Annotated in this window: 53 protein-coding genes and 1 tRNA gene (1 of these 54 running past the window's edge); 39 read left to right on the plus strand and 15 right to left on the minus strand. The window is 39.9% G+C overall.

Features of this window, described 5'->3' with window-relative positions; translation table 11 throughout:
* The first annotated feature begins 375 nt into the window (after nucleotides 1–375).
* From Q7P97_RS05865 to Q7P97_RS05925, 13 genes are all read left to right on the plus strand, one after another.
* On the plus strand, nucleotides 376–1,377 hold the full coding sequence (locus Q7P97_RS05865) for a TAXI family TRAP transporter solute-binding subunit (RefSeq protein WP_303967860.1): 1,002 nt from the start codon (nucleotides 376–378) through the stop codon (nucleotides 1,375–1,377).
* Between the two features lie 144 nt (nucleotides 1,378–1,521).
* Nucleotides 1,522–2,046, plus strand: coding sequence for a DUF1850 domain-containing protein (locus Q7P97_RS05870; RefSeq protein WP_303967862.1), 525 nt, complete (start codon nucleotides 1,522–1,524; stop codon nucleotides 2,044–2,046).
* Nucleotides 2,036–4,072, plus strand: coding sequence for a TRAP transporter permease (locus Q7P97_RS05875; protein ID WP_483315721.1), 2,037 nt, complete (start codon nucleotides 2,036–2,038; stop codon nucleotides 4,070–4,072). The genes Q7P97_RS05870 and Q7P97_RS05875 overlap by 11 nt, the downstream gene beginning before the upstream one ends.
* Nucleotides 4,073–4,457: 385 nt before the next feature.
* Nucleotides 4,458–4,607: a hypothetical protein gene (locus Q7P97_RS05880; RefSeq protein ID WP_303967865.1), complete on the plus strand. Its 150-nt coding sequence runs from the start codon at nucleotides 4,458–4,460 to the stop codon at nucleotides 4,605–4,607.
* A gap of 186 nt (nucleotides 4,608–4,793) precedes the next feature.
* Nucleotides 4,794–4,866, plus strand: a tRNA-Val gene (locus Q7P97_RS05885).
* A gap of 215 nt (nucleotides 4,867–5,081) precedes the next feature.
* Nucleotides 5,082–5,975: an RluA family pseudouridine synthase gene (locus Q7P97_RS05890; RefSeq protein WP_303967868.1), complete on the plus strand. Its 894-nt coding sequence runs from the start codon at nucleotides 5,082–5,084 to the stop codon at nucleotides 5,973–5,975.
* 191 nt (nucleotides 5,976–6,166) lie between these two features.
* On the plus strand, nucleotides 6,167–8,269 hold the full coding sequence (locus tag Q7P97_RS05895; RefSeq protein WP_303967871.1) for a heavy metal translocating P-type ATPase: 2,103 nt from the start codon (nucleotides 6,167–6,169) through the stop codon (nucleotides 8,267–8,269).
* A gap of 101 nt (nucleotides 8,270–8,370) precedes the next feature.
* Entirely contained in the window at nucleotides 8,371–9,759 is a 1,389-nt protein-coding gene (locus Q7P97_RS05900; RefSeq protein ID WP_483315722.1) for an aldehyde dehydrogenase, read from the plus strand.
* Nucleotides 9,760–10,165: 406 nt separating this feature from the next.
* Nucleotides 10,166–11,656, plus strand: coding sequence for a UDP-N-acetylmuramoyl-L-alanyl-D-glutamate--2,6-diaminopimelate ligase (locus Q7P97_RS05905; protein ID WP_303967874.1), 1,491 nt, complete (start codon nucleotides 10,166–10,168; stop codon nucleotides 11,654–11,656).
* Between the two features lie 114 nt (nucleotides 11,657–11,770).
* Nucleotides 11,771–13,348: a peptide chain release factor 3 gene (locus Q7P97_RS05910; RefSeq protein ID WP_303967877.1), complete on the plus strand. Its 1,578-nt coding sequence runs from the start codon at nucleotides 11,771–11,773 to the stop codon at nucleotides 13,346–13,348.
* A 192-nt stretch (nucleotides 13,349–13,540) separates the two neighbouring features.
* Nucleotides 13,541–16,723: an efflux RND transporter permease subunit gene (locus Q7P97_RS05915; protein ID WP_303967879.1), complete on the plus strand. Its 3,183-nt coding sequence runs from the start codon at nucleotides 13,541–13,543 to the stop codon at nucleotides 16,721–16,723.
* 397 nt (nucleotides 16,724–17,120) lie between these two features.
* Nucleotides 17,121–17,885 carry a TerC family protein gene (locus Q7P97_RS05920; RefSeq protein ID WP_303968145.1) on the plus strand — a complete coding sequence of 255 codons (765 nt, stop codon included), beginning with the start codon at nucleotides 17,121–17,123 and terminating at the stop codon, nucleotides 17,883–17,885.
* A 162-nt stretch (nucleotides 17,886–18,047) separates the two neighbouring features.
* Complete coding sequence (locus Q7P97_RS05925; RefSeq protein ID WP_085428492.1) at nucleotides 18,048–19,397, plus strand: TrkH family potassium uptake protein; 1,350 nt, start codon at nucleotides 18,048–18,050, stop codon at nucleotides 19,395–19,397.
* 140 nt (nucleotides 19,398–19,537) lie between these two features.
* Here the strand turns inward: Q7P97_RS05925 and Q7P97_RS05930 are convergent, their stop codons facing one another.
* A complete protein-coding gene (locus Q7P97_RS05930) occupies nucleotides 19,538–20,998 on the minus strand; it encodes an IS1182 family transposase (protein ID WP_303967883.1) in 1,461 nt (486 codons plus the stop codon).
* A 780-nt stretch (nucleotides 20,999–21,778) separates the two neighbouring features.
* The gene (locus tag Q7P97_RS05935) at nucleotides 21,779–23,533 is read right to left on the minus strand and encodes a B12-binding domain-containing radical SAM protein (protein WP_303967886.1); all 1,755 of its coding nucleotides are present in this window, start codon (nucleotides 23,531–23,533) and stop codon (nucleotides 21,779–21,781) included.
* Nucleotides 23,534–23,716: 183 nt separating this feature from the next.
* Between Q7P97_RS05935 and Q7P97_RS05940 the strand changes: the two genes are divergently transcribed.
* Complete coding sequence (locus Q7P97_RS05940; protein ID WP_303968147.1) at nucleotides 23,717–25,096, plus strand: ATP-binding protein; 1,380 nt, start codon at nucleotides 23,717–23,719, stop codon at nucleotides 25,094–25,096.
* A gap of 73 nt (nucleotides 25,097–25,169) precedes the next feature.
* Here the strand turns inward: Q7P97_RS05940 and Q7P97_RS05945 are convergent, their stop codons facing one another.
* A complete protein-coding gene (locus Q7P97_RS05945) occupies nucleotides 25,170–25,817 on the minus strand; it encodes a hypothetical protein (protein WP_303967888.1) in 648 nt (215 codons plus the stop codon).
* Nucleotides 25,818–25,876: 59 nt separating this feature from the next.
* Complete coding sequence (locus tag Q7P97_RS05950) at nucleotides 25,877–26,065, minus strand: YkvS family protein (RefSeq protein ID WP_303967891.1); 189 nt, start codon at nucleotides 26,063–26,065, stop codon at nucleotides 25,877–25,879.
* Between the two features lie 236 nt (nucleotides 26,066–26,301).
* On the opposite strand from Q7P97_RS05950, the gene Q7P97_RS05955 reads away from it, so the two are divergent.
* The 6 genes from Q7P97_RS05955 to ccpC all read left to right on the plus strand — a co-directional run bounded on the left by Q7P97_RS05955 (nucleotide 26,302) and on the right by ccpC (nucleotide 30,951).
* Nucleotides 26,302–26,475 (plus strand): aspartyl-phosphate phosphatase Spo0E family protein, encoded by a 174-nt coding sequence (locus tag Q7P97_RS05955; protein ID WP_303967894.1) that lies wholly within the window; start codon nucleotides 26,302–26,304, stop codon nucleotides 26,473–26,475.
* A gap of 170 nt (nucleotides 26,476–26,645) precedes the next feature.
* On the plus strand, nucleotides 26,646–27,515 hold the full coding sequence (locus Q7P97_RS05960) for an NAD(P)-dependent oxidoreductase (protein ID WP_303967896.1): 870 nt from the start codon (nucleotides 26,646–26,648) through the stop codon (nucleotides 27,513–27,515).
* A gap of 177 nt (nucleotides 27,516–27,692) precedes the next feature.
* Nucleotides 27,693–27,923: a hypothetical protein gene (locus Q7P97_RS05965; RefSeq protein WP_303967898.1), complete on the plus strand. Its 231-nt coding sequence runs from the start codon at nucleotides 27,693–27,695 to the stop codon at nucleotides 27,921–27,923.
* Nucleotides 27,924–28,059: 136 nt separating this feature from the next.
* Nucleotides 28,060–28,497, plus strand: coding sequence for a cyclic-di-AMP-binding protein CbpB (cbpB, locus tag Q7P97_RS05970; protein WP_303967900.1), 438 nt, complete (start codon nucleotides 28,060–28,062; stop codon nucleotides 28,495–28,497).
* Nucleotides 28,498–28,637: 140 nt separating this feature from the next.
* Complete coding sequence (locus Q7P97_RS05975) at nucleotides 28,638–30,077, plus strand: MDR family MFS transporter (RefSeq protein ID WP_303968150.1); 1,440 nt, start codon at nucleotides 28,638–28,640, stop codon at nucleotides 30,075–30,077.
* Nucleotides 30,064–30,951: a transcriptional regulator CcpC gene (gene ccpC, locus Q7P97_RS05980; RefSeq protein WP_303967903.1), complete on the plus strand. Its 888-nt coding sequence runs from the start codon at nucleotides 30,064–30,066 to the stop codon at nucleotides 30,949–30,951. The genes Q7P97_RS05975 and ccpC overlap by 14 nt, the downstream gene beginning before the upstream one ends.
* 152 nt (nucleotides 30,952–31,103) lie before the next feature.
* On the opposite strand, the gene Q7P97_RS05985 is transcribed toward ccpC, so the two are convergent.
* The 4 genes from Q7P97_RS05985 to Q7P97_RS06000 all read right to left on the minus strand — a co-directional run bounded on the left by Q7P97_RS05985 (nucleotide 31,104) and on the right by Q7P97_RS06000 (nucleotide 33,986).
* Nucleotides 31,104–32,294 (minus strand): MFS transporter, encoded by a 1,191-nt coding sequence (locus Q7P97_RS05985; protein ID WP_303967905.1) that lies wholly within the window; start codon nucleotides 32,292–32,294, stop codon nucleotides 31,104–31,106.
* 134 nt (nucleotides 32,295–32,428) lie between these two features.
* Nucleotides 32,429–32,884 carry a TlpA family protein disulfide reductase gene (locus Q7P97_RS05990; RefSeq protein WP_303967906.1) on the minus strand — a complete coding sequence of 152 codons (456 nt, stop codon included), beginning with the start codon at nucleotides 32,882–32,884 and terminating at the stop codon, nucleotides 32,429–32,431.
* Nucleotides 32,885–32,974: 90 nt separating this feature from the next.
* Nucleotides 32,975–33,517 (minus strand): peroxiredoxin, encoded by a 543-nt coding sequence (locus tag Q7P97_RS05995; RefSeq protein ID WP_303967909.1) that lies wholly within the window; start codon nucleotides 33,515–33,517, stop codon nucleotides 32,975–32,977.
* A gap of 166 nt (nucleotides 33,518–33,683) precedes the next feature.
* The gene (locus Q7P97_RS06000) at nucleotides 33,684–33,986 is read right to left on the minus strand and encodes a hypothetical protein (protein WP_085428505.1); all 303 of its coding nucleotides are present in this window, start codon (nucleotides 33,984–33,986) and stop codon (nucleotides 33,684–33,686) included.
* Between the two features lie 200 nt (nucleotides 33,987–34,186).
* Between Q7P97_RS06000 and Q7P97_RS06005 the strand changes: the two genes are divergently transcribed.
* From Q7P97_RS06005 to Q7P97_RS06025, 5 genes are read left to right on the plus strand one after another with little or no spacing between them, the layout of a single operon-like run.
* Nucleotides 34,187–35,293, plus strand: coding sequence for an ABC transporter ATP-binding protein (locus Q7P97_RS06005; RefSeq protein ID WP_303967913.1), 1,107 nt, complete (start codon nucleotides 34,187–34,189; stop codon nucleotides 35,291–35,293).
* A complete protein-coding gene (locus tag Q7P97_RS06010; protein WP_303967916.1) occupies nucleotides 35,283–36,095 on the plus strand; it encodes an ABC transporter permease in 813 nt (270 codons plus the stop codon). Before Q7P97_RS06005 ends, Q7P97_RS06010 begins: the two co-directional genes overlap by 11 nt.
* Nucleotides 36,092–36,889 (plus strand): ABC transporter permease, encoded by a 798-nt coding sequence (locus tag Q7P97_RS06015; RefSeq protein WP_303967919.1) that lies wholly within the window; start codon nucleotides 36,092–36,094, stop codon nucleotides 36,887–36,889. The genes Q7P97_RS06010 and Q7P97_RS06015 overlap by 4 nt, the downstream gene beginning before the upstream one ends.
* A complete protein-coding gene (locus Q7P97_RS06020) occupies nucleotides 36,886–37,959 on the plus strand; it encodes an ABC transporter substrate-binding protein (RefSeq protein WP_303967922.1) in 1,074 nt (357 codons plus the stop codon). Before Q7P97_RS06015 ends, Q7P97_RS06020 begins: the two co-directional genes overlap by 4 nt.
* Before the next feature lie 36 nt (nucleotides 37,960–37,995).
* On the plus strand, nucleotides 37,996–38,655 hold the full coding sequence (locus Q7P97_RS06025) for a potassium channel family protein (protein ID WP_085428510.1): 660 nt from the start codon (nucleotides 37,996–37,998) through the stop codon (nucleotides 38,653–38,655).
* A gap of 164 nt (nucleotides 38,656–38,819) precedes the next feature.
* Here Q7P97_RS06025 and rnjA read toward each other — a convergent pair whose 3' ends face one another.
* From rnjA to def, 3 genes are all read right to left on the minus strand, one after another.
* Entirely contained in the window at nucleotides 38,820–40,487 is a 1,668-nt protein-coding gene (gene rnjA / locus Q7P97_RS06030) for a ribonuclease J1 (RefSeq protein WP_085428511.1), read from the minus strand.
* 3 nt (nucleotides 40,488–40,490) lie between these two features.
* Entirely contained in the window at nucleotides 40,491–40,700 is a 210-nt protein-coding gene (locus Q7P97_RS06035) for a DNA-dependent RNA polymerase subunit epsilon (protein ID WP_303967931.1), read from the minus strand.
* A gap of 239 nt (nucleotides 40,701–40,939) precedes the next feature.
* A complete protein-coding gene (def, locus tag Q7P97_RS06040) occupies nucleotides 40,940–41,497 on the minus strand; it encodes a peptide deformylase (protein WP_303967934.1) in 558 nt (185 codons plus the stop codon).
* Nucleotides 41,498–41,677: 180 nt separating this feature from the next.
* On the opposite strand from def, the gene Q7P97_RS06045 reads away from it, so the two are divergent.
* From Q7P97_RS06045 to Q7P97_RS06075, 7 genes are all read left to right on the plus strand, one after another.
* Nucleotides 41,678–42,307, plus strand: a complete 630-nt coding sequence (locus Q7P97_RS06045; RefSeq protein WP_303967937.1) for a YkyA family protein — start codon at nucleotides 41,678–41,680, stop codon at nucleotides 42,305–42,307.
* Nucleotides 42,308–42,679: 372 nt separating this feature from the next.
* Entirely contained in the window at nucleotides 42,680–43,795 is a 1,116-nt protein-coding gene (gene pdhA / locus Q7P97_RS06050; protein WP_303967939.1) for a pyruvate dehydrogenase (acetyl-transferring) E1 component subunit alpha, read from the plus strand.
* A gap of 3 nt (nucleotides 43,796–43,798) precedes the next feature.
* Nucleotides 43,799–44,776, plus strand: coding sequence for an alpha-ketoacid dehydrogenase subunit beta (locus tag Q7P97_RS06055; RefSeq protein WP_303967942.1), 978 nt, complete (start codon nucleotides 43,799–43,801; stop codon nucleotides 44,774–44,776).
* Nucleotides 44,777–44,810: 34 nt separating this feature from the next.
* On the plus strand, nucleotides 44,811–46,187 hold the full coding sequence (locus Q7P97_RS06060) for a dihydrolipoamide acetyltransferase family protein (RefSeq protein WP_303967944.1): 1,377 nt from the start codon (nucleotides 44,811–44,813) through the stop codon (nucleotides 46,185–46,187).
* A gap of 5 nt (nucleotides 46,188–46,192) precedes the next feature.
* Nucleotides 46,193–47,605 carry a dihydrolipoyl dehydrogenase gene (gene lpdA, locus Q7P97_RS06065; protein WP_303967947.1) on the plus strand — a complete coding sequence of 471 codons (1,413 nt, stop codon included), beginning with the start codon at nucleotides 46,193–46,195 and terminating at the stop codon, nucleotides 47,603–47,605.
* 81 nt (nucleotides 47,606–47,686) lie between these two features.
* Nucleotides 47,687–48,646: an NAD(P)H-dependent flavin oxidoreductase gene (locus Q7P97_RS06070; RefSeq protein ID WP_303967950.1), complete on the plus strand. Its 960-nt coding sequence runs from the start codon at nucleotides 47,687–47,689 to the stop codon at nucleotides 48,644–48,646.
* 12 nt (nucleotides 48,647–48,658) lie between these two features.
* Nucleotides 48,659–48,937: a UPF0223 family protein gene (locus Q7P97_RS06075; RefSeq protein ID WP_303967953.1), complete on the plus strand. Its 279-nt coding sequence runs from the start codon at nucleotides 48,659–48,661 to the stop codon at nucleotides 48,935–48,937.
* Nucleotides 48,938–49,504: 567 nt separating this feature from the next.
* On the opposite strand, the gene Q7P97_RS06080 is transcribed toward Q7P97_RS06075, so the two are convergent.
* Nucleotides 49,505–50,134 (minus strand): YktB family protein, encoded by a 630-nt coding sequence (locus Q7P97_RS06080; RefSeq protein ID WP_483315724.1) that lies wholly within the window; start codon nucleotides 50,132–50,134, stop codon nucleotides 49,505–49,507.
* Nucleotides 50,135–50,295: 161 nt separating this feature from the next.
* Between Q7P97_RS06080 and Q7P97_RS06085 the strand changes: the two genes are divergently transcribed.
* Both Q7P97_RS06085 and Q7P97_RS06090 read left to right on the plus strand, forming a co-directional pair.
* Nucleotides 50,296–50,496, plus strand: a complete 201-nt coding sequence (locus Q7P97_RS06085) for a YkzI domain-containing protein (RefSeq protein WP_303967958.1) — start codon at nucleotides 50,296–50,298, stop codon at nucleotides 50,494–50,496.
* A gap of 153 nt (nucleotides 50,497–50,649) precedes the next feature.
* Nucleotides 50,650–51,441 carry an inositol monophosphatase family protein gene (locus Q7P97_RS06090; RefSeq protein WP_303967961.1) on the plus strand — a complete coding sequence of 264 codons (792 nt, stop codon included), beginning with the start codon at nucleotides 50,650–50,652 and terminating at the stop codon, nucleotides 51,439–51,441.
* A 55-nt stretch (nucleotides 51,442–51,496) separates the two neighbouring features.
* On the opposite strand, the gene Q7P97_RS06095 is transcribed toward Q7P97_RS06090, so the two are convergent.
* Nucleotides 51,497–51,682: a YlaF family protein gene (locus Q7P97_RS06095; protein ID WP_085428523.1), complete on the minus strand. Its 186-nt coding sequence runs from the start codon at nucleotides 51,680–51,682 to the stop codon at nucleotides 51,497–51,499.
* Between the two features lie 100 nt (nucleotides 51,683–51,782).
* On the opposite strand from Q7P97_RS06095, the gene typA reads away from it, so the two are divergent.
* Together typA and Q7P97_RS06105 are read left to right on the plus strand one after the other, a co-directional pair.
* The gene (gene typA / locus Q7P97_RS06100; protein WP_303967964.1) at nucleotides 51,783–53,624 is read left to right on the plus strand and encodes a translational GTPase TypA; all 1,842 of its coding nucleotides are present in this window, start codon (nucleotides 51,783–51,785) and stop codon (nucleotides 53,622–53,624) included.
* A gap of 24 nt (nucleotides 53,625–53,648) precedes the next feature.
* A complete protein-coding gene (locus Q7P97_RS06105; RefSeq protein ID WP_335696111.1) occupies nucleotides 53,649–53,984 on the plus strand; it encodes a YlaH-like family protein in 336 nt (111 codons plus the stop codon).
* 18 nt (nucleotides 53,985–54,002) lie between these two features.
* Here the strand turns inward: Q7P97_RS06105 and Q7P97_RS06110 are convergent, their stop codons facing one another.
* Nucleotides 54,003–54,206, minus strand: coding sequence for a YlaI family protein (locus tag Q7P97_RS06110; protein WP_085428526.1), 204 nt, complete (start codon nucleotides 54,204–54,206; stop codon nucleotides 54,003–54,005).
* A gap of 13 nt (nucleotides 54,207–54,219) precedes the next feature.
* Nucleotides 54,220–54,717, minus strand: coding sequence for a peptidyl-prolyl cis-trans isomerase (locus Q7P97_RS06115; protein WP_303967969.1), 498 nt, complete (start codon nucleotides 54,715–54,717; stop codon nucleotides 54,220–54,222).
* Nucleotides 54,718–54,894: 177 nt separating this feature from the next.
* Between Q7P97_RS06115 and Q7P97_RS06120 the strand changes: the two genes are divergently transcribed.
* From Q7P97_RS06120 to pyc, 3 genes are all read left to right on the plus strand, one after another.
* Complete coding sequence (locus tag Q7P97_RS06120; RefSeq protein ID WP_085428528.1) at nucleotides 54,895–55,176, plus strand: Fpa/YlaN family protein; 282 nt, start codon at nucleotides 54,895–54,897, stop codon at nucleotides 55,174–55,176.
* Between the two features lie 63 nt (nucleotides 55,177–55,239).
* Nucleotides 55,240–56,412 carry an FtsW/RodA/SpoVE family cell cycle protein gene (locus Q7P97_RS06125; RefSeq protein ID WP_303967973.1) on the plus strand — a complete coding sequence of 391 codons (1,173 nt, stop codon included), beginning with the start codon at nucleotides 55,240–55,242 and terminating at the stop codon, nucleotides 56,410–56,412.
* Nucleotides 56,413–56,417: 5 nt separating this feature from the next.
* On the plus strand, nucleotides 56,418–57,671 hold the beginning of the coding sequence (gene pyc, locus Q7P97_RS06130; protein ID WP_303967976.1) for a pyruvate carboxylase. Its footprint extends 2,202 nt past the window's final position; the window shows 1,254 of its 3,456 coding nt (coding positions 1–1,254); the start codon lies at nucleotides 56,418–56,420; the stop codon falls past the right edge of the window.

Here is a 57,671-nt window from a genome sequence, read left to right on the forward strand (position 1 = left end):
AGGATAGGAACTAGTACTACTCAGTCACTGGTTTTATCTCCTATAAACCACAACATGATTTGATAAGTACTCAGTAGCGCAGGCACAACTGCGGGGTCGGCCGTGGCCATGAGACAGCTAGCAGCTCCACCGCTAGTTGGCTCATGGCTGGAGGCAATCCCCCACGTGCCTGCGCGAGTCCAAAAAGCAGACCCTCACTAACTCCAGTCCCCAACAACCAGTCGAGCAACGACCCCACACAGTACCTCCATACTACACATCCCACCTATTTATCTACCACGACAATAAAATTTTATAAAATATTGACAAGCTAAAGCGCTTTCATGGTAGAATGGTAATGTCTATGACTACAAATAGTAAAGGGGAGATGGTCACATGAAGAAAAACTCACTTCGCCTACTGGCGCTAGTTTCCATGCTTGCACTTCTTGTACTCGCAGCTTGCGGTAACGACGAAAAAGCTGACGGCGACAAAGATGCAGACGGAAACAAAGACGAAGGTAAAACGGAACAAGACTACAAGTTCTTGAGCTTACTTACTGGGGGAACACAAGGAACTTATTATCCACTAGGTGGATCTTTTGCTGAATTCATCAGCCAAGAGACAGGAATCAAAACTACTGCTGAGGTATCTCAAGCATCTGCTGCAAACATGACAGCGCTTAAAGATGGAGATGCACACATTGCATTCGTACAAACAGACATCGCGTACTACGCATCTAAAGGTGAAATGATGTTTGACGGAGAAGTAATCGACGAAGTATCTGCTGTTGGTTCACTTTACCCGGAAACAGTTCAATTGGTTACTTTGAAGAAAAGCAACATCAAGACGTTTGAAGACTTAAAAGGTAAAAGTATTTCAATTGGAGCGCCAGGATCAGGTACAGCAGCTAACGCTGAGCAACTACTTGAAATTCACGGTTTAGCTCTAAGCGATATCAAAGCACAAAACTTAGACTTCGGTGAGTCTCAAGAGAGTCTACAAGCTGGACAAATCGATGCTGCATTCATTACAGCTGGAACTCCAACAGGTGCTGTTGAAGGTCTAAACGCGACTTCTGAAGTTTTCATTGTTCCAGTTGAAGACGCAAAAGCTGACGAATTAATCGAGAAATATCCATACTATGCAAAAGAAATGATCCCTGCTGGAACATATGGTTCTGAAGTAGAAACACCTGCAGTATCAGTAGGTGCAATGCTTGTTATGCAGAACGATATTTCTGAAGAGCTTGGTTATCAGATCACGAAGGCAATTTATGAAAACGCTTCAAAAATTCAACATGCTAAAGGTGCTTTGATTAAAGCAGAAAACGGTTTGAATGGTATTGGTATTCCTGTACACCCAGGTGCACAGAAGTACTTTGACGAAGTGAACTAATAAACTGAGTCAGTTATCTGATAGAAGTATGGGGACGGTGAAGCGAGAGCTTTGTCCGTCCCATTCTTAATTTTTAAAAGTAATTCGCAAAATTCATACACTATTATGCCTATTGCATGTAATGTAACAGAGAGGATTAAGTGGATGAAAACACGAAAGATTGTTCTTCTGCTGACGTTTCTAATAGGAATTGTAATGCTGGTCGTATTGTTTTATCCATACAGACAAATGATCGTACTTGAAGAGGTTCGGAGCGAACAGCCAAAAGCGTATTATCTTCCATTACATAAGGATCGAAATTTTCAAGTGAACTATATTCACTCGATTCACTTGTCTAATGTGAAGGAGCAATATCGCATTACCGAAGACGGAAAGCTCCGTTTCGAATTTATGCAGTATGAAGACGTAGCCATCGGATTGCCAGGTTACGCAGAAGAAGGCGAAACACTGCATGTGGAAGATGGTGTTTATACGCTTACATTCGAAAAACGCGTGATAGATTCGTTTGTTCTCTATGTGGGTAGGGTGAATGCAGATCTGTCTTTGCGATATGAGCAACAAGAGTATCATCTAAAAGAATTCCTTGAAAAGGGTCATTCATATGAATTTCATGTAATGAAGGTGCCAAATTATAAGTTGTTGAAAGGAGTTAGATTAAATGGATCGTAATAAAGATCAGGAAAAAGACATACCCGTCCTTTCAGATGAAGAAATGGGGACGCTTTCCGAACAAGAGCAACTCGAAATTCTTCAAAAGTATGACCCGGAATCCAATACACGCGATTTAAAAGGGCTGCTAGGAAAAATTGTGTTTTTTGGATTGCTAGCATTTTCAATTTTTCAGTTGTATACAGCAATTGGTAAGCCATTTACGGCTCAAATCCAGCGTTCGATTCACTTAGGTTTTGCTTTATCACTTATATTCCTCATGTTCCCTGCTAGAAAGAAGATTGGTGAACGCCGCAATAAAGTGCCGTTTTACGATATTATTCTTTCCATATTGGCAATAGCCGTTGGTTTATACTGGCCGCTATTCATCGATGAATTAGTATTTCGTGTGGGGCGTGTATCCGATATCGATTTAATTATTGGTGTTTTAGCAGTTCTACTCACACTAGAAGCAGCGAGACGTGCGGTGGGAATGCCGATTACGATCATCTCGATCGTGTTTCTCGCGTATGCGTTCTTTGGACCTTATTTCCCAGGCTTCCTCGCACATAGAGGACAAAGCGTGGAAAACCTTGTTCAATTAATGTTCTTTACAACGGACGGGATCCTCGGTACACCGATTAGCGTATCCGCCACCTTCATATTCGTCTTCCTATTGTTTGGGGCGTTCCTTGTGAAAACTGGCGTAGGTAACTACTTCAATGACTTAGCGGTAGTATTAGCGGGTCGTTTAACGGGTGGACCGGCAAAAGTTGCGATTTTCTCAAGTGCTTTGCAAGGTACGATCTCAGGTAGTTCCGTAGCAAACGTTGTTGGATCGGGTTCATACACGATTCCGATGATGAAGAAGCTTGGCTATCGTAAAGAATTTGCGGGTGGAGTAGAGGCTGCGGCTTCTACGGGTGGACAGATTATGCCACCGATCATGGGAGCTGCAGCGTTCCTAATGGTTGAATTCATCGGCGGTGTAACGTATTGGGAAATTGCCAAAGCGGCAGCTATTCCTGCATTGTTATATTTCACTGGAATTTGGATCATGACGCATTTCGAAGCAAAGCGCGTAGGTTTGCAAGGAATGGATGCATCACAGATTCCAAATCGGAAAGAAACATTAAAAAAGATTTATTTATTGCTGCCGATCCTTGGAATTATCGTCTTCTTATTGGCGGGTATTCCTACGATGAAAGCAGCATTACTCGGTATTGTTCTTACAATTATCGTCAGCTCCATTAGTAAAGAAACGAGAATTGGATTCAGAGATATGATTGATGCATTAGTAGATGGTGCACGTACAGCATTGGCTGTTGCGGCAGCGACTGCTTGTGCGGGTATAATTGTAGGCGTCGTTGTAAAGACGGGTCTTGGGCTAAGCTTGGCAACTGGCTTGATCTCAGCAGCCGGTGGTAACGTCTTGCTTACGTTAATCTTCACAATGTTTGCAGCAATTATTTTGGGGATGGGCTCTCCAACGACTGCAAACTATGTTATTACATCTACAATTGCAGCGCCAGCCATCATTACACTATTGATGCTTGATGAGCCTGTAGGGGCAGCTGTGCCGATTGTAGTGGCAGTATCGGCACACTTATTCGTATTTTACTTTGGTATTATTGCAGACATCACGCCGCCTGTTGCGTTGGCAGCCTTTGCAGCTTCAGGGATTTCTGGTGGAGATCCGATTAAGACCGGTATTACTTCTGCAAAATTGGCGATAGCCGCCTTCATCATTCCGTATATGTTCGTCTTTAACCCCGCGATGCTGATGCTCGATTCGAGTATAACGGAGATTGTATGGGTGACCTTGACAGCCATTGTAGGTATGGTCGCAATCGGGGCTGGAATCATTGGCTTCTGGTACAGTAAATTGAATTGGATTATGCGAATTATCACGATTGGTACAGGCATGTTGTTGATCTATCCTGAAACTATGACAGATATCATTGGCTTGGTGTTATTCATTATCTTGCTGGCATTCCAGTGGATGGGGAATAAGAAAAATACTCCGCCTAAATTAGCATCAAATTAAATCACTAAAAGACTTGTTAGCCCGAAAAGGAGCTGGCAAGTCTTTATTTTATTGAAGAAATAGTAAAGTTATTAAATTTTCTCTAACAGAAACTAAAGATTCTATTAGTCGAATCGGGAGAATTATACTATGTCGAACAATATGATTAATAGAAGACAAGTTTAGTATTTGTAAGGGTTTGCAAAGTATACGGATTTTTTCAAACACATGATGATCGTAAAGTCAAGAAGTCAAAGGTCTATAAAACAGTCGAGCGAATTTGGACTAATTACGCAGTTTTGCCAACGTCGATTATGTATATACTACATATAAGCGAATCAGTCATTGCAAACAAAATATAAAGATCGGTACAGAAACCAATCAAATCAAAAGGGAGCGAAATAATATGAATACACAAGAGACATGGTGGGAAAACGTATTTGAAGGGCACTTGGCACATGGCTTTAACAAAGAACGTATGAGTGAGCTAGAACAAGAAGGATTTTTATACTTCGAGAATGAATCAATAGAAGAACCAATTAACCCTATGCAATAAGAGAAAGGAGAATTTTCTCTGAATAAGGTAACTAACTTCCATTAAAATCGGTAATTTTTCTGTCATCGTAGAAAAATTGCCGATTTTTAATTTCGTTGTTTACAATGAGGATGGATGATGCTATTATAGTATTTGTGCTTGAGAGCCTAACTGGCTTGCTTCTTGCATACACATCCTAGTATTATCGATTCCGTAGCTCAGCTGGGAGAGCGCCACCTTGACAGGGTGGAGGTCGCTGGTTCGAGCCCAGTCGGGGTCATAGGTGCCAAACCTAAGTTATTTACCGTCGGAACACGGTTTATAACAATAAACAGTCCTATTAGACCGAATGTCTAGGGGCTGTTTTTTTTATGTCTTGATTTTAGATAGTCTTTCCTATTTTCGGTAAAATATAATTACAATACACACATCGATCGCACGGTGTATACTTAAAGTACAAATAAGCATGTAGGTAAGCAGGAGGGATACGTTTTGATGAAAAGAAAACAAGAAACATCCAATGTAAAAGAATATATAGTGGAAGAACAAATAGAATTATTGCCGTATTTATTGAAGATCATGTCAAAAAGTAGTCGGAATTCAGTTAAATCGGTTCTTACACGTGGACAAGTTATGGTGGATGGTCACATGACAACAAAGCATAATCAGTTATTAGAACCTGGACAAACGGTTGAAATACAGAGTAACAAAGCGGCTATTAATGTGTCTCAATTAGTAGGTGTAGCTATTCTGCATGAAGATGAAGATCTCATCGTAATCAATAAAGACGCAGGCGTTCTTTCTGTTGCATCGGAAAAAGAAAAAGATCAGACAGCGTACCGTGAAATTACGAAATATGTTAAAAGAAGTCATCCCGAGAATCGGATTTTTGTTGTGCATCGACTGGATCGAGATACATCCGGCGTCATGATGTTTGCTAAAAATGAAGAAACGCAGCAAGCTCTACAAAGCACATGGAATGAATCCGTAAAGGAACGGTTGTATACGGCACTTGTAGAAGGAAAAGTACGTACACAATCGGGTACTATCAATTCTTGGTTAACTGAAAATAGTGCATTTCGAGTCTATTCAAGCCCGACTGACAATGGCGGACAACATGCGATTACACACTATAGAAGAATTCAAGCAAACAAAAACTATTCATTGCTAGAGGTTCTACTGGAAACGGGTCGCAAAAATCAAATTCGAGTACATATGGAAGAATTGGGTCATCCTGTCATAGGAGACAGAAAGTACGGTGCTACGGGCAATCCTATACGCAGGGTAGGGCTTCATGCAACAGCATTGGCTTTCCTGCATCCACGTACAGGCGAATTGGTTCGATTTGAAGCAGAAGTACCACAGATCTTTGTTACGCGTTCTAAATAATAAGTAGTGTGATTTGCAGACCCTTAACATATCTAAGGGTCTGCTTTTTTATATTTCAATATTCAAATGCTTGTTTGAATGTATGAATTGACAGAAAGTCATTCATTGCATATACTAAAACTAATCAATCAAATGAACGGTTGAATGAAGAAAACCTAAAAAATGATGAGTTTTTTGAGAGGACTGGTTACATGGCTTCTGAGAAAAATGTCTATCGCCTACAGAATCTATCGTGCACAAGTTGTGCTGCAAAGTTTGAGAAGAACGTTCGTCAGATTTCTACTGTGGAAGATGTTCAACTGAACTTCGGCGCTTCTAAATTAACAGTCGCGGGAGATGCCTCGATCTTACAACTAGAAGAAGCAGGAGCGTTTGACGGTATTAAAGTATTTCCTGAAAAACAGCGGGTCATTAAACAACATATGCCTTTTTGGAAAAAACGTGAAAATCAAACGACAATTGCTTCCTTAATTCTACTATTGGCAGGGTATGCTGTGTCTACCGCAAATGGTGATAATAACTGGCTGTCTATCGGATTGTTTTTAGCTGCCATTCTAATTGGCGGATTCAGTTTGATGAAAGAAGGATTAACGAATCTTTTTAAACTTGAATTCGATATGTCCACATTGATGACGATTGCAGTGATTGGCGCCGCGCTGATCGGTGACTGGGCTGAAGGTGCGGTAGTAGTGTTCCTTTTCTCTGTTAGTGAAGCATTGGAAAGTTACTCCATCGATAAGGCGAGAAATTCCATTACGTCATTAATTGAAATTGCCCCCACTACAGCAATCGTGCTTCGTGGAAGTAATGAATTTGAAGTAGATGTAGAAGATTTACGTATTGACGATGTCATTTTAATTAAACCAGGACAAAAGATTGCGATGGATGGTGAAGTGATCCAAGGTGATTCTTCCGTTAACCAGGCTGCTATTACAGGCGAGTCTGTACCTGTCCACAAAGTCCTTGGTGACGAAGTGTTTGCGGGTACATTGAATGAAGAAGGGGCAATGCAAGTACGTGTTACAAAGCTTGCTGAAGATACGACGATTGCCAAAATCATTCATTTAGTCGAAGAAGCACAAGCGGAAAAGGCACCGACACAACAATTTGTCGATCGTTTTGCGAGATATTATACACCAGCTATTTTAATTATTTCCTTATTGATCATGATTATACCTCCACTTTTAATGGGTGGAATATGGGGCGAATGGTTTTATAAAGGACTTGTCGTACTAGTAGTAGGCTGTCCTTGTGCGTTAGTCATTTCGACACCTATTGCAATTGTGACTGCAATCGGAAATGCTGCACGTAACGGTGTTTTAATAAAAGGTGGCATTCATTTAGAAGAAACTGGCCAGATCAAAGTCGTGGCTTTCGATAAAACAGGCACGTTGACTGAAGGGCGTCCGGAAGTAACGGATGTTTTGACGGTTTCGTCATTAACAGAAGATGAAGTTTTGCAACAAGCTGCTTCTATCGAGAAATACTCTCAACATCCATTGGCATCCTCTATTATACGTGCAGCCGAGAAATTACCGGTTGGGTTGCTTGCAGTGGATCAATTCCAGTCTATTACCGGTAAAGGTGCAAAAGCCAAGATTGGAGAGCATGTGGTACACGTAGGAAGTCCAAATCTATTCAAAGAACTACATGCTATGGATGAGTCGATTGAACAGCAGGTTCTTACGTTGCAAAAACAAGGTAAGACCGTGATGCTTGTTTGGTCTGAAGCAGGCCTAGAAGGAATCATTGCAGTAGCAGATCGAGTTCGTAAAAATAGTCTAAAGGTTATTCAGAAGCTACATGAAATGGGTAAGCGGACGGTTATGCTCACTGGTGACAATCAATCAACTGCTTCAGCGATCGGTGCGCAACTCGGCTTAACTGAAGTCAAGGCAGAATTGTTACCTGATCAAAAGGTTGAGATGATCAAATCATTGGGTCAATACGGTAAAGTAGCAATGGTGGGGGACGGAGTGAATGATGCCCCAGCGTTGGCTACAGCGAGTGTTGGAATCGCGATGGGCGGTGCGGGAACGGATACGGCACTGGAAACAGCGGATATTGCATTGATGGCGGACGACTTGGAAAAGCTTCCGTATACAATCAAATTGAGTTCTCGTACGAAACAAATTATATTACAGAACATCTCAATCGCGCTTGGATTAAAAGTGATTGCGTTGTTGCTCATTATTCCAGGCTGGCTAACATTATGGATGGCGGTCATGGCGGATATGGGTGCGACTGTCATAGTGGTATTAAATTCATTGCGACTCATGAGAAGTAAAATATAATAAATAAGAAAAAACTTCAGACGAATAATTCGTCTGAAGTTTTTTCTAGTGCATAAGATGATAGACTGATAAGAACAACAATTATGGGGAGTGTGGATAATTTGGCAATGACGAACTTAGAACTTGAAATGATTATGAACAAACAGAAACAATATTATGTGTCAGGCGTGACGCGTAGTATTTCATTCCGAATCATGATGTTGGAAAAACTATACAAAGCGATTCAAAAGCACGAAAAAGAAATTTTGGAAGCTTTGCATAAAGACCTGCACAAACATCCACTTGAAGCGTATGTATCAGAAATAGGTTTCGTCTTATCCAGTATTACACACATGATAGATCACTTGGATGAATGGGCAACGCCTGAAAAAGTGAAGACACCTCTTCATCTGCAACCTGCAACGAGTTTTATCGTGAAGGAACCATATGGTACGGCTTTGATTATTGGACCATTTAACTATCCATTCCAATTATTGCTTGATCCACTTGTAGGATCCATTGCTGGAGGGAATTGTACAGTATTGAAGCCATCAGAGGATGCATTACATACGGCAGCCGTCGTAGACAAAATCATGACGAGCATTTTTCCTGCCGAGTATGTATCAGTTGTGCATGGTCAAAAAGAAGAGACGCAACTGTTGTTACATGCACCTTTTGATTATGTGTTCTTTACGGGAAGTGCAAATGTAGGGAAGATCGTCATGAAAGCTTGTGCGGAAAGATTAACTCCATTTACATTGGAATTGGGTGGGAAAAGCCCAGCGGTTGTCGACCATACGGCAGATATTAAAAAGGCGGCGGAGAAAATTGTTTGGGGTAAGTATATGAATGCGGGTCAAACGTGCGTAGCGCCAGATTATGTACTGGCCGATGTATCGATTCGCGAAGAACTAGTAGAAGAAATGAAGAATGCTATTCAGCGTTTTTATGGAAAAGACGCGCAAAATAGTACGGACTACGGTCGTATAATTGCAGATCGTCATTTCGATCGTTTGGCAAAAATCTTAGAACAAGATCAAGCATATATCGTAGAAGGTGGCCATACAGACGCCGCAGATAAATATATTGAACCGACGATTTTGATGTTATCCGATTGGAATAGCGCAAGTATGCAAGATGAATTATTCGGTCCGATATTGCCTGTGCTTCCGTACGATAATTTAGGGATTGCGATACAACAAATTAGTACGTTGCCTAAACCGCTAGCTGCCTACTTTTTCACCGAAAACGATGAAGCAGCTAATCACTTTATAGAAGCACTACCATTTGGCGGGGGCTGCATCAATGATACGATCTCGCATGTTGCAAACATTCATTTACCGTTTGGTGGAGTAGGGCCTTCCGGAATGAATCAATACCATGGTAAAGCGAGTTTTGAAACATTCACCCATTCTAAATCAATGATGAAAAAAAGCACTGTCGTTTCAGTTCCCTTGGCATTTCCACCATACAAAGGGAAGTTGCCATTAGTGAAACGTTTCCTACGCTAATAGAAAGTAAATCATTGTCTAGGCACTCTGCTGACTTTTGACCAGCAGAGTGCCTTTAAATTATCTTTTGAATGACGTCTACAATCAAGAGAAGAGAAGTATCATGTAATCTATGACTTGAATGTTTAGATCAAACAATGAGATGAGATCCTATGGCTATTCTGAAAATGTATATACGTAAGGTGACGGACAGCAGTTGTCTGTTCTTTTGACATGTTTAATACTCTTCAATCAATATTCAATGTATGAGGTTTTAGGTGGATGTGATAAGAAAATACGCGTATGATACTAGTAATTGATTAATTAATTAGTACTTCATTTTTTCAAAAAAACAAAGCCTTTATAGTGAAATCCATTTATTTGTTATAATGATAAGGCTATTCACCAACTCACTGGAGGAAAACACATGAATACGAAAGAATTGCTATCCGTACTGCCTGTAAAAACAATAAAAGGGACATTGCCTGAGAAGATCACGGATGTGGCAGTAGACTCTAGAGCTGTTCAAGATGGAGGGGTATTTGTCTGTCTGAAAGGCTACACTGTAAATGGCCATCAATTCGTACAGAATGCCTTATTGAGTGGCGCTCGCGTTATTGTGGCGTCTGAACCCATTTTAATTGATGAAGACCGTGCAGCGGTTGTGTACGTAGAAAACACTTCAAAAGCGATCGAGTTATTGGCATCCAAGTACTATCAGTATCCTTCAAAGCGCATGAAAATGATTGGCGTGACAGGTACCAATGGCAAAACAAGTGTCGGCAACATCATTCATGACATGCTACGGCAGGTAGATGAAAAGACTGCGGTATCAGGCACGATTGGTTTTAAATTAAATGATATTCTTTATGAAACAGAAAATACAACGACAGACGTTTTGACTACTCAGCAAATGATCGCACAAGCAGCAAATGAAGGCTGTGAATCGATGATCATGGAAGTCTCTTCACACGGCTTAGTAGAAGGTCGATTGGCGGGAACAGAATTTGATATCGCGATTTTCACTAACTTGACGCATGATCATTTGGATTATCATAAAACGATGGAAAATTATAGTGCGGCAAAAGGATTATTGTTTGCACAACTCGGTCAGCAACTAGATCAGCAAAAGTTTGCTGTTATTAATGCAGATGATCCGTGGAGTAGTAAAATGATCGAAATGACTTCTTTCCCGATATTTACATATGGGATTCACGTAAAATCTTCATTTCAAGCGACAGCAATCGAGATGCAGTCTAACCGTACGAAATTTCAATTACGAGCACCAGATGGGATATTCTCTGTCACGATGCCATTGATTGGAGAGTTTAACGTATATAATTCATTAGCTGCCATTGCGGCGTTGTATGCTAAAGGATTTAAGACAGAAGATATTTTACCGCTCATCGCGAATGTCTCGACAGTGAAAGGTCGCTTGGAAAAGGTGGAAACTTCTTTACCATTGACGATTTTTATCGATTACGCACACTCACCAGATGCAATTGAAAAGGCGATTGCTACTGTACACCCTTTAAAACAGGAAGGAAGTCGTCTTCTCTTTTTGATTGGCACAGGAGGCAATCGAGATCGTTTGAAGCGCCCAATTATGGGAGAAAAAGCAGCAGCTGCTGATTATGTCGTGTTTACGACGGATGATCCGCGAGACGAACCGTATGAGTCCATCCTATCGGAACTGAGTGCCACGATGCCCCATGACCAGTATATTTGTATTGGGGATAGGGAAGAGGCAGTACGACATACAATTGAGCAAGCAAATGCTGGAGATATTATCATATTTGCAGGAAAAGGCCATGAAGATTTCCAAATTATCGGCAATACAAAATATGCACATTCCGATGCACAGATTGCACTTGATGAAGCAACTAAAAAGTTTGGCGATACAACTATCAATAAATGAAGAACAGTGAAGATTTGAGAGCATATAGTTTTTTAGTCAATTCAATGAAAATCATTGAAATGCATCCCTATTCTCTCTATGATAGAAAACGTAAGTAAAAGGAGAGTACGATTGATGCAAAAGAATATACAAGATGAAATTTCTTCGCGACGAACGTTTGCGATTATTTCTCACCCGGATGCCGGTAAAACGACAATAACTGAAAAACTACTGTATTTTGGCGGTGCAATTCGCGATGCTGGAACAGTTAAAGGAAAGAAGTCAGGGAAATTTGCTACATCTGACTGGATGGAAATTGAAAAACAACGCGGAATTTCTGTCACTTCTTCCGTTTTGCAATTTGACTATGAAGGTAAGCGTGTCAATATTTTAGATACACCTGGACACGAAGATTTTAGTGAGGACACATACAGAACTTTAATGGCAGTCGATGCAGCCGTTATGATGGTCGATTCTGCAAAAGGAATTGAACCACAGACGATTAAATTGTTCAAAGTTTGTAAAATGCGTGGGATTCCTATTTTTACATTCATTAATAAGATGGACCGACAAGGTAAAGAGCCATTGGAACTACTGGAAGATTTAGAAGAAGTTCTAGAAATTCAATCGTACGCAATGAACTGGCCGATCGGTATGGGGAAAGAATTCCTTGGTATTTATGATCGTTTTAATAAACGTATAGAATTGGCACGTCCTACTAATGGTGAAGAGCGTTTCCTTCCGATTGATGAAGAAGGCGAGCTTGCAGTAGAACACTCCATGCAGGAGACGTCTTATTATAAGCAAGCACTAGAAGATGTCATGCTATTGAATGAAGCAGGAAACGACTTTGATGAAGAACGTATCGCTAAAGGAGATTTAACTCCTGTATTCTTCGGAAGTGCGTTGACTAATTTCGGTGTTCAAACATTTTTGGAAACATTTTTGCAATTCGCACCTGAGCCACAGCCTAGGTTGACTAAGGATGCTGAATACGTAGATCCTGTATCGGATATTTTCTCTGGCTTCATCTTCAAGATTCAAGCAAATATGAATCCTGCACACCGGGATCGTATTGCTTTTGTTCGAATCGTTTCGGGGGAGTTTGAACGTGGCATGTCTGTAAATGTTCCACGACTTTCCAAGAACTTCAAGTTGTCTCAAACGACTCAATTTCTAGCAGATGATCGTGAAACTGTCGATCAGGCAGTAGCGGGCGATATTATTGGATTATATGATACAGGTAATTATCAAATTGGGGATACAGTCGTTGGTGGAAAAGCCAACTTCCAATTTGAAGCTCTACCACAATTTACTCCTGAGCTGTTCGTTAGAGTAAATGCTAAAAATGTTATGAAATCTAAACAGTTCCATAAAGGTATTTTGCAACTCGTTCAAGAGGGAGCTATTCAATATTACAAAACACTGCATACAGAAGAAGTTATTTTAGGTGCAGTAGGTCAGCTTCAATTCGAGGTCTTTGAACATCGAATGAGAGCAGAGTACCATGTAGAAGTGCAAATGGAAACAATGGGCTCTAAAGTGGCACGTTGGATCGAAAACGAAGAAGATGTAAAAGAAACGATGGCAGGACAACGTGCGTTGCTCGTAAAAGATCGATATGAGCGTAAAGTATTCTTGTTTGAAAATAATTTCGCAATGCGCTGGTTCCAGGATAAATTCCCGGATATCAAGCTGTACAATCAATTATAATATTTATAACATACACGCCCGGTCGGATTAATTGTAATCCGATCGGGTTATTTGTTAAAATTGTGAAAGTATATTGTGTCAAATTGTAGAAATTAGAGCAAAACATGAGGAAAGTACTGTATTCAAGTGGTATGGTGAAAAGATTAAAAGGTTTCCTCAGCTATGGTGCTGAGCAAAGAGAGGAATAAATAAATGAAAATTAGTAGTTTCTCGGTCAAACGACCTGTTTTTACGCTAGTAACGATGTTTCTTGTCATCATATTAGGAGCTGTGTCTTTCTTCAAAATTCCAGTTACACTCATTCCTGATTTAAATCCGCCTGTTGCGGTAGTAGTCACGAATTATCCGGGCGCTTCTCCAACGGAAGTGAGTGAGAAAATCACCAAACCGTTAGAAGAAAGCTTATCGACAGCACCGGGCTTAAAGTCCATGCAATCCTCTTCGCAGGAAGGTGCTAACTTAGTATTTCTTCAATTTGATTGGGATTCTTCCATTGATGATGTACAAATGGATATTCTACAACGGATTGATCAAGTAGAAGTGCCAGATGGTGCCAATAAACCACGTTTCATGAAATTTGATCCCTCTCAATTTCCGGTCATTCAATTATCTTTACGTTCAGTAGATAAAGATACAAATATACGGAAAATCGCAGAGGAGCTAGAAAAAGAATTACGACGTATTGATGGCGTAGCAAGTGTAAACGTATCTGGTAAGATCATTGAAGACGTTCAAGTTATTTTAGATCCTGAAAAATTAAAAGAACTTGGCTTGGCGCAATCAGATGTCGTGCAGGCGATACAGGCTAGTAATGTATCCATGCCAGGTGATCCGATTGATACGAGTGACGGAAGAAAGTTAACGACCAGAATCTTAAGTACAGTTCAAAATATCTCGGATGTTCGAGGGATCCAAATAGGTGCCAATCCCCAGACGGGTGATAAAATCAAAGTCTCTGATGTGGCGGATGTAGCATTATTGGAACCGAAAGTACAAACAGAAACACGAGCTAATGACAATCAAGCAGTATTATTGTCTGTACTTCAAGAATCCGGGGCGAATACTGCAACTGTTTCTAAAGAGTTTCAAAAATCATTAGATAAGTTATTAGAAAAAGATGCATACAAAGATATTGAATCGGACGTTATTTTTGACCAAGGGGACTATGTACAGCTGGCAATCGGCAATATCGGCCAGTCACTAATTCTTGGTGGCTTGTTCGCGATGATCGTATTATTTGTCTTCTTACGTGGAATTAAGAGTCCAATCATCATTGGAGTAGCCATTCCATATTCGGTTATTGTGACGTTCGTTCTCATGTATTTCGCGGACTTCTCATTAAATATTATGACACTCGGTGCACTTGCTCTAGGTATTGGTATGTTAGTCGATAATGCCATTGTAGTTATAGAAAACATCGAGCGGCATTTAGCGATGGGGAAAACACCGACAGAAGCCGCAAAAGATGGTTCGAAGGAAGTGGGCGGAGCTATAACGGCTTCTACGTTAACTACTCTAGCTGTATTTGTACCGGTGATCTTCATTACGGGTATCATTGGTCAAATCTTCACCGAGTTCGCGCTGACGATTTCATTCAGTTTATTTGCATCGTTAGTCGTTGCATTGACTGTCGTACCGATGCTTGCGAGTCGTTTGTTAAAGACGCCTACTGAAGAAACACTAGAGAAAAAGTCTCGTGTGAAGAAAAATCATAGATTCGAAAAGTCTGTCAAGTGGGCATTGAGCCATCGTCTACTTGTACTGTTGTTAACGAGTGTATTACTTGCAGCCAGTGTATTTGGAATTCTAAAAGTAGGAACAGAATTCTTGCCTGCTACTGATGAAGGGTCTTTCAGTATTAATGTGAATTTACCAAACGGTGCTTCACTCGATGCGACAGATGATGTAGTAAAACGAATCGAAGAAGAAATGAAGAAGCAAGATGATGTGGAAGTGTACGTCAGTTTAGTCGGCGGAACACAACAAAGTATGGCGCAAGGCGGATCAGAAAGTAATACAGCGGAAGTGTATGTGAAACTAATACCACTTGATGAACGGGATCGCTCTGTCTTTGAATTCGTAGACAAAGTGCAACCAATTGTAGAAGATGAAATTGGCGATGATGCAGATATTAGTTTCAATCTACAGACTGCTGCTGGTTCAAGTCCAAACACTCTAACATTCTCCCTAAATGACACAAATGAAGAACGTTTAGGAAAAGCAGTTTCCAAGTTAGATAAGAAGTTGCGTGACATGGATACCGTAACTGAAGTGGAAAATGATTTAGTAGATACAGTAGAGGAAATTAAAATTGAAGTAGATCGTGAAAAAGCTTCAGATGTTGGATTAGCTCCATATCAGATAGCGCAAACGGTTAGTGACGTTACACGTGGCGTCTTTGCTTCACAAATCGTCTTTGAAAAAACAGGCGAAGTAGTTGGAGTAAACGTTGGCTATGATGAGCGTTTCCGCAATAGTATAGATAAATTAAAAGAACTGGAATTAAAAACACCACAAAATACGTTTGTGAAATTGAAAGATGTAGCAGATGTAGAAATCGCAGAAGGTCCTGCGGCAATAATTCGTGTGGATCAAGCACATTCGATCACATTTACAGTAAAATATTTGTCCAGTGAATCACTAGGGGATATGACGAAAAAAGTAAATGATATTGTTGATGATCTTGACTTGCCAAGTGAAGTGGAACTTTCATACGGTGGTGATCGTGAGTTATTCGAAAGTGCGATTGACGATATGCTATTAGCTTTAGTATTGGCCGTCGTATTAGTGTATATCGTAATGGCAGCTCAGTTCGAGTCGTTCAAATATCCATTTGTTATCATGTTCTCTGTGCCACTTATGCTAATCGGTGTCTCACTTGCTTTATTCTTCACGAACACACCTGTTAGTATCACAGCAGTTATAGGTCTTCTTATATTGGTCGGTATAGTCGTCAATAATGGTATTGTATTGGTTGATTATATTAATCAGCGTAAAGAAGCAGGACTCAGCTCCTACGACGCTATCATGTCGTCTGTACGCGACCGTGTCCGTCCAATCCTAATGACTGCACTCACAACTATACTCGGCTTGCTACCGTTAGCACTGGGCCTTGGTGAAGGTTCGGAGTTAAACCAGCCGATGGGGATTGCAGTAATTGGTGGATTGATCAGCTCTACATTCCTGACGTTGTATATTGTTCCTATCATTTATAGTTTGTTTGATCGGGAAACACGTCGTGGTAGGAAGACACCCAAAAAAGCACAATCTGTAACAGTAGATCAACCTGGTACAGTGACAGAAACAGAAACAGAAACTGTAACCGTAACGGAGACAGTAACTGAAACTGTAACGGTTAGAGAAATTAAACAATAAGTATTGCTGGCAAGTGGGATCCTCCATTTGCCAGTTTTTTTGTAGAATAAATTTTGTGAAAGAAAAGTATAGTAGTAATAGAAAAGTGTGCAGCATACTATCATACAAATCTTCACTTTGAATTGAATAGCACAATAGACATCGCCTAAACTGTTTGCAAAGTAAAGTTATCATGTTATAATACTTTAAAAGTATCCAATAACTTAATAACTTTGACGCACTGTCAAAGGGGAGTAGCTATAGGGAAACCTATTTCATAATCGTCAATACGTGACTGTCTCAACGGTCATCGGTTATGATAGCTGGATTTTGTACATGAAATTCCGACTTAGCGAGACCTTTGCCTATTTATTAGGTGAGGGTCTTTTTATATTGTAAAAAACAAGGAGGAATTATGTTGGATCCGATTTTATTAGAATACGCATGGGTGCTCGTAGTATTGATCGTACTAGAGGGCCTATTAGCAACAGACAATGCAGTCGTAATGGCCGTAATGGTGAAACATTTACCGAAAGTTCAACAACAGAAAGCTTTATTTTATGGTTTACTAGGAGCATTCGTCTTCCGATTTACAGCACTCTTCATGATTACATTCTTAGTGAAGTTCTGGGAAATACAAGCAATCGGTGCCGCTTATTTATTGTTTATTGCTGGTAAAAATATATACGATAAAGTTACCCATAAGCCAGAAGGACATCCCGACAAGAAACCTAAAAAACAATCTGGTTTCTGGATGACCGTTTTGAAAGTAGAGCTTGCAGATATTGCGTTCGCACTGGACTCTATGCTTGCGGCAGTTGCGCTTGCAGTTACGTTGCCAGAGCTAGGTAACTTCCATGTCGGTGGCATCAACGGTGGACAGTTCATTGTGATGTTGTTAGGTGGAATGATCGGTTTGATCATGATCCGTTTTGCAGCGAAACAATTTGTTATTATGCTTGAAAAGTATCCTACACTTGAAACAGCGGCTTTCCTAATCGTCGGCTGGGTAGGTGTGAAGTTGGTTGTGTTAACTCTTGCGCATCCAGCACTCCTCATCATTCCGGAATCATTCCCACACTCTACATTGTGGAAAACAACGTTCTGGACTGTGCTATTGATCTTGGCAGTTGGCGGTTATTTACTAGCAGTTGCGAAGTTTAAAGTAAAATCGAATAGGTAAAACGAAAGCAGTCCCTCCCGTGGAAATAGGAGGGGCTGCGTTTTTTAACTGGGGTTTGGAAGTTAGGAAAGAGTGCAAAGTTATATGTATAGCTATCTTTTCATCATGGGATTTGATAAAGTAGAAAAATGAAGTTTCCGTTATGAAAGGAATTTGAAAAAAATGAGGCTTTCCAGGGAATTTTTTCATAAGTTTACTCCGGCGCAAATTATTGCCTTTTATTACTTTTTAGCGATAGCATCTTCTTTTCTGTTATTGAATTTACCTGGAGTATATAAACCGGGTGTGAAAGTAGCATTTATAGATAGTTTGTTTACCGCTGTTAGCGCAGTGAGTGTCACAGGATTGTCTCCTATCAGCATCGGTGAGACATACTCAGTATTTGGCCTTTGTATGATTATGCTCGTCCTTCAGCTAGGTGGAATCGGTATCATGTCATTAGGTACATTTTTCTGGCTACTTGTGAAGAAAAAAATTGGCATGAGAGAGCGTCAACTGATTATGGTCGATACCAATCAGTACACATTACAAGGTGTCGTTCAATTAATTCGTCAGATCATCCAAATTATCGTAGCCATTGAGATTATCGGTGGCGGCATTCTAACCTTATATATATATCGTTTTTATAACTCGTTTAGTGAAGCGCTTTTGAATGGGATGTTCATGTCTGTGTCTGCAACTACGAATGCGGGTTTCGATATTACGGGTTCTTCGATGATGCCTTATCACGATGATTATTTCGTACAGCTCATACTGATGACGTTGATCATTTTGGGTGCTATTGGATTCCCGGTTCTGATTGAAGTAAAGAGCTTCTTTTCGAAAAAGGTCCCACATTTCCGCTTTTCCCTTTTTACAAAAATCACAACTGCGACATTCGGTGTTCTGTTGCTTGTAGGTACGTTGATTATTTGGTTGCTGGAATCATTCAATTCATTCAAAGGAATGAGTTGGCATCAACAATTCTTTACGGCGTTATTCCATTCCGTATCTGCACGATCAGCAGGTCTGGTAACATATGATGTAACACAATTTAGTGAAGCGACAGATATTTTTGTTAGTGCGCTAATGTTCATTGGTGCTTCACCAAGTTCAGTAGGTGGCGGAATACGTACCACAACATTCGCGATTGCGCTTTTATTCCTCATTAACTTTGCACGAGGAAATGACGTCATCCATATATTCAAGCGTCGAATTAAACTCATCGATGTATTCCGTTCGTATGCAGTCATTCTCGTAGCTTGTTTTATGGTATTGGCCGCGTTGTTGTTGTTGTTGCTTACGGAGCCTGGAATTCCTGTTGTTCCATTGTTATTCGAAATTACATCTGCTTTCGGAACTTGTGGAATGTCCTTAGGCATAACAGGAGATTTATCGATCGTTGGCAAGATCATTATTATGGTTTTGATGTTTATTGGACGTGTAGGGTTGATATCGTTCATCTATACAATAGGTGGCAAGTCGAATAAAACACCTTATCATTATCCAAAAGAGCGTGTTATTATTGGCTAAGATGAAGTGGAAAAGAGATGTCCCGGAAATCATGAGGCCGCTGAAAAACTAACGTTTTTTTCAAAGTATAGTTTTTCAAACGAAATAAGGCACTTTCCATTCGTTTTCGAATGGAAAGTGCCTTATTTCTTGACCTATTGTTATTCTTTATCGCTCAGTAACTTGATAATCCGTTTTAAGTTGACCGCAAATATGGTGGTGGCGCCTTGTATCTCCATGCCAAATAAGCCCGCTGATTTGGCCGTTTTATAGCCATGCGGATGTTTCAATTCGCTATTCTTCGCTTCAATTTTATAACGATTCCTCGCAAGTTGTTTAAATTTATCCGTCTCTTGAAAAGCGGCTTGTTCTTCATGTTCGATTGATTTGATGGTCACGCTGTATGTTTTGCTTTTGGCTCCTTCTTGGTAACAACCTTCACGCATTGGACAGACCTTACATTTTTCGATATCGAAATAATACTTAGTATGCTGATTTTTATTCTGATTTTTCTTTCCTGACCGTGCCTTTTGAATCGCCATGTGCCCAGCTGGACACACAAACATGCCTGCATCTTTATTGTAATCAAATTCTATTTTTCGTTGTCCACTACCGCTTGTAATAACGGGATTTAACTTGGATATTAATTGGATCTCTTCTGTTTTCGCGTATTGTAAGTTGTCTTTTCCGGAATACGCTGCGTCACCCAGAACGGTTTCAATTTCCATGCCTGCCTCTTTGCTTTTTTCGATTAATTCTTGAAGATATTGTCCGTCACTTTTTTCGCCTGTCGTCACAATCGCCGCGGTAATAATTCGTTCGTCGCTCATCGCAATATGTGTTTTAAAACCAAAGAAAGCGGTGTCAGCCGACTTATGTCCAACCCGTGCATCTGGGTCATCGGAGTAACTCCATTGGTTCTCATAATCATCAATCACTTCTTTTAAGACATTGACTCTTTCTTTTACGGCTGGGATTTGTGCGACCTTTGATTGTGTTTCGACCACATCAACCACTTGACGACAGTACTGTAATTCTTCTTCAATTTCATTTGAGGTAGGTTTCTCAGGAAATTTTCCAACCATTTCTTCTTCCAATTGATAGACTGCTTTCCGCACACTTTTTGATTTTTCCCGCAGGAACTCCTTGGGTGATTTTTGATTGTAGCGCGCTTGGGTATGGGTTGCATCCACCATGATTATTTTACTGAGGAGGAGCCCTTTTTCCACTGCGATTTCCACTGTTTTATTGATGAGTAGATCCAATAGATATAGATCCTGTAAGCGAAGGCGACGAAATTTTGTCAGAGAACTCGAATTCATGACGTTCTCTTCTGGCGTCATATCCAAAAAGTATTTAAAGGACATATCGTACTTTGAGCGCTCGACAAGATCGGCATCGGATAAATCATAAATTGATTTGAGTAGTAAATATTTGAACATCCGAATCGGGTGAATGGCATTGCGACCGTTTTCTAAACAATACTTTGATTGAAGTTCGTCTAAGACAAATGAAAAGTCTACGAGTTCATTGATCTGTCTGAGCAGATGATCTTTTGGGATCAGCACATCATACAGCGCCATATAAGGACTTAAATTGAGTGTTTCTTGTTTGGAAATCATGGTCGCACCACCTCGAATTAGTTTCTTTTATTGTACTATGGAAGACAGATGGAGAGAACAGAAAAGCGACTGTGCATACGGATTTCCGTTCGCACAGTCGCTTTTCTTAATTTATTGGACTTTTTCAGCGGCCTCGAAATCATGACGGGGTGTCTCTTTTTGTATGTATTAAGGTTTGGAGAGTAAGTTCAAGAGCAAGAGTTTGGGCATAGTGAGTGAATTTGTGTATGGGAGGGGATGGAAGCTCCAGCTGCCGGACGCTTTCCCATGGGCCTGCGGTGAGCCAACCAGTTCGCTACGCTCTCTTTGGTTGTCTCACCTGATCAGGCTGATCCATCGGGAGTCGCCGTCAGCTTCCGCTTCCATCCCACGTTGATAGTTGTGTTACTTAGATCACTCACTGTAGGTAGCGTTTGAATTATTGTTTTGTTTTAACTTTTTTAGATTCAAGTTCTACAGTTTGAAATCTGTTACAACACTTATTTTAATGCCTATCGAAAAGTGTCACTTACTTACATTGCAAGGGATTTGCGCGTAGGAGGGGCGACTCTGCGAGCGAAGCGAAAGCCGTAGCGTAGTACGGCTTTTGCGAGTAAAAGCGTAGCGTTAGGAGCACGTCTTTGCACTTAGCGAAGGAAGTGGCTCAAGCCACGCCCTCCGGAAAGCGTCCCCCTCCGAAGCGTAAATCCCCATCCCAACACCCTACTCCCCACACTTTCACAAATCAAAAGAGCTATCGCATGAAGTCATATCATCTATGACTTCATGGATAGCTCTTTTTTATGGATAAACGGATTCTAGTACATTTTCAGATAGGTGGTAATGCTGTGCCTTTTCACCTGGCGTGTATTGGATAATAAGATAACCAGGATCTTTTATGACAGTTAGATCCTCTTTCAGTTCGGCAAAGGTCTTTGTGATGAAGACTTGCTTGCGAATTGTTCGCTCAGTATAACCGGTTGACTCAAATGATTCGCCAAGCAAGTGAGGAGAACGTAGAAGAACTTGATAGATATCTTTTAACTCTTCTTCGGGTAAGGTAGTATCCCACCAGATCTTCCTTGGTAAGAATTTTTGGTGAAGTAAATAATCCATCTTTAGAAGACTAACTACTATAGAAGTGTCCACTTTCAATATTTCAATCAGAAAGCGTTCCAGGCGAGTGAATAAGTCTTCGAACTGATGGCCAATACGTGACCAACCTTGTTTCTCCCAGAATGCACCGAATAATTGGAAGAAGTCGAACGGTGTATCCACCAGTTCAGTGACGATGTACTCCATAGAGTGTATAAAACGTCCCGAATTCCAATATTTTTCAAGAATGTCTTCTGTTTGTTTAATTTTCAGCATATCATCAAAGGACAGAACATTATTCGATACAATTTCATAAGGAGCGGTGTCGATATATTGATAACCATATTGCTCAGCTTGAATACGTAAGCCTGTTCCACGCAGTAGCTTTAAAAAGCCCAATTGTAATTCTTCAGGTCGTAATGCAAATACTTCGTTGAATGTGTCACGGAAAGAGTCATAATCTTCTTCAGGTAATCCTGCAATCAAATCTAAGTGTTGATCAATTTTACCACCTTCTTTGACCATCGTAACGGTACGTGAAAGTTTAGTGAAGTTTTGTCGTCTCTTCACGAGTTCATTAGTCAAGTCATTAGTAGATTGAACTCCTATTTCAAAGCGGAAAAGACCTTTGGGCGCATTGTCATTTAGAAATTGAATGACTTCTGGACGCATAATATCTCCAGTGATTTCAAACTGAAATACAGTACCAGGTAAATGTTCATCTATGAGAAATTGGAACATTTCCATTGCATAACTTCTACTAATATTGAATGTCCGATCGACAAATTTTATCGTTTTAGCACCATGCACCATCAGATAGCGAATATCGTCTTTTATTGCTTCGCGATGGAAATATCGAACGCCCACTTCAATAGACGATAAACAGAATTGACAAGAGAATGGGCAGCCGCGACTCGTTTCGATATACATTACGCGATTTGAGAGATGGGGGATATCCTCTGCAAAACGAAAAGGAGAAGGCAGTTCCCGAAGATCCAATTTAGGTCCCGGCGCTGTAATTTTTAGTTTACCTTCTCTTCGGTAGGCAATACCTTGCACAGAGGCAAGATCAGTTTGTCCATCCACAGCACATAATATATCTTTAAACGTTTTTTCACCTTCACCGATTGCAATAATATCGATCTCTGGTACTCTTTTTAACCATTGATCATAATCGTATGTTACTTCAGGCCCACCACAAACAATAACAGTTTTTGGACTGGTCAATTTTAATAATCGTATTACCTTTAATGTTTCTTCTATATTCCAAATATACACACTGAATCCAACTACGTCGGGAGAGTGTTGATACAGTTCAGAGACGATGGAAAGGGTAGGGTCGTGGATAGTGAATTCGGCCAATTCACAGTCAAACTCTGGAGCTGCAAAAGCTTTCAAATAACGTATGGCGATATTTGTGTGTATATATTTGGCGTTTAATGTAGATAAAACGATGTTCATTGTAAAACTCCTAATCTAAAATTGTAATGAAAAAAATGACAACAAAAGAGACTAAATACCTATGTCAAGCAGCATGTTACTGTGTAATAATTAGAGTGAATCTGGATATATTTGCAATTATAGAAATCATATGACATTTAAATTGTGTAGTTTCTAAAGAGTTGAGGAGGTCTTACTGTGGTTATGAAAACACTAGATATCAGCAGATTTCTAGAGAACTCTCTATTTAAAATTATTTTGGATGAAAAAGGCAATATACTTGAAATGACTGAGGCGGTCAAGTTGTTGATGGATCATATGGGAATACCTACGCATATGTCCGATCTATTCGATCAGCCTTTATTACAACAAATTGAGACGCGATTGCTTCTAGCCAAAACCCAGGCAATTACAGGGCATAATGTATTAACAGGAAACTTGATTGTTACGAATGAAAAAAAGGAACCATGTTATATTATATACCAACAGCATGCAGATAAGGCGATTATAACAATAAAAATTGGTGAACAGAATGAAAAACTACTTCAATTGTATGAAAACGCCTATTTAACAGCCACTATGCCAATGGCTTTAGTTAATGAATCCGGATATATTATTTCAACTAATAATGAGTTTACTAATGAATTCCCATCTCATTCTTCTAGTGAGTTTGTTCACTTAAAAGATCATTTTGCACTAATGACACCCACTTCCACATTCTGCTATGAAGAGTATATTCAAAAAGCAACTACCCAGTCATCTTCAAAAGTTAATATGTCGTATTCCTCGAACGGACTTACTCACGTATACGAAGTTAGCTTAACATTAGATCATAAAACTAGAATGTTCATTTTAAGAATATTAGATATAACTGAAAAAGAACGTCTTTTAGATCAGTTGGCACATTCTGATCAATTATGTACAACAGGCGAAATTGCGGCAAGCATCGCACATGAAGTACGTAATCCCATGACGACGTTGCAAGGATTTCTTCAACTACTTGAACATGAAGTGACAGGTAATGCTCAAATGTATGTTAGCGTTATTCAAGAAGAAGTCAAACGTATGAATGAAATATTGAATGAAATGCTTGCACTCTCAAAACCTGTGGTTGACGAAATTACTGTATTTTCTCTTTCCGTTCTAATAGAAGACGTACTAATATTGCTTCGTCCTCAGGCGATATTGGATCAAATTAATTTAGTGAATGAATTCATTTCAAAAGAAGCACTGCTCATTCAGGCAAACCCGAATCGTATTAAACAAGTATTAATTAATCTACTTAAGAACGCAATGGAGGCCATGAGTCCAAATGATACATTGTCTATCATTGTAAACGAAGGTGATCAACATAATATCGATATATTTATATCCGATACAGGGGTTGGAATGGACGAGAAGACGATCGAAACCATATTTTTACCCTTCGTATCAGATAAACCGGGGGGAACGGGTTTAGGACTTCCGTTTGTCAAAAAAACCGTTAATGAGTATGGCGGGACTATCTCTGTTACTAGTGAACTGGATAAAGGAACGGTTTTTCATTTATCATTTCCTCTTATTTCTGTAGCATTACCAGAATGACGTAAAGTTCATACAAAGCAAAAGGCCAATCCATTTTACTTTTATGGATTGGCCTTTTATTTACAGGGGGGTATTATTTAATTGTAGCTGCCATTTGCTTAAACTCATTCGTATGTTCATTATCTTCTTTAGCGTACACTGTCGCTCGCACTAGCTTGTCTTCATGCTCCATGACATAGCCTGTGAAATATCCTTCAGTAGACTCTACTGTTGCGCCTTTAACAGATGTAATACCGTCTGCTTTTGGAAGATCTGTTTCCTCTGTGATTTCAGTAGGTGTTTCACCGTCACTTGAAGCTGTTAATAATTCTTCCATATTTGTATAAAGTTCTTCAAAAGTATACGACTCTTCATCTTTAGGCATTGTTTCGATACGCATAAACGTTTCGCTATCTTCTTCAAAATAGAGAGTATCTCTGCCTGGTTCTTCGCTTGTTAGTTTGTATCCTGGAAGCACCATTATGGAGTAGTCTTGTTCATCACTCGCAGTTTCCACAGCATCTTCCATTGAAACTTCACTTGTCTCTTCTTCAGCATCCGTTTCTATTTCTGCTTCATTTTCAGAAGAAGTGCCTTCTTCTACGTCTGTTTCGGGAGTAGCAGGTTCTTCAATAGCAGGGTCTGTTGTCTCTTTTTCTGGATCAGCATCAGATGTTCCGCATGCGGCAAGCATGACGGAGGCTGTTAATGAGGTGAAAATAATACGCCATTTGTTGTTCAAATCGTTCCACTCCTTCATATACTATTCTAATCATTGGACGGACAACTGCATAAAAAGTTTCATTCTTGGGTACGTTTTAATATAATATACCGTTTGTGATTGATGACAGTTTTTTCTTCCATTGTCAGTTCATCAAAATCTTCCATATACGTTAAATTTACAATTACAGAGTTTTCATTCACTTTTTCAACTACACCTTGCAAACCTTCTTTAAATTCAATGATATCACCAATTTCAGCTATCGTCATACTATCCATCCTTTCTCCGATCATCATGTGCTCTTACAAGAATGATGAAAATGCATTATAAAGAATTACTTAATAGTTTGCCTTATAAAATGCAAAACGTAAAGCCATATTTTTAGTAACGTGAGAAACAGAAAACTGCTTTTTGTCGCAAAATGTCGAAAATTTTCTGTTTAATCTTATGTAGTTGTTGGTATATATGAGAGTAAAGTAATTACGTATGGAAGGTGTGCAGGTTAGTGTGTAAATGTGAATTGGAAATAGAGAAGCTTAGACAGCAGTTGATCGATGCTGCTCAAAATTATGGTATGCAATCTGAAAATACCATTAAACTTAGTTGTAAATTAGATGTGTTAATCAATGAGTACGAAAAAAATAAGCTTCAAAAAAGAAGGTTGGAATTATCGGAATAGATGTTTAACTCATTGTCATAATGGGCATAATATGAAAGAACACAGCAACATTCTCATTTCCCCCTTTTGTGGACCAATTACATATTGGTCCTCTTTTTTGTTTACTTAATTGTAAAAATATTTGAATTTCTGTACGATAGAGATATTCATACATAAAAAGGAGTGGGAATATGCAAAAAGAAAAAATTTCCTTTATTGGGACGGGTGTAATGGGATCGAGCATCGTCAAACATTTGCTTGACGCATCTTATGAAGTAACAGTATTCACTAGAACGAAATCAAAAGCGGAACCATTGGTAGCATTAGGAGCAAAATGGACGGATAATGTAGCTGAATCCATTAAGGACGCAGATATTATTTTTACGATGATTGGGATGCCATCTGATGTAGAAGAGGTATATCTATCTGAACAAGGAATATTTGCTAATGGTCGTCCTTCACAGATTGTAGTGGATATGACTACTTCCAGTCCTGAGTTGGCTATTACGATTGCTGAGAAAGCTGCATCCCTACAAATGTATTCGCTCGATGCACCTGTATCGGGTGGAGACATTGGGGCGAGGAACGGAACACTTTCCATAATGTGTGGAGGCCAAAAGGAATTATATGATAAACTATTGCCGATCTTGTCTGTTTTCGGTAAGCAAATCGTGTATCAAGGAGAAGCCGGAGCTGGCCAGCACGCAAAGATGTGCAATCAAATAACTGTTGCAGGAAATATGATTGGAGCATGTGAAGCGATCGCTTATGCCATGGAATCGGGACTTGATCCCGATACGATGTTACAATCTGTCACATCGGGTGCTGCGAACTCCTTTAGCTTGTCTGATCTCGGCCCTAGAATTATTAAGGAAGACTATGAGCCAGGGTTTTATGTAAAACACTTTGTGAAAGATTTAAATATTGCACTAGAAGAAACAGAAAGACTGAATCTAAAATTGCCTGGACTACAGCTCGCTCGCGATATGTATACTGATTTGCTTGCAAAAGGTTATGGCGAAAATGGAACGCAAGTCTTAATCAAGAAGTATATAGACTAAAAAATGTAAGAAGATAAAATGCAATAGTGTAATTCCAACACTTCGTTTTTTAGTTACAGTATTTCAATGAAGATCTATAAAAACTATTCATGAACGCCTTTTTGATTTTTAGGCACATAAAAACTTACTTCTTGCACATGCTCTTTAGTATAAGATGCGTGAAAAGGAGTGAGTGATGTGTGGGATATTTGGTTATGGCCTATGATTATTGTAACAGTCGTCATGCTCGGGATCGGAATAGCTGGAGTTAGAAAAACAAGTCGTTCATTTCAGTTAAATGAAAAGAACGAAATACCTGATACAGCAGCTGAAAATCCATATGCCTTGAATCCACTGCTGTGGATTATCATAATAGCCTCAGCGTTTATCTTTATCATTGTTTTTTATTACTGGGCCTCTTTCTATTAAAGAAAGGGGTTTTTTGTTTTTAGAATGCGCTTTCTTTTTAGGTGAAAAAAGGCTATTTGTGGTATGATGGAATTGAAACAGTGGACGGACAATTAGGTATATGTATTTAGATGATGAATAGAAGGAGAGATCACCTATGGTTTCTATAAATAACAAAGACTTTCTCACCGCGCCTATTGCGGACCAGATTATTTCTTCAGAGAAAGTAGCTCATGTGCAACTGGGTAATAATGCTGAGCATGCTTTACTTGTTTTAACGAAGACCGGCTATTCTGCTATCCCTGTACTGGATTATCAGTATCGTTTGAAGGGGCTCCTTGGAATTGGTATGATTACAGATTCTATTTTAGGTATGGAACGTATTGAATATGAAAGATTAGAAGATATAAAAGTGGATGAAATTATGGACACAGATCTACCGACGATTCGAGTGAACGATCGTTTTCAACGCGCGTTAGATTTATTGATCAATCATCCATTTTTATGTGTTACTGAAGAAGATGGTAGATTTGCGGGCATCATTACTAGACGTGTTGTTATGAAAGAATTTAAAAAGTATATTTATAATGTTTAATAAACTGATGTAATAATTAGTAATGTAGCTAGTATAGTAAAACGTTAAAAGGCTCCGATTAAAGGGGTCTTTTTCTAATAGAAGGAGTTGATTTATTTGTGCGAAAAGAAACAAATCGCCCTCTTGTACTTGCTGCTGTGATGCTCGCTATGTTCGTAGGGGCAGTGGAAGCGACTATTGTCACCACGGCCATGCCAACGATTGCTTCTGACTTAGGTGGATTTTCACGATATAGTTGGATCTTCTCCTCTTATTTATTGATGAGTACAGTGACGGTGTTGATTTATGGAAAATTGGCGGATTTATTTGGACGAAAACCGATATTTTTCATAGGATTAACCATTTTTTTGATTGGTTCCATACTTTGCGGATTTGCCGTCTCGATGGAGCAATTGATTGTTTATCGTCTAATACAAGGTTTGGGAGCAGGCGCTGTCATGCCAATCGCGACCACGATAATTGGAGATATTTATTCAACAGAAGAACGGGCGAAAATACAAGGGTACTTATCGAGTGTATGGGGTGTTTCGGCAGTTTCAGGGCCTGTCATTGGCGGATTACTCGTACAGTATGTTAGCTGGCAGTATGTATTTTGGGTGAACGTGCCGCTTGGAATACTCTCAATGGGTGTCATTTACTTCTTTCTACATGAACCAAAAGAAACACAAAAAGCGTCTGTTGACTACAAAGGTGCATTTTTACTGACATTCGCATTGTCGACACTTCTCATTTGGCTAGTAGAGGGTGGGCAAGGATTCGGACGTTTATCAGCAATTGGTATAGGATTGATTGCACTTTCGGGGATTTTATTTTGGTTGTTTTTCAGGCAAGAAAGACGTGCGAAAGATCCGCTTATTTCATTTAGTATTTGGAGAAACCCAGTCATTTTATATGCGAATCTAGTATCACTGACCACTGGCGTTATTTTAATAGGGGTCTCTTCTTATTTACCTACATATGTGTCGGGAGTTATGGAGCAACCAGCAATTATAGCGGGCTTTACACTGACAGCTATGTCGATCGGCTGGCCTTTAGCTTCTTCACTGGCAGGACACCTACTCATACGGTTTGGTCCGTTTCTTGTATCGTTTGCCGGTGGTGTATCACTCGTGATCGGAACGACAATGTTTGTGTTCATGAATACTGCCTTAGGTCCGATCTGGGCAGGTTGTTCGAGCTTCTTCATAGGTGTTGGTATGGGCCTGACTAATACTTCCTTCATTGTGACGATTCAAGGAGCCGTGCCACGTGTACAAAGAGGATCAGCTACTGCAGCGAACATGTTCATGAAAAACTTTGGAAACACTATTGGTGCTTCTGTGTTTGGTGCAATTTTGAACGGTACACTCATAACCTATTTTGCAAAAGAAAAATTGACTTACACAATTGATGACGTCAATACGTTGCTCACCAAAGATGGACGTTCAATGATTTCATCACAGGGGCTTGACAGTTTGCAGAGGGGGTTAGAGAGTTCATTGCACTGGGTGTATATAGCAATTGCTGTGTTTGCTGTGATCAGCTTATTATTGATTTTACGAATTCCGCGGGGGAAGGTGCAAGATTATGTCAACAACTGAACTAGATATTATTAAAGCGTTGGCAGAAGAAGGGAATATGCGCAAAGCGTCAGAACGTCTTCATTTATCACAACCTGCATTGTCACAACGCCTTCAGACGATCGAAAAGGAATGGGGTATGCAGTTGTTCATCCGATCGCAAAAGGGGCTAGAACCGACGCCAGCAGGTGAACACGTTATCAGCTACGCGAAGGAGTCGTTAGCGAAGAAAGACGAGACGATAGAATTGATCGCTTCTTTAGAAGATAAGGTCCACGGAACTTTGAAGATTGCTTGCGCATCGATTATCGGTCAGACGTGGTTACCACAAGTGTTGAAAGATTATGTCGCGCTTTATCCTGATGCCAAGATCTCTTTGATGACGGGATGGAGTTCGGAAATTTCTAAAGCTCTGTATGAAGGAGAAGCTCATATCGGCATTGTCAGGGGGCAAACTGATTGGAAAAGTAATCGGGTGTACCTATTCCGTGATCAACTATATTTGGTGGATTCCGAAATTTCGACAATAGATGAATTAAAAGATACAAATCGCCATTTCATACAATATAAAAGTGATTCGAACTATTACATGGAAATCCAACGCTGGTGGCATAAGCATTTTAATCAAGACCCCGGACGCCAAATTGTTGTGGATCAGATCGAGACGTGCAAACAACTTGCGCTGAAGGGCATAGGTTATGCTATCCTGCCATCTATTACTTTGTCGGGAGATGAGAAAGTCAATCGAATTCCGTTGTTAAATAGCGAAGAAGAGTTCGAATTGACGCGTGATACGTGGATGATCGGATACGGGTCTACATTTGAACTGAAGCAAGTGAGAGCATTCGTCGATATTGTGCAGGACTACGCAGAGTTGTTGAGGAAAAGTGAATAAGCGTAGAGTCTATAGAGTTAAAATAGAGCAAGCAAAGTCGGTAAATTACTGTTTCTTATAACAAAGAAAACTTAAATTCAAAAAAGACGAACTCCGTGTTTCGCGGAGTCGTCTTTAATTCTTGGACTTCCAGTGTGCATGGAAGTCTTTTTTTATCGTGTTCTAGCAGACTCAAGAAGTGCCTTGTTATTCCTTGACCAGTATAGGGCAAGAGTGAAGCACAACAATAAAATGATCGTGCCAACTATATACGGCGATTCCATTTTGATGTCAAAGATGTATCCAGCGGTAGCAGGGCCGACCATGTTACCTAAACTCATGTAAGCGTTCATCATACCCGCTGCATAGCCTTGTTCTTTACCGGCAAGTTTTGAAACCAAGGTGTTTACTGCCGGTCGCAGTAACGAAGTGGCGGTTGAGAAGACCGTCGCTACTAAAAGAATAGTGAAGAACGTATTGACGAATAAAATACCTAGCATAGCGAATGCCGCTATAACCAAATTAATTAAAATGACACGCATTTCTCCAAATCGCCTGAATAAGCGATCGATGACGAACGTTTGAATGATGACACCCACAAAACCACCAACGGTAATAATGACTGCGATTTGCGAAGGAGTGTAATTATACTTCTGATCTACATATAACGAAATGGTCGATTGAAAATTAGCCAAACCGAATGAAAATACAAACATGACAATTAGCATGACGAAATAGGGAGTTTGCGTAGATCTACGCATTTGCTGAAAAATGTTTTCATTCGTTGCGGCTCCTTGTAGTACAGGCTTCGGATTAGGCAGAAAGAATAAAGAGACTACCGCTGCCAAGATTGATGCAGATGCAGCAAAATAAAATGGGAAGTGTAAGCTGATTTTGGATAGAAATCCTCCTATACCAGGCCCAATCATAAAACCTAATGACATGGAAGCGCCAAGTAATCCCATTCCACGTCCGCGATTTTCTAAAGAAGTAATATCCGCTACAAATGCCATGGTTGGTGGAATAATAAAGGCAGCGCCAAAGCCTGAAAAGAATCGTGCAACGTAAAGCATCCAGAGCTCTGTTGATAAACTGAAAGCTAATTGAGAAAGACCATAAATAATCAAACCGAAAATAATGATACGCTTTCTTCCGTATTTATCGGAAAGATTTCCTGAAATAGGAGATAAAATAAATTGTGCGAAAGAGAAGATGGCAATCAGCAGCCCAAGTGCACGTCCTGCGACGCCAAAAGTTCCTAAAAATTCAGGCATAATGGGGATGATGAGGCCGACACCTGCCATGGCGATGAACATATTGAACATCAGAATATAGAGTGCGATATTTATAGGTGATTTGTTCATTCGGTAGCTCGCTTTCCAGAAACTTTTTCCTAATCGTATCACAAACAATTCTGGAATGTCTGTATAGTGCTTACTATGTGTTGACGTTAAAAAAACAAAAACGACTCCTTTTTGATCAGGAGTCGTTTCTTAAGTTAATCTTCTTTCTTCATTTCATCAAGTACACGGTTTACACGTTTTTCAAGCATTTTCATTCCGCTACCGCCTGCTTGGAAGTGACGTAACTGACCGTCTTTATCAAAGACATAATAGGCAGGAACGTACTGATTTTCAAATGCATCATTAAGTTTTAATTCGCTATCAACGAAAATGGGTTGTGTAATATCGTGCTCAGCTGCTACAGTTTTGATTTTTTCAAGATCGACATCATCTTCTGAGCGAGGCATATGGACTGCTACAACATTCAATTCATCTTTGTATTGATCTCTGAAATTATTTACATCCGGCATCGCTTCTTTGCACATGTGGCAACTTACTGACCAGAAGTGGACGAGTGTAGGTTTTTCACCGATGAGTTCTGATTTAGAAGTTTCACCATTCAACCAAGTAGTAGCACCTTGAAGTTCAGGCATTTGTTGACGTAATTTCATCAAGAATTCCCCCTAGTTAAGAGTGTAGTATATTTTGTGATAAGAAAATCCCCACGATTATCGTAACGCGTGGGGATGCTTGTCCAATAATTAAAGAGTTTTTTCACCTGGACGCCAGTTTGCTGGGCAAAGACCGCCAGTTTGTAGTGCTTGTAGTACACGGAGAGTTTCATCTACGTCACGACCGATATTGTTGTGGAATACTGTCTGATACTGAAGTTCACCTTCAGGATTGATGATGTAAAGGCCGCGCAATGCAATACCTTCTTCTTCGATCAATACACCGTATTCGCGTGAAACGAAATGGTTAGTATCTGCTGCAAGTGGGTAATTTAGTTGTTCAAGACCATTGTCTTTACGATCAGTGTTGATCCAAGCAAGGTGAGTGTGGATAGTATCAGTAGAAACACCGATTACTTCTGCATCCAAGTCTTCGAACTCATCGTAACGATCCGACATTGCAGTGATTTCTGTTGGACATACGAAAGTGAAGTCCATTGGATAGAAGAAAAGAACTGTCCATTTGTCGTTTTTAATGTTTTCTTGTAAACTAACTTTACCAAAAGATTTGTCAGCTAGTACTGCCTCCATTGTAAAATCTGGAGCTTGTTTACCTACCATACGTTCAGCCATTATATAAAACCTCCAATTAATCTTTTGTACAACTACATGACTGTGCTGTACAATTCTTATCTAGAATAACAAGATTTCGAGTTGAATTCAATTAGAATGACTCGAAGATGATAATAATTATTATAAAGAGCGGTAAACCTTATATATTTAGGATTTGAGTAAATAATTACTCAAAGTCTTGTGTACAGTCAGAAGGTTTTACAGGGCGTGTTTGGCATGTTTTGCAATTTGGATCACAAATCATTTCTCGCCATTCATCGCAGTCTTTGCAATAACGCGCGTCAAATTCGTCGCTATAATGTAATGGTTCCATGCACTCTACGCAATGAGAAGCCATCTCTTTCCACGTTCGGATTTTCTTATTGTTTACTAGGAAAATCCCTTCTAGATGATTTTCTTTTGTAGCGGGTTCGGCTTTTCGATTCCGCTTGGCATCAGAGTCCAGATAAAAAAATAAATGGTCTTCCAACTGAATCCCTCCTTAACATATGGTTTCATTCTACTATGTCGTTTGCGAAAAAACAATTTTCATGACCATTTTCCTGTATGCTGGATTCCTATTCTTCATTATATAGATGGTTGATTTCACTATCATTTTGTGTATAATAAGTAGGTTTACAACTGTTCATTAATCACAAGAAATAATACGTTACGCTAGGAGGAAATCTATTGACTACTGAACCGATTATTCGTTTTGAGAATGTTACAAAACGTTATGATGAATCTACAACTGTACTCAACCGAGTTTCATTTGAAATGGAACGCGGAAAATTTTATACATTGCTTGGGCCTTCTGGCTGTGGAAAAACGACTATTTTACGTTTGATCGCGGGTTTTACGGAAGCCACAGATGGAACAATCTTATTTAATGATAAGAAGATTAACGCTGTACCGGCCAATGAGCGTCAAGTGAATACGGTATTTCAAGACTATGCACTGTTTCCTCATTTAAATGTATATGAAAATGTAGCATTTGGTTTACGTATAAAGAAAGTGAAAAAGAATGAAGTGGACCGACGCGTAAAAGAAGCGTTGAAGTTCGTCAATCTAGAGGGGTACGAATCTCGGGAAATTACTGAAATGTCAGGTGGACAGCGTCAGCGCGTTGCGATTGCTAGGGCGATTGTCAATGACCCTGAAGTGATTTTACTAGACGAGCCATTGTCGGCACTCGATTTGAAATTACGTTCTGAAATGCAGTATGAATTACGGGAGCTCCAGCAGCGTCTTGGTAAAACATTTGTTTTTGTTACGCATGACCAGGAAGAAGCACTTGCGATGTCAGATGAGATTTTCGTCATGAATAACGGAGAAATTCAACAATCTGGGACACCAATTGATATTTACGATGAGCCAATTAATCGGTTTGTAGCAGACTTTATTGGAGAATCTAATATAGTAAGTGGAAGAATTATTGAAGATTATCTAGTGGAATTCACAGGTAAACAATTTCCGTGTGTAGATGGTGGCTTCTACCCTAATGAAAAAGTGGACATCGTCATTCGTCCTGAAGACTTGGAAATGACTACTGTTGAAAAAGGAAGATTAAGTGTCACAGTAGATACGCAATTATTCCGAGGAGTACACTATGAGCTTTCAACGTATGATTCTGATGGTAATGAGTGGCTAGTCCATTCAACGAAGCCAGCGGATGTAGGGACGTTAATCGGTTTGGATTTTGAACCGGCAGACATTCATGTTATGCGATTGAATGAATCTGAAGCAGATTTTGATGCACGTCTGGAATCGTTTGGAGTGGCGGAAGATGAGGAATAAAAAACCGTTACGTTTTATATATGCCACACCATATGCAGCTTGGTTATTATTATTTGTACTAGCACCGATCGTTGTGATCGTGTATTATTCATTTTTCGATTTATCCGGCCATTTAACGTTGGCTAACTATCGGAATTTCTTTACATCGATTTATTTCAAATTAACGATGAGCTCATTTTGGTATGCCTTTCTCATAACTTTTTTTGCTTTATTGATCTCCTATCCAACAGCTTATTTCTTAACTAAGACGAAGCATAAGCAGTTGTGGTTATTGCTCATTATCATTCCTTCGTGGATTAATCTGTTGTTAAAGACCTATGCCTTTATTGGGTTGATGGGGATTTATGGACCGATTAATGCCTTTTTGGAAACGATTGGTATAGGTAGTCAGCAAATATTATTTACGGATTTTAGTTTTGTGTTTGTTTCTGTATATATCTTTATTCCATTTATGATTTTACCGATTTTTAACTCCTTAGATAAAATCAATCCAGCACTTCTTGATGCGTCGAAGGATTTAGGGGCGAATGCATGGGTAACGTTTAAACGGGTGATTTGGCCATTGACAATAGATGGCGTGAAATCGGGTGTACAAGTCGTGTTCATTCCGGCTCTGTCTTTATTTATGATTACTCGCTTAATTGCAGGGAATAAAGTAATCACACTGGGTACTGCGATTGAACAGCAATTCCTCGTGACTCAAAACTGGGGGATGGGTTCGACAATTGCCGTATTCCTGATCATTTTCATGTTCTTAATTATGGTACTGACGTCAGGCAAAGAGAGGGGCATAACTAAATGAAGAAACTGGGTAGTTTGCCGAGAATTTATTTGGCGGCAGTCTTTGTAATTTTATATGCTCCTATTTTTTATCTCATTTATTACTCCTTCAACTCAGGAGGCGGGATGTCGCATTTCGAATCATTCACATTGGAACATTATCAAGCAGTGTTTCAAGATACGCGGCTTTTAATTATTGTGATGAATACTGTAATTATTGCATTATTGTCTGCCTTACTTTCTACGACAATAGGTGTAATAGGTGCGCTTGCAATCTATTTCATGAAAAATAAGTCTGCGCGTAAAACGGTGTTGTCGCTGAATAATATTTTAATTGTTAGCCCGGATGTCATTATTGGTGCGTCATTCTTAATATTATTCACGCTAATTGGAGTGAGGTTAGGTTTTGCTTCGGTGCTGATTTCTCATATTGCCTTCAGTATACCTATAGTCGTCATCATGGTATTACCGAAATTGCTGGAAATGAGTACTACGTTAATAGACGCAGCACTCGATTTAGGGGCGTCACGTAAAGATATATTGACACGTGTTATATTGCCATATATTAAGCCGGGTATTTTCGCAGGATTTTTCCTTGCTTTAACCTACTCACTTGATGACTTTGCAGTTACCTTTTTCGTCACAGGAAATGGCTTCTCGACATTATCAGTAGAGATTTATTCTATGGCGCGAACAGGAATCACATTGACAATTAATGCTCTATCGGGATTGATCTTCTTGATCACAATCGTGTTGGTGCTTGGGTATTATTATGTTGGAAATAAAGCAAAGTCACCTCAGGGGGTGAAGAAATGAAAGGATTAGTGAGCAGTGCAATAGCGATCCTACTTGTTTCGGGTGTTCTATTATTTACGAACTATCAGCTTGAACATAAAGCGGGACGTGCAGGTAAAGATACAATCACAGTTTACAACTGGGGCGAATATATTGATCCAGATCTTCTGAAGCAGTTTGAAGAAGAGGAAGGGATCAAAGTTATTTATGAAACATTTGATTCAAATGAAGGAATGATGGGAAAAATCGAACAAGGTGGAACTGCATATGATGTTACAGTTCCGTCTGAATACGCAGTGCAGATGATGGAAGAAAAGGATCTATTACTTCCGCTGGATTTCTCTAAAATTCCAAACATCAAACATATCGATCCATACTTTATGGACCTACCTTTTGATCCAGATAATCAGTATTCAATTCCGTACTTCTGGGGAACTGTAGGCATCGCGTATAATGCTTCATTATTAAATGGCCAGACGTTTGAAAGCTGGGAAAGTTTATGGGATGCGTCATTGCGTCAAAAACTTATTATAGTGGATAGTGCGCGTGAAGTGATTGGCGTGTCGTTAAATTCGCTCGGTTACTCATTGAACTCCACCAGTCTCCAAGAACTTAAAGAAGCAACGGACAAGTTGGAAACGATGGGCCCGAACGTCAAAGCTGTGATCGGTGATGAAGTCACACAGTTAATGATTAATAATGAAGCATCCGTAGCTTTGACTTGGTCAGGGCAAGCAGCAGATATGATTTCGGAGAATGAAGATATTGATTACATTGTGCCTGAAGAAGGTTCAAATCTATGGTTCGATAATATAGTCATCCCGAGAACATCAACAAATATCGAAGGTGCCTATAAATTTATAAACTTCATGCTTGATCCTGAAGTGGCGGCGCAAAATGCAGAATATGTTGGCTATTCCACGCCGAACATTTCAGCATTAACGTTTATGGATGAAGAAATCACAGAAGATGAACGATTTTATCCAGACGAAGAAGCGAGAGAGAATCTAGAAGTGTATGAAAATTTAGGATTAGAAACACTTGGGGTGTATAATGAGTTATTCCTGAAATTCAAAATGGGATTGCGATAAAACAAGTAACTATTCGCAATAGCGAGGAGTAATGAGATGAAAAAGGAATTTGTAGTGATTGGCTTGGGGCGTTTTGGTGGTAGCATCGTCAAGGAATTAATTGAGCTCGAAGCGGACGTGATGGCGATTGATAAGTCACAAGAACGTGTGGAAGAGTTTGCGAATATCGCAACCCAGGCAGTGGCGGTCGATACGACAGATGAAGCAGCATTGCGTTCATTAGGTATACGAAATTTCGAACATGTTGTAATCGCGATTGGGGAAAATATTCAAGCGAGTATTCTGACTACGTTGATTTTAAAAGAAATCGGTGTACAACGTATTACTGTAAAAGCGCAAAATGATTACCATGAAAAAGTATTACGTAAAATCGGTGCGGATCAAGTCGTTCACCCTGAGCGTGACATGGGGAAGCGAATCGCTAACAACTTGGTTTCGAATAATATTTTAGATTATCTGGAGTTGTCCGATGAATATTCCATCGTGGAAATTCAAGCCAATAACCATATCGCCGGCTCTTCGTTGATCGATTTAGATATTCGCGCGAAGTATGGCGTCAATATTGTGGCTATTAAACGGGGGACCCATATCCTAGTTTCTCCTCAAGCGATAGAGCAGATCGAAGTCAACGACGTTCTCATTGTGATTGGCTCAGATTTAGATATCCACCGCTTCGAACGGAAGGCATTGCATTAATGAATAGATAGTGGATAACGTGGAATTTCCACTTTTCGCTCTAAAAACATTAATATTATTTACAGGAAGCAACAAATAAAAAACTGAAGACATACTCCTAAACTACAGGAGTTGCCTTCAGTCTGAAGCAAGTGCTACTATGCACTTGCTTTTTTTATAAATTTTTAAAGTTCCATGATGACAGGAAGAATCATTGGTTTACGCTTCGTTTTTTCATATAAATACGGAACGAGCGTATCGATGATGTCACCTTTTAGATTGTTGATGGAATCAGGTTTAGCAGCTAGTTTGCGCTGTAATGTCTTCGAAAGCATATATTGTGCTTCGTTGATCATTGCACCTGATTCGCGCATGTAGACGAATCCACGTGAGATCAGGTCAGGACCGGATACTAAGCGGTTCTTTTTCGTGTCGATTGTCGCGACTACAATAACTAGACCATCTTCAGATAGGATTCGGCGGTCACGTAGCACGACGTTACCGATGTCGCCTATACCACTTCCATCGATATAGACATCGCCTGACGGTACGCGTCCTGCTAGTCTTGCTGTTGAATCAGTAAGTGCGAGGACATCGCCGTTGCCCATGATGAATATATTATCAGGCTCGACATCACAGTCTATCGCTAGTTGAGAGTGCATATTCATCATACGGTATTCACCGTGAATTGGCATGAAGTATTTAGGTTTGATTAAACGTAACATGAGCTTCTGCTCTTCCTGAGATCCGTGTCCGGATGTGTGGATGTTGTTCAATGGACCGTGTATAACTTCTGCACCTGCACGGAACAGTGAGTTAATCGCTTTGTTGACACTTAGTGTGTTGCCTGGGATAGGTGAAGATGAGAAGATTACTGTATCACCAGGTTGAATTTGTACTTGTCTATGTGTACCGTTTGCGATACGTGATAAAGCTGCCATCGGTTCACCTTGGCTACCCGTACATAAGATCATTACTTTGTTGGCAGGAAGACGATTAAGCGATTGAGCATCCACGAATAAATCTTTTGGAGCGTCAATATAACCTAGTTCGCGACCAATTGTGATTGCATTATCCATACTGCGACCAAAGACAGCGATTTTACGACCGAAGATCTGTGCTGATTCGATAACTTGTTGTAATCTGTGGATATTCGAAGCAAATGTAGCAAAAATAATTCGACCATCTACTGTACGGAAAATATCGTTTAAACTTTCTCCAACTTTACGTTCAGACATCGTAAAGTTAGGTACTTCTGCATTCGTACTGTCTGATAATAAACAAAGTACGCCTTCGCTACCGATTTTCGCCATCTTATGCAAGTTGGCAGGTTCACCGACTGGCGTGAAGTCGAATTTAAAGTCTCCTGTATGGACGATATTACCAGAAGGAGTTTTCACTACTACTCCGAATGCATCAGGAATACTGTGCGTAGTTCTGAAGAATGACACTGCGGTTTTACGGAATTTAATAAAATCATCTTCTTCGATTTCATGAATTTCCGTTGTACGCAATAATCCATGTTCTTCCAACTTATTGCGAAGTAATCCAATCGCAAGTTTACCACCATAGACAGGAACATTCACTTTACGCAATAGATAAGGGATGCCACCAATATGGTCTTCATGACCATGTGTGATGAAAAGTCCTTTGATCTTATCGATATTACGTTCGAGATAAGTATAATCTGGAATTACATAGTCAATACCTAGTAATTCATCTTCTGGGAATTTGATCCCAGCGTCAATAATAATAATTTCATCTTGAAATTGAATACAATACGTATTTTTACCGATTTCACCTAGTCCGCCTAGGGCAAAAACAGCTGTTTCATTATTTTTAATAGATTTCATAAATTAAACCTGCTCAATGTGGAAGGTTGGGGAAGCTTGTTCATAAGTTAAATGTTCGCCTTCCAACTTTTGCACGAATTCAATCATTAGATCACGATCTTTTAATCGATTGCGAACTTCTCTCTCGTCTTCAGCTTCTACGTACAAGCTAAGTGTGTTCTCGCGGACTGGAACTTCATGTACGTTTAAATGGTAATATACTTTGAAAATCATGTTAAACTCTCCTTTTACGTTCGTAATAATACATATCATCAATAATAGCATGCAATTTCCCTAAAATAAAGAAAAGCCCACCAATTACTTGGCGGGCGTAAAAGTCTAGGCAATCGTCTTTTTACCGAGCAGGCCATTAAGTCGTCTTAGCAGTTTGCGTTTTAGACGTTTATACATGGCATCATCACTCCTTGACAAGACTGTAACAGAAATTCCTTGTCCTGTCAAGTATAAACGCTTTACTCTCTGTCGAAAGCTGTAGCGTCGGGTATTTCTTTGTAAGGAGCACTTTCATCAATGTGATCATAGAACATGATGCCGTTTAAGTGATCCAACTCATGCTGGAAAGCGATTGCTGGCAATCCTTTCAAACGCTTCTTGATGACATTCCCTTCTTTATCAAATGCTTTCACTGTAATCCTCGCATAACGGGGAACATATCCCGGAACTTCGCGATCTACTGATAAACAGCCTTCACCAGTCTCTATATAGGTTTTTTCGACAGAGTGACTAATGATCTTCGGATTAATTGCAATGAAGTTTTCCAATAAAATCTCGCCGTCAGGGATATGCAGAGCGAAAATTCTCTTTGACACGTTTATTTGAGGAGCTGCCAAACCGATACCTGAACGTAAGCCATACTTTTCACACAGCTCATCGTCCTGGCTATTGACGATATACTCCAATATATCATCACATAATTGACGATCTTCAGTACTTAAAGGAAAGTCTACCTCTTTTGCTTTCAAGCGCAACGTTGGATGACCTTCACGAATGATGTCTTTCATTAAAATCATTTCTACTCTTCCTCTCGGATATATTAGGTATAGTTAGTATATAGCATAATCTACAATTTGCTTGTAGAACATGTGGATTAAGGGTATATAATCGTAAAAACTAATTTCCTTTAATACAGTATAAACGAATGAGAAAAATGGTGAAAGAAAAAAGTATATAAAGCGACAGGAGGACGGTTGATGAAGAAAATAGTTTGCGCAGTATTCATACTGTTTCTATTAAGTAGTTGTTCAAAAGAACCTACTGTAGCGCAGCAATTTACGGATTTCTTAATCGCTGTGAATGAAAAAGAAAATAAGGGGAACAACTTTGGAAGGAAGTTAAACGAAAAGGAGCACAAAGAGCAGGAGTTATTTATTCAGCTAATGGAATTCACTAACCAACAAGATCCAGAAGTGAACGAGCGAGTAGTTGCATTGAAAAAGTCAGTTCGTGAACGGTCTATGTTGCTTGAGAAAGAGGAAAGTGCTGTTCGCGAGTCGAAGGAAACTATAGGGCAATTAGCTGAAAGTATGAATGAAATGGGTTTCACTAGTCAAGTAGAAGATGTAGTGAATGCTCTTAATGAACGTTCAGGAATACATGAAGCATTCATTTTGCAGTATAAAAAACTTTTAGATAGTCAAATGCAATTATATACGCAGCTGGAAGATCAATCCGTGCGAGAATTTGCGCTTCAAAAACATGTAAGTGAAGTGAATGATCTAATTGCTGCCAGTCAGCAAACGCTAGTAGAGTTTAATGAAACGACTCGGGAAGTAAATCGATTAGCAGGTCGTGCATTAAAAAGTTTAGAACAACAAAAATAAGGAAGTATATAGTAGAAGGCAAGAATAGTCTAAAGAACTTTTGGGTGCAAAAGCTTCCACCTTATATATCTGCAATAGAAGTATAAAAAAGTGTGAACAAGCTTGAGACAGAAATTGCCCATGCATGATCTTAACAAGCGCTTTTAGGATAAAGATCATCGTATAGAATGCTAGTGAAAAAAATTCTGTACCAACACAGAATCTGTATTGTGGTAGTACAGTTTTTTTGAAATGATATATGTCAAACGGGTGAAAGTCTTTAATTACAATGGTTGACCAAGCGCTCAGTTTTGCGTATACTAAAAAATATAAGAAGTTGTATTAACTTTATTTGAAAACAATATAATACAGATAAGAAGGAGAGATCAAGATATGGTAGCTAAAAAAGGTAATCAGTATGATCCAGTGAAAGCGCTTCAACTGATTGAAAGCCAGTTTGATATGGTACAAATTCTGGATGAAGAAGGAAAGATCGTGAATAAGGACTTGGATCCTAAACTTTCTGATGAAGAATTAGTGGAATTAATGAATCGCATGGTATATACACGTATCCTTGACCAACGTTCTATTTCATTAAATAGACAGGGCCGTCTTGGGTTTTATGCTCCAACAGCAGGACAAGAAGCTTCCCAGTTAGCATCACAGTATGTGTTGGAAAAAGATGACTTCATTTTACCTGGATATCGCGACGTTCCTCAGTTGTTATTCCATGGTTGGCCGTTGCATATGGCTTTCTTATGGTCAAGAGGACATTATGCGGGCAGTGTCATTCCTGATGGACTTAATATCTTCCCGCCACAAATCATTATTGGTGCACAATATGTTCAAGCAGCGGGTGTAGGTCTAGGCTTTAAGAAAAAAGGGAAGAAATCCGTTGTTATTACGTACACGGGTGACGGCGGAACATCTCAAGGGGACTTCTATGAAGGATTGAACTTCGCAGGAGCATATCAAGTGCCTGCTATCTTCATCATTCAGAATAACCAGTATGCGATTTCTACACACCGTGATGTACAAACTGCAGCTAAAACACTTGCCCAGAAAGGTGTAGCGGCAGGCGTGCCAAGTGTATTGGTTGATGGAATGGATCCGTTAGCAGTATACGTTGCAACACGTGATGCTAGAGAGCGTGCAGTAAATGGAGATGGACCGACACTTATTGAAACAATGTGTTACCGTTATGGGCCACATACGATGGCAGGCGATGATCCAACACGCTACCGCACATCCGATGTTGACACTGAGTGGGAAAAGCGTGACCCGATCGTTCGATTCAGAACATACCTAGAAGCGAAAGGTATTTGGTCTAAAGAGCAAGAAGAAAAAGTAATTGAACGCGCGAAAGATGAAATTAAAGAAGCAATCAAAAAAGCAGATGCTGAGCCTAAACAAAAGGCTTCAGACTTTATGAAGATTATGTACAAAGGCGAAATGCCATTTAACCTACAAGAACAATTAGATGCGTATGTTGGAAAGGAGTCGAAATAACCCATGGCAGAATTAACAATGATTCAAGCAATTACAGATGCACTACGTACTGAGCTGAAAGCAGATGAAAATGTATTGCTATTCGGTGAAGACGTTGGGGCTAACGGAGGTGTCTTCCGTGCCACGGAAGGCCTTCATAAAGAATTTGGCGAAGAGCGAGTATTTGATACGCCGCTAGCTGAGTCTGGTATTGGCGGATTAGCAATTGGGCTAGCGCTTACTGGTTTCCGTCCTATCATGGAAATTCAATTCTTCGGTTTTCTATTTGAAGTGATGGATTCTGTGAGTGGTCAAATCGCAAGAATGAACTTTAGAACAGGTGGACACTTCAATGCGCCTATTACGATTCGCGCACCATTTGGCGGCGGTGTAGCAACACCTGAAATGCATGCGGATAGCCTAGAAGGTCTAGTAGCATCACAACCTGGTTTAACTGTCGTTATTCCTTCGACTCCTTACGATGCAAAAGGTCTACTGATCTCTGCAATCAAGAGTGACGATCCCGTTATTTTCTTGGAGCATATGAAATTATATCGTTCATTCAGACAGGAAGTACCTGAAGAAGAATATTCTATTCCTTTAGGAAAAGCTGATGTGAAACGTGAAGGTACAGATTTAACGATTGTCACATACGGCGCGATGGTTCAAGAAAGCCTAAAAGCTGCTGAAGCACTTGAAAAAGAAAATTACTCAGTGGAAGTAATCGACTTGCGCACAATTCAGCCACTTGACGTAGAAACAATTATCAAATCTGTTGAAAAAACAAACCGTGCAATAGTTGTACAAGAAGCGCAACGTCAGGCCGGAATTGCTGCTAACGTAGTAGCTGAAATAACGGAACGTGCAATCTTGAGCTTAGAAGCTCCTGTGCTCCGTGTAACATCGCCAGATACAGTCTATCCATTCGCGGCAGGCGAGAATACATGGTTGCCTAACGCGAAAGATATTGCAGCGAAAGCAAAAGAAGTTCTGACATTCTAAATACTTATTGGACAATCCAGGAAGGGTGAATTACGTGACTTATGAATTTCGATTACCAGACATTGGTGAAGGTATACACGAAGGGGAGATCGTCAAGTGGTTCGTTAAGCCAGGCGATGTAATCCAGGAAGATGATACATTACTAGAAGTACAAAATGATAAATCAGTAGTAGAAATTCCATCACCTGTATCGGGTACTGTAGAAGAAATTTATGTTTCTGAAGGTACCGTAGCAGTTGTTGGAGATAAATTGGTGCGTTTTGATGCGCCAGATCACGACATACCGGATCATGAAGATGATGACGAGGAAAGCGTAGACTCCTCGAAAGAAGAAGCGAGTGCGGAAAAATCCCATGAGCAAGTCGGGGAAGCTTTGGGAAGCGTAGATTCCAAAAAACCGGAACAGGCAACTGAGCAACAGCCGTCTACTGAATCGGAACAAGCGCAATCTTCTAATGCATCTCGCGGTGAAGTGGATGAAAATCGCCGTGTCATTGCGATGCCATCCGTACGTAAGTATGCACGTGAAAATGATGTCACGATTGCACAAGTAGCAGGCAGTGGCAAAAATGGTCGTGTTTTAAAAGAAGATATAGATTCATTTAAATCAGGTGGACAACAACAATCTGCGGCTGAATCAACAGAGTTACCACAAGATGCACAGACGCAAGCATCATCTGAAAAACAAGCGCCTGTCTTTGAAGGTGAATTCCCGGAAACACGCGAGAAATTGTCACCTATGCGAAAGGCAATCTCAAAAGCTATGTCGAACTCCAAACATACAGCAGCACATGTTACATTGCTGGATGAAGTGGATGTTACAGCGCTCGTAGCACACCGAAAAGAATTTAAAGCAATTGCAGCGGAAAGAGATATTAAATTAACGTATCTTCCTTATGTAGTGAAAGCACTTGTTGCTACTTTGCGTAAATTCCCGCAATTAAATACGTCATTAGATGATGAAACTGAAGAGTTAATTCAAAAACATTATTATAATATTGGAATTGCAGCAGATACAGACCGCGGCTTAATGGTACCGGTTGTGAAAAATGCAGATCGTAAATCCGTGTTCGCTATTTCGGATGAAGTGAATGAACTCGCTGGTAAAGCGCGTGACGGAAAACTTCAAGCAGCAGAAATGAAAGGCGCATCATGTACGATCACGAATATTGGTTCAGCAGGTGGATTGTGGTTCACACCGATTATCAACCATCCAGAAGTAGCTATTTTAGGTGTCGGAAGAATTTCTGAAAAACCTGTAGTAAAAAATGGTGAAATTGTACCTGCACCTATGTTAGCATTATCTTTAGTGTTTGATCACAGAGTGATTGATGGCGTAACGGGGCAGTTAGCGTTAAACTATCTTAAGGAATTACTAAGTAACCCATCACTCTTATTAATGGAGGCGTAAAGCAAATGGTAGTAGGAGATTTTCCAATTGAAGTAGACACGCTCGTAGTTGGTTCAGGTCCTGGAGGTTATGTTGCAGCAATTCGTGCAGCTCAACTCGGTCAAAAAGTAACAATTGTAGAAAAAGATACAATCGGTGGCGTATGTTTAAACGTTGGTTGTATTCCTTCTAAAGCTATGATTTCTGTTGGACATCGTTTTGTGGCTGCTAAGAACTCTGATTCTATGGGAATCACTGCACAATCTGTCGAATTAGACTTCTCGAAAGCTCAGAAGTTTAAAGAGAGCGTTGTTTCCAAATTAACAGGCGGCGTATCAGGATTGTTAAAAGGTAATAAAGTAGAGACAGTTGAAGGGGAAGCATATTTCGTAGATGCTAATACTGTACGTGTTATGACAGATAAATCTGCACAAACGTATAAATTCAACAATGTCATCATCGCAACTGGTGCACGTCCAGTTGAAATTCCTTCTTTCAAATTTACTGATCGCGTAATCAATTCTACTGGCGCTTTAAATTTAAAAGAATTGCCGAAAAAGCTTGTCGTTGTTGGCGGCGGTTATATCGGTACAGAACTAGGGTCAGCTTATGCGAATCTAGGTTCTGAAGTAACCATTCTTGAAGGTGCAGACGATATTCTTGCAGGTTTCGAGAAACAAATGACTCAAATTGTCAAAAAAGGCTTGAAGAAAAAAGGCGTTGAAGTAGTTGTTAAAGCATCTGCTAAGGGCGTTGAAGAAACAAAAGATGGCGTCGTAGTAACATACGAAGCTAAAGGTGAAGAAGTGAAAATTGAAGCGGACTACGTTTTAGTAACTGTAGGTCGTCGTCCAAATACAGATGAAATCGGCTTGGAAGGTCTTGGCTTGAACATGACTGACCGTGGTTTGATCGAAGTGGACAAGCAGTGCCGCACAAATATCCCGAATGTGTACGCGATCGGTGATATCGTAGCTGGACCACAGCTTGCACACAAAGCATCTTATGAGGCGAAAATTGCAGCAGAAGCTATTTCTGGAGAAAAATCTGAAGTTGATTATATGGCTATTCCAGCTGTATGCTTCACAGATCCAGAACTTGCTACGGTTGGCTTAAACGAAAAGCAAGCAAAAGATGAAGGATACGATGTTGTGACTGGTAAATTCCCGTTTGCAGCAAACGGACGTGCTCTTTCTTTGGATGCTACAGAAGGTTTCGTGAAGCTTGTTGGCCGTAAAGAAGACGGCTTATTGCTTGGTGCACAAATCGTTGGTGAAAATGCTTCTGATATGATTGCAGAGCTAGGTCTAGCGATTGAAGCGGGTATGACTCTTGAAGATATTTCTATGACGATCCATGCTCACCCTACTTTAGGTGAGATTTCCATGGAAGCGGCAGAAGTAGCTCTTGGTAAGCCGATTCATATGATGACGAAATAAAACAACTAGAATTTAACAGCCCATGGGAATATTTTTTCTCATGGGCTATTTTCATATGTTGAATTAAATGGAGGTGTTGTTATGTGGAAAACTAGAGTAACAGAACTATTTGGAATTCAATACCCGATTGTGCAAGGTGGTCTTGCATATTTAGCGTATGCAGACCTTGCAGCTGCGGTTTCTGAAGCAGGAGGTCTTGGTCAAATTACAGCAATGAGTTTGTCATCGCCTGAAGCGTTGAAAGAAGAAATCCGCCGTGTACGTCAAAAAACCACTAAACCTTTCAGTGTGAATTTTGCCATTGGTAATCACGGTAGATCATATGAGGCTATGGTGGAAGCGGCACTAGAAGAAGATATTACTACTGTCTCGGTTACAGGTGGGAATCCCGCGCCGCTATTTGAAATGTTAAAAGGAACTGACGTTAAGAAACTGGTGTTAGTAGCAGCAAGAAGACAAGCACAAAAGGCTGAAGAAATTGGGGCTGACGCTGTCATAGCAGTTGGGCAAGAAGGCGGAGGACATTTAGGTCGTGATGATATTGGCACAATGGTATTAATACCAAGGATTGTAGATTCAGTCAGTATACCAGTAATAGGGTCAGGCGGCATTGGTGATGGGCGAGGTTGGATGGCAGCTCAAGCACTCGGGGCAGAAGGAATAGAGATGGGTACACGTTTTATTGCGACGAAAGAATGCGTCGACGCGTCACCAGCCTATATAGAATCTCTTTTGGCGAGCAGCGAGCAAGATACAACGATCATCAAGCGTACAATCGGTGCGCCTGCACGTGCATTATCGAATGAATGGACAGAAAAGATTCTGCAGCTAGAAGCAGAAAACGCTGGTTATGAAGGACTAAAAACATATATTAGCGGTGAAGCCAACTGTAAGTTTATTCACGAAGGTTCGGAAGATCAAGGTTTCGGCTGGGGTGGCCAAGTAACGGGTATGATCGATGATGTACCAAGCGTAGCTGAATTGTTTGAACGAATGAAAAATGAAGCGACATCTATACGAGAAAAATGGAGTGTCAGATAAGGAGAGAAATAGATGGCAGGTTATCAATATCCGCTACGCGCGGATTGGTCGACAGAAGAAATTGTGAAGGTGATCGACTTTTTCACAAAGGTAGAGCAAGCATATGAATCAACAATCGAGCGAGACGAATTCATGAGGTATTACCGTGGCTTTAAAAGTGTAGTGCCCTCCATGGCAGAAGAAAAAACGCTGTGCAAAGAATTCGAGGAAAGTAGTAGCTATGTAGCATTTCGCGTAGTAAAAGCGGCAAAAGAAAGTCAGCCAGGGGAATTACTCAAGGTGAAAAAATAACAAAATCACACTTGTGTTGATTAGCCCTCACGAGGACTTACTATGTACATGATGGATTGAATTGAAAAATGAGAGAAACGTAAAAATAAAACCAAGTGCATTTTGAATAGTCACTAGTTTTGGAGCTGTTTTAGAAGTCATTATTTTAAATGGCTTCTATGGACAGCTTCTTTTTTGGTTTCAGCAGGTAGATAGAGAATCGCGATAGAAAAGTGACGGCTAAGAGTGTTGAGTAAGGGATTTGCGCTTCGGAAGGCGGGCGGTGAACCAAACACCAACGCTACACCCCTTTGCATTGTAGGTGGAAGATACTTTTTGTTGTGCACTAAAATTAAGGTAGTAATAGGTTTTGAACTTCAGCAATTAAATCTAATGAAGTTTCAACAATTCAATAATTCACACACTACCTACAGTGAGTGATCCAAGTATCCGTACTATCAAAGTAGGATGAAAGCGTCCCCCAACCGGAGCTTTCATCCCTTGCACTCCCATTTAAACTTTCACTCACATAAAAAAAGATGCCCACTATAACTTCAGGGGCATCTCCATATTACTTTACCATTTTTTTCAATCAAAAGAATGAATAACTACATCGTAAACAGGCAATAACTTCGTAATCGTATCTTCTGCATACTCGTAAAATTGCTCCTCATTTAGCTTAGCCGCTTCTTCTCGTGGTAGATGGCGACCAACTAAAAACTCTGCCTTTTTTACCGTTTGCAGACGATCTAATAACTTCTCAAGACCTTCGTTACCTACTTCGCTAATACGCTCGGCATCAGGTTTCATGTGATCTCCCGATACTACAAAATCATCAGGTAAAGAGGTTAGAACGTTCAAATTATTTTCTAAACGTTCAGCAATTCCTTTTTTATCGGGGTTTTCATAAATAATTGCAAGCACGATGAATAAATGAGTGCCCCATAAGCCAATCTGAAAGTGAGGTAACGCTTTATAACCTCGCTTAGCAGGAGCGAATGCCACCCAGCTATCTCGTGGTGGATTTACAGTTCGTCTCGCGTGTTTTGCAACATGTGGAAAAAACTCACCCGTACCGTGTGCGGAAAGGCGGTGTGCAAAATGATTTCCTAAATCTTTGAACTTAGGTTGTATCTTTTCTTGCAAAGCTTTCATACGATGATCCAAGCCATCAACAGCAAAAACATCAAAATCACTTGATGACCAATAAGACTGAATCAAGAAAATCTCCTCCAGTTTGTAGTGACTACGTTTATCTTATCAGTAAATGGGGAATAATTTAAAATAACAAGGCTTCTAACCAATAAAAGTCGGAATTTTTGCATATCTTACTAATAAGACGGTTAGAATCAAATATTAACCTAAAAGGGGTGCTACTTATGAAACAGGTCGTTCATTTTATCCGAAAAGAAGATGTTGAGAGAGAATATGTGAGAACTTTACAATTGGAATTGGATTATGAATTAGCTACTCTATACGATGCCCTGCAAGATCAAGACACGGTTCAAGTTGATAAAAGTAAACAAAGGTTAAGTGAAATTCACAACGAATTGGAGACGCTGAATGTTTTTTCGATGTAAGTATGGCTTAAGAAAAAGACATCCCCATTTACTTCAGATTTGAAGAAAATGTGACGGGGTGTCTTTTTACTTAATAGCCTGTAACCGTTATCTCTTTTGTTCCGTTACCTCTGTGTTATACTAGCACTAGTCGGAATGGGAAGAGGTGGCAGAATGAATCTTAATGCGATAGATCGATATGCAAAATCGTTAATCAAAGAGGCTGGCCACAAAATACGAGTGTCTTTCTTTAGTACAATTGACATCGATTCAAAGGCAGACGCTAATGATTTGGTTACCAATATCGATAGGGAAGTGGAAAGCTTTTTTATTGAACGGGTAAGACAAGATTTTCCAGAGCATAAAATGGTTTCTGAAGAAGGATTTGGAGATAAGATATCTTCGCTTGACGGAGTAGTCTGGTTCTTGGATCCAATTGACGGAACGATGAATTTTATCCATCAAAGAAGAAACTTTGCGATTTCATTGGGGATTTATGTAGACGGCGTGGGGATGCTAGGCTACATATATGATGTAATGCGGGATGAATTATACCATGCGGCGAAAGATGAGGGGGCTTATTTTAATGATGAGCGACTTCCGCAGCTGGAAATCACACCACTTGAAGAAGCAATAATTGGTATCAATGCTAGCTGGGTTGCGCCAAATCAACGAGTGGAAAACGAAAAGATAATCGAACTTATTACTCGTTGTCGTGGAACGCGATCATACGGTTCAGCAGCGATTGAGCTAGCATATGTATCATCTGGAAGAATTGACGCGTATATATCTATGCGACTAGCGCCTTGGGACATTGCTGGAGGGATCGTCATTGCACAAGAAGTAGGAGCTGTGGCGACGAATTTAGAGGGCGAAAAACCACATCTTCTTGGATCTGACACATTTATTGTCACACGTCCAGGATTGCATGAGGAGATTTTATCGAAATACATCCGACTAAAATAAAAAAGGGGCTGTTTGTTAAACCTAAGTGGTTTAATGTACAGTCCCTTTAAGCTGTTTATAGTGTGCCTTCCCTACGCATACGTGCTTTTGTTTTGAATCCGTTACCCATTATTAAAATTAGAGCGACAATGGCCAGAATGACAACTAGTATGCTACGCATACCTACTCCGACACCTATTGCAGACATGGAAAGTACGGCGCCCAGTGAATAAATTACGAAAATCCACTTAATGTCTTTCAAAAAAATCCCTCCATATAATTTAAAATGTTATTTAATTGAACTATCTTGTGCTATAATAACACAGTTGAACATCTGAAATAAAGATAAACGGAGTGAAAAAATGACAAACGAACGTACTGATCTTAGAAATATTGCAATTATTGCCCACGTAGACCATGGTAAAACGACATTAGTCGATCAATTACTTAAACAATCCGGTATTTTCCGTTCGAACGAGCACGTTGATGACCGCGCAATGGACTCAAACGAATTAGAGCGTGAGCGAGGAATTACGATTCTAGCTAAAAACACAGCTATTGAATATAATGATACAAAAATCAACATCTTGGATACACCAGGTCACGCTGACTTTGGTGGCGAAGTAGAACGAATCTTGCGCATGGTAGATGGCGTAATTTTAGTTGTTGACGCATTCGAAGGTTGTATGCCACAAACACGTTTTGTATTGAAAAAAGCATTAGAAACAAATTTGAAGCCAATTGTTGTTGTAAATAAAATTGACCGTGAGTTTGCAAGACCAGAAGAAGTAGTAGACGAAGTACTTGAATTATTCATTGAGCTTGATGCGAATGATGAGCAATTGGAATTCCCAGTTGTTTATGCTTCAGGATTCAACGGTACAGCAAGTCTTTCTCCTGATCCTGAAACACAAGAAGACACATTACGTGTTCTTTATGAGTCAATTCTTAAAAATATTCCATCACCAATCGACAATCGTGATGAGCCACTTCAGTTCCAAGTATCACTACTTGATTACAACGACTACGTTGGTCGTATCGGAATCGGTCGTATTTTCCGTGGAACGATGAAAGTCGGAGAGTCAGTCGCTGTTCTTAAGCGTGATGGTTCTGTAAAGACTTTACGTGTAACAAAATTATACGGATTCATGGGCTTGAAAAGAGTCGAAGTACAAGAAGCATATGCTGGCGACTTGGTAGCTGTTTCTGGAATGGGCGATATTGATGTCGGCGAGACAGTATGTCCAACTGATCATCAAGAAGCACTTCCTGAGCTTCATATTGATGAGCCAACACTGCAAATGCGTTTCCTAGTGAACAATAGTCCATTCGCAGGCCGCGAAGGTAAATGGGTAACTGCACGTAAGATTCAAGAACGTTTGGATCAACAGCTTGAGACGGATGTTTCATTGCGAGTAGAACAAACAGATTCTCCAGATGAATGGATTGTATCTGGTCGTGGTGAACTCCACTTGTCTATTCTTATTGAAAACATGCGTCGTGAAGGATTCGAACTTCAAGTGTCCAAACCTCAAGTAATCATTCGTGAAATCGATGGTAAGCGTAGCGAGCCTTATGAGCGCGTTCAAATCGACGTACCAGAAGAACACACTGGATCTATCATCGAATCTATCGGTGAGCGTAAAGGTGAAATGTTGGATATGATCAATAACGGTAACGGACAAGTTCGCTTGATCTTCTTAGTACCAGCTCGTGGATTGATCGGTTACACTACAGATTTCCTTACGTTAACACGTGGATACGGAATTCTGAACCACACGTTTGATAGCTATAAACCAGTCACTACTGGTAAAATCGGCGGTAGACGTCATGGTGTTCTAGTTTCAATGGAGAACGGTACTGTAACGGGTTATGGTGTAATGCAATTAGAAGACCGTGGAACTATGTTTGTAGAAACAGGAGCGGAAATCTATGCAGGTATGGTAGTAGGAGAAAGTAATCGTGATAGCGACTTGACAATCAACTTAACGAAAATCAAGCACGCTACTAACGTTCGTTCCGCTACGAAAGACCAAACAGTTACAACAAAAAAACCACGTATTTTATCTCTTGAAGAAGCACTACAATACATTGGTGATGACGAGTACTGTGAGGTTACACCACAAACAATTCGTTTGCGTAAGAAAGTTCTCGATAAGAGTGAACGCGAACGTGTAAATAAAAAGAAAAAACTTGGCGAATAATATAAATAGAAGGGGATGTATGAAATGAGAGTAGAGGATTCAGAAATGGTCTATAATCGAATGTCGGGCACTGCGCGTATGATCTATGAATTTGCGCCGAGTTTCTCGGCTGCCGGCTATATTCTGTTTGCCCTCGTTTTCATCATGTCTGCTATTGTGTATAAGCTTGGATTTGCGAGAAAGATCAGTTTTTGGCAGAACTTTATCATATATGCATTCCTATTTATAGGGTGCTTAATATTGACATTTCTAGCCTTTTTCCTTCCTATCGTAGAAGGACTGTTCGTAGCTGCTGCCATTCTCATTATTTATCGTGTTCGTCGCATGAATGAACACAAAAAAGACTCCGTTACTCAGTAACGGAGTCTTTTTATATGATTAAAAATCTTTTTCTGTAAGATGTGAGCTACGATAAAAAACAAAGTTACCAGTTGCAATTCTTTTTTCTGTCAAGTCGCTAATCCGCTCCCTGCAAGTAGGGCACATATACGTATGAATAGGCCGATTTCTCAGCTTCTTAGCAAGCGGATTATCATCTTCTAAATGATCGATTTCGTCACAAAGGACACATTTAACGCGCATTCGATCTTCTCCTTCAATCCACTTGGATCGCTTGAACATGACGGATCGGAGAATCTTCATTCGAACCGTCTTTAAACAGTGCATGTACAGGACCATCTTCTCGAAGAGGTTTACCTTTATGACTGAATTTGAATATAATGTTGGCTGCTTCCTCAAGTGGATACGTGTATTTGTCATCTTCCGTAATAAGTGTAAACGTTGTGGCATTTGCTGATGGAACCGCATTGTGTATGAATGGTTTTAATATAATACCAAAGCTACTGGATAACATTTTATCTTTTTCATAACGTTTTTCACTTTTTAGTGTAGGCGGTTGAATGGCACCTTCCATAATTTCTCTAGACCAGTGTTTACCCATTTTCTCTTTATACTCTTCCATTTCATCTTTTTCGACAAATTCCTCTGTGAAGAATTCATCCAGATCGATACGTCGATCATCAAATATCCACACTGTTGGATCCAGTGTGATTGCATGTTTTACATTTCCGGTAATCGGTATAATAAGTTCCAAAATACTTCCCCCTCATTCCATAGTCACTAGAGTAAGTATACCTTTTCATAGAAGAAGTGAAAAGGATTTCATTTCAGTTCATATTTTTCATTGGGTAACACTTGCATTTTGCAAGAGCAAAAGATACAATTTAATCATTAACACCTTGCGGGAATAATGAATAATGGGGGCGTCTCCATGGATATAGAAGTTCAAGATACGTATAAAGAACAAGCCATGAAACAATTGCAAATTGATGCGGATAAAATTGCAAAACTGATCAAAGTTCAAATGGATAATTTAACGATGCCGCAATGCCCACTATATGAGGAAGTGCTTGATACGCAAATGTACGGGTTATCCCGTGAGATCGATTTTGCTGTAAAGCTTGGTTTAGTCGAACAAGACAAAGGCCGTGAAATAATCTCTGTACTGGAAAAAGAGTTAAATATCTTACATGAGCTGTATACAAATAAATAAATGGAAGACTCAAACTACTCCAACGGTTTGAGTTTTTTATTTAGGACGATGAGGTACAAACAAATGAAGACTTATATGAATCGAATTTTACGCAATTTTGACTATCCATTATTTATCGTATACTTGCTGCTCTGTGTATTTGGATTGATTATGATTTACAGTGCAAGTATAGTCTGGGCGGTAAATATCTATAATTATGAACCATCACACTTCTTTATAAAACAACTGAAGAACCTGGCCTTAGCAATTCCAACGTTCCTTGTGGTAGCAATTATACCGTACCGACATTATAGGAATAAAAAGTTCCTTTATGGCGCGCTAATATTGATGTTCAGCTTATTGATCCTAGTAAAGTTCATCGGCTTCGGCGGTGATACAGTAGGTGCAAAAAGCTGGATTACTATGCCATTTGGACTTGGTAACTTACAGCCGACAGAAATAGCGAAAATTGCTTTTATCGTGTATTTTTCTGGAGTATTTGCAAATAAATATTATGCAGGTACGTTGGATGAAATCAGAACTACAATTTTTCCGACATTCTCTGTTTTAACTGCGTCTTTGTTATTAGTGTTGCTAGAACCAGACTTTGGTGCGACGATGATTTTGTTCTTGGTAGCTATATCCGTTATTATGGCAAGCGGCATGAAAGTAAAGAATTACTTGATCATCAGTCGGTTCTTTGCATTATTAGGTGTGTTGATCGGTATTGTGTTGTGGATAAAGTGGGAAACAGTCATGACTGCTTCACGCATGGGGCGTTTTCTAGCGTTTACAGATCCCTTTGAATACATACAAGGTTCAGGCTTGCAAATAGTCAATGGATACATTGCAATAGGCGCTGGAGGGCTTAAAGGAGTAGGCTTAGGAAACAGTATTCAGAAACTTGGCTATTTACCTGAACCACATACTGATGTTATCATGGCAGTAATCTCTGAAGAAACTGGAATACTCGGAACGACACTTGTTCTAGGGGGACTCTTTTTCATTGTGATGAGAGCGTTTTCTGTTGCACTGCGTACAAAAGACGCACATGCAAGAATGCTCGCAGCTGGTGTTGGTAGTTTAATTGCTATTCAAACACTAGTGAACTTAGGAGGATTGACAGGATTGATTCCGTTAACAGGTGTAACGTTGCCATTTATTAGTTATGGCGGTACATCGGTTGTATTCTTGTCGATTGCGCTTGGCATACTGATGAACGTTTCGATGTTTGTGAAGTATGAGAGATCAGAATAGAGGGGATGGATTTGTTGGTGGAGAGAAGAGAGATCAAGAAAGTACTAGTCGCGAATCGCGGCGAGATTGCAATTCGTGTATTTCGAGCATGTACAGAATTAGGCATTGCTACAGTGGGTATTTATTCAGCAGAAGACCGTGCATCTCTACATCGTTACAAGTCCGATCAGTCATTTTTAGTAGGTGAGGGTAAGAAACCTATCGATGCTTACTTGGATATTGAAGGGATTATCGACATCGCCAAGAAAGCAAATGTCGATGCAATTCATCCGGGCTATGGTTTTTTAGCAGAGAATGCCCAGTTCGCTGCACGTCTAGAGGAAGAAGGGATTATCTTTATTGGCCCGACATCCAGACATTTAGAAATGTTTGGCGATAAAGTAAAAGCTAGAGAGCAAGCAATATTAGCTGACATTCCAGTTATTCCAGGTAGTGATGGACCAATTACTTCAGTTGAAGAGGTTGCTAGTTTTGGTGAACAGCATGGTTATCCAATTATTATTAAAGCTTCTTTAGGCGGCGGGGGACGCGGTATGCGTATCGTCCAATCACCAGAAGAAGTACAAGAAGCGTTTAATCGTGCGAAATCCGAAGCAAAATCTGCGTTTGGTTCGGATGAGGTGTATGTAGAGAAATATATTACGAAACCTAAACACATAGAAGTACAAATACTAGGTGATACATATGGTGAAATTGTCCATTTGTACGAACGTGACTGTTCAATTCAGCGCCGCCACCAAAAGGTAGTGGAAATTGCTCCTTCCATTTCGCTTACGGAAGAATTGCGACATGCAATTTGCGATGCAGCTGTTAAACTATCAAAAAATATATCGTATATTAACGCAGGTACAGTAGAATTTTTAGTAGCTGACGATTCCTTCTATTTCATCGAAGTCAATCCACGTATTCAAGTGGAACACACGATTACTGAAATGATTACAGGTATTGATATCGTTCAATCACAGATTATGATTGCTGCAGGAGAGTCTCTGCATTCTGAAAAGGTTAACATTCCAGTACAACAGGACATTCCGTTATTTGGTTACGCGATACAGTCCCGTGTCACGACGGAAGATCCGTTAAATGACTTCATGCCGGATACAGGCAAAGTAATGGTCTATCGTTCAAGTGGCGGATTCGGTGTTCGCTTGGATACGGGTAATGCGTACCAAGGATCTGTTATCAGCCCTTACTATGATTCACTGTTAGTAAAAGTTTCAACTTGGGGACAGACATTTGGGGATGCTGCAAGCAAAATG

Origin of the sequence: Sporosarcina ureae (assembly GCF_029267015.1) — a bacterium.
GTDB lineage: Bacteria > Bacillota > Bacilli > Bacillales_A > Planococcaceae > Sporosarcina > Sporosarcina ureae_D.

Excerpts from the sequence above, each read along its gene's own strand:
- Q7P97_RS05865 (WP_303967860.1), top strand. The coding sequence starts at position 376 with ATGAAGAAAAACTCACTTCGCCTACTGGCGCTAGTTTCCATGCTTGCA.
- Q7P97_RS05870 (WP_303967862.1), top strand. The coding sequence starts at position 1,522 with ATGAAAACACGAAAGATTGTTCTTCTGCTGACGTTTCTAATAGGAATT.
- Q7P97_RS05875 (WP_483315721.1), top strand. The coding sequence starts at position 2,036 with ATGGATCGTAATAAAGATCAGGAAAAAGACATACCCGTCCTTTCAGAT.
- Q7P97_RS05880 (WP_303967865.1), top strand. The coding sequence starts at position 4,458 with ATGAATACACAAGAGACATGGTGGGAAAACGTATTTGAAGGGCACTTG.
- Q7P97_RS05890 (WP_303967868.1), top strand. The coding sequence starts at position 5,082 with ATGAAAAGAAAACAAGAAACATCCAATGTAAAAGAATATATAGTGGAA.
- Q7P97_RS05895 (WP_303967871.1), top strand. The coding sequence starts at position 6,167 with ATGGCTTCTGAGAAAAATGTCTATCGCCTACAGAATCTATCGTGCACA.
- Q7P97_RS05905 (WP_303967874.1), top strand. The coding sequence starts at position 10,166 with ATGAATACGAAAGAATTGCTATCCGTACTGCCTGTAAAAACAATAAAA.
- Q7P97_RS05910 (WP_303967877.1), top strand. The coding sequence starts at position 11,771 with ATGCAAAAGAATATACAAGATGAAATTTCTTCGCGACGAACGTTTGCG.
- Q7P97_RS05915 (WP_303967879.1), top strand. The coding sequence starts at position 13,541 with ATGAAAATTAGTAGTTTCTCGGTCAAACGACCTGTTTTTACGCTAGTA.
- Q7P97_RS05925 (WP_085428492.1), top strand. The coding sequence starts at position 18,048 with ATGAGGCTTTCCAGGGAATTTTTTCATAAGTTTACTCCGGCGCAAATT.
- Q7P97_RS05930 (WP_303967883.1), bottom strand. The coding sequence starts at position 20,998 with ATGATTTCCAAACAAGAAACACTCAATTTAAGTCCTTATATGGCGCTG.
- Q7P97_RS05935 (WP_303967886.1), bottom strand. The coding sequence starts at position 23,533 with ATGAACATCGTTTTATCTACATTAAACGCCAAATATATACACACAAAT.
- Q7P97_RS05940 (WP_303968147.1), top strand. The coding sequence starts at position 23,717 with ATGAAAACACTAGATATCAGCAGATTTCTAGAGAACTCTCTATTTAAA.
- Q7P97_RS05950 (WP_303967891.1), bottom strand. The coding sequence starts at position 26,065 with ATGACGATAGCTGAAATTGGTGATATCATTGAATTTAAAGAAGGTTTG.
- Q7P97_RS05960 (WP_303967896.1), top strand. The coding sequence starts at position 26,646 with ATGCAAAAAGAAAAAATTTCCTTTATTGGGACGGGTGTAATGGGATCG.
- cbpB (WP_303967900.1), top strand. The coding sequence starts at position 28,060 with ATGGTTTCTATAAATAACAAAGACTTTCTCACCGCGCCTATTGCGGAC.
- Q7P97_RS05975 (WP_303968150.1), top strand. The coding sequence starts at position 28,638 with ATGCTCGCTATGTTCGTAGGGGCAGTGGAAGCGACTATTGTCACCACG.
- ccpC (WP_303967903.1), top strand. The coding sequence starts at position 30,064 with ATGTCAACAACTGAACTAGATATTATTAAAGCGTTGGCAGAAGAAGGG.
- Q7P97_RS05985 (WP_303967905.1), bottom strand. The coding sequence starts at position 32,294 with ATGAACAAATCACCTATAAATATCGCACTCTATATTCTGATGTTCAAT.
- Q7P97_RS05990 (WP_303967906.1), bottom strand. The coding sequence starts at position 32,884 with ATGAAATTACGTCAACAAATGCCTGAACTTCAAGGTGCTACTACTTGG.
- Q7P97_RS05995 (WP_303967909.1), bottom strand. The coding sequence starts at position 33,517 with ATGGCTGAACGTATGGTAGGTAAACAAGCTCCAGATTTTACAATGGAG.
- Q7P97_RS06010 (WP_303967916.1), top strand. The coding sequence starts at position 35,283 with ATGAGGAATAAAAAACCGTTACGTTTTATATATGCCACACCATATGCA.
- Q7P97_RS06015 (WP_303967919.1), top strand. The coding sequence starts at position 36,092 with ATGAAGAAACTGGGTAGTTTGCCGAGAATTTATTTGGCGGCAGTCTTT.
- Q7P97_RS06020 (WP_303967922.1), top strand. The coding sequence starts at position 36,886 with ATGAAAGGATTAGTGAGCAGTGCAATAGCGATCCTACTTGTTTCGGGT.
- Q7P97_RS06025 (WP_085428510.1), top strand. The coding sequence starts at position 37,996 with ATGAAAAAGGAATTTGTAGTGATTGGCTTGGGGCGTTTTGGTGGTAGC.
- rnjA (WP_085428511.1), bottom strand. The coding sequence starts at position 40,487 with ATGAAATCTATTAAAAATAATGAAACAGCTGTTTTTGCCCTAGGCGGA.
- Q7P97_RS06035 (WP_303967931.1), bottom strand. The coding sequence starts at position 40,700 with ATGATTTTCAAAGTATATTACCATTTAAACGTACATGAAGTTCCAGTC.
- def (WP_303967934.1), bottom strand. The coding sequence starts at position 41,497 with ATGATTTTAATGAAAGACATCATTCGTGAAGGTCATCCAACGTTGCGC.
- Q7P97_RS06045 (WP_303967937.1), top strand. The coding sequence starts at position 41,678 with ATGAAGAAAATAGTTTGCGCAGTATTCATACTGTTTCTATTAAGTAGT.
- pdhA (WP_303967939.1), top strand. The coding sequence starts at position 42,680 with ATGGTAGCTAAAAAAGGTAATCAGTATGATCCAGTGAAAGCGCTTCAA.
- Q7P97_RS06055 (WP_303967942.1), top strand. The coding sequence starts at position 43,799 with ATGGCAGAATTAACAATGATTCAAGCAATTACAGATGCACTACGTACT.
- lpdA (WP_303967947.1), top strand. The coding sequence starts at position 46,193 with ATGGTAGTAGGAGATTTTCCAATTGAAGTAGACACGCTCGTAGTTGGT.
- Q7P97_RS06070 (WP_303967950.1), top strand. The coding sequence starts at position 47,687 with ATGTGGAAAACTAGAGTAACAGAACTATTTGGAATTCAATACCCGATT.
- Q7P97_RS06075 (WP_303967953.1), top strand. The coding sequence starts at position 48,659 with ATGGCAGGTTATCAATATCCGCTACGCGCGGATTGGTCGACAGAAGAA.
- Q7P97_RS06085 (WP_303967958.1), top strand. The coding sequence starts at position 50,296 with ATGAAACAGGTCGTTCATTTTATCCGAAAAGAAGATGTTGAGAGAGAA.
- Q7P97_RS06090 (WP_303967961.1), top strand. The coding sequence starts at position 50,650 with ATGAATCTTAATGCGATAGATCGATATGCAAAATCGTTAATCAAAGAG.
- typA (WP_303967964.1), top strand. The coding sequence starts at position 51,783 with ATGACAAACGAACGTACTGATCTTAGAAATATTGCAATTATTGCCCAC.
- Q7P97_RS06105 (WP_335696111.1), top strand. The coding sequence starts at position 53,649 with ATGAGAGTAGAGGATTCAGAAATGGTCTATAATCGAATGTCGGGCACT.
- Q7P97_RS06110 (WP_085428526.1), bottom strand. The coding sequence starts at position 54,206 with ATGCGCGTTAAATGTGTCCTTTGTGACGAAATCGATCATTTAGAAGAT.
- Q7P97_RS06120 (WP_085428528.1), top strand. The coding sequence starts at position 54,895 with ATGGATATAGAAGTTCAAGATACGTATAAAGAACAAGCCATGAAACAA.
- Q7P97_RS06125 (WP_303967973.1), top strand. The coding sequence starts at position 55,240 with ATGAAGACTTATATGAATCGAATTTTACGCAATTTTGACTATCCATTA.